This is a genomic window from Arthrobacter gengyunqii (genome assembly GCF_023022985.1).
GTDB classification, from domain to species: Bacteria; Actinomycetota; Actinomycetes; order Actinomycetales; family Micrococcaceae; genus Arthrobacter_B; species Arthrobacter_B gengyunqii.
On sequence record NZ_CP095461.1, the window covers coordinates 393970 to 451640 of the forward strand.

41 protein-coding genes, 1 tRNA gene and 5 rRNA genes (2 of these 47 only partly in view) are annotated in these 57671 nt (G+C 62.8%); 39 read left to right on the forward strand and 8 right to left on the reverse strand.

Annotation, left to right across the window (positions count from 1 at the left end):
• The 19 genes from MUG94_RS01930 to MUG94_RS02020 form a co-directional block, all read left to right on the forward strand.
• Positions 1-153, forward strand: partial view of a FliI/YscN family ATPase gene (locus tag MUG94_RS01930; RefSeq protein ID WP_227909212.1) — the 3' end only. It extends 1179 nt beyond the left edge of the window; 153 of the gene's 1332 nt are visible here — the last part of the coding sequence; the start codon falls outside the window, past its left edge; its stop codon occupies positions 151-153.
• The gene (locus MUG94_RS01935; protein ID WP_227909211.1) at positions 150-584 is read left to right on the forward strand and encodes a flagellar FliJ family protein; all 435 of its coding nucleotides are present in this window, start codon (positions 150-152) and stop codon (positions 582-584) included. Before MUG94_RS01930 ends, MUG94_RS01935 begins: the two co-directional genes overlap by 4 nt.
• On the forward strand, positions 581-1273 hold the full coding sequence (locus tag MUG94_RS01940) for a C40 family peptidase (protein WP_227909210.1): 693 nt from the start codon (positions 581-583) through the stop codon (positions 1271-1273). The genes MUG94_RS01935 and MUG94_RS01940 overlap by 4 nt, the downstream gene beginning before the upstream one ends.
• On the forward strand, positions 1270-2898 hold the full coding sequence (locus MUG94_RS01945; RefSeq protein WP_227909209.1) for a flagellar hook-length control protein FliK: 1629 nt from the start codon (positions 1270-1272) through the stop codon (positions 2896-2898). The genes MUG94_RS01940 and MUG94_RS01945 overlap by 4 nt, the downstream gene beginning before the upstream one ends.
• A gap of 21 nt (positions 2899-2919) precedes the next feature.
• The gene (locus MUG94_RS01950) at positions 2920-3447 is read left to right on the forward strand and encodes a flagellar hook assembly protein FlgD (protein ID WP_227909208.1); all 528 of its coding nucleotides are present in this window, start codon (positions 2920-2922) and stop codon (positions 3445-3447) included.
• Between the two features lie 12 nt (positions 3448-3459).
• Positions 3460-4626: a flagellar hook protein FlgE gene (locus MUG94_RS01955; protein ID WP_227909207.1), complete on the forward strand. Its 1167-nt coding sequence runs from the start codon at positions 3460-3462 to the stop codon at positions 4624-4626.
• 129 nt (positions 4627-4755) lie between these two features.
• Positions 4756-5073 (forward strand): flagellar FlbD family protein, encoded by a 318-nt coding sequence (locus MUG94_RS01960; protein WP_227909206.1) that lies wholly within the window; start codon positions 4756-4758, stop codon positions 5071-5073.
• On the forward strand, positions 5073-5879 hold the full coding sequence (locus MUG94_RS01965; RefSeq protein WP_227909205.1) for a motility protein A: 807 nt from the start codon (positions 5073-5075) through the stop codon (positions 5877-5879). Before MUG94_RS01960 ends, MUG94_RS01965 begins: the two co-directional genes overlap by 1 nt.
• Positions 5876-6814 carry an OmpA/MotB family protein gene (locus MUG94_RS01970; RefSeq protein ID WP_227909204.1) on the forward strand — a complete coding sequence of 313 codons (939 nt, stop codon included), beginning with the start codon at positions 5876-5878 and terminating at the stop codon, positions 6812-6814. Before MUG94_RS01965 ends, MUG94_RS01970 begins: the two co-directional genes overlap by 4 nt.
• Before the next feature lie 67 nt (positions 6815-6881).
• Complete coding sequence (locus tag MUG94_RS01975) at positions 6882-7790, forward strand: flagellar motor switch protein FliM (protein WP_227909203.1); 909 nt, start codon at positions 6882-6884, stop codon at positions 7788-7790.
• Positions 7787-8482: a flagellar motor switch protein FliN gene (gene fliN, locus MUG94_RS01980; protein WP_227909202.1), complete on the forward strand. Its 696-nt coding sequence runs from the start codon at positions 7787-7789 to the stop codon at positions 8480-8482. The genes MUG94_RS01975 and fliN overlap by 4 nt, the downstream gene beginning before the upstream one ends.
• On the forward strand, positions 8483-8944 hold the full coding sequence (locus tag MUG94_RS01985) for a FliO/MopB family protein (protein WP_227909201.1): 462 nt from the start codon (positions 8483-8485) through the stop codon (positions 8942-8944).
• 65 nt (positions 8945-9009) lie between these two features.
• Positions 9010-9792 carry a flagellar type III secretion system pore protein FliP gene (fliP, locus tag MUG94_RS01990; protein WP_227909257.1) on the forward strand — a complete coding sequence of 261 codons (783 nt, stop codon included), beginning with the start codon at positions 9010-9012 and terminating at the stop codon, positions 9790-9792.
• Positions 9792-10067, forward strand: a complete 276-nt coding sequence (gene fliQ, locus MUG94_RS01995) for a flagellar biosynthesis protein FliQ (protein ID WP_227909200.1) — start codon at positions 9792-9794, stop codon at positions 10065-10067. Before fliP ends, fliQ begins: the two co-directional genes overlap by 1 nt.
• A complete protein-coding gene (locus MUG94_RS02000) occupies positions 10067-10825 on the forward strand; it encodes a flagellar biosynthetic protein FliR (protein ID WP_227909199.1) in 759 nt (252 codons plus the stop codon). Before fliQ ends, MUG94_RS02000 begins: the two co-directional genes overlap by 1 nt.
• Positions 10826-11959 carry an EscU/YscU/HrcU family type III secretion system export apparatus switch protein gene (locus MUG94_RS02005; protein ID WP_227909198.1) on the forward strand — a complete coding sequence of 378 codons (1134 nt, stop codon included), beginning with the start codon at positions 10826-10828 and terminating at the stop codon, positions 11957-11959.
• 17 nt (positions 11960-11976) lie between these two features.
• Positions 11977-14004: a flagellar biosynthesis protein FlhA gene (locus tag MUG94_RS02010; RefSeq protein ID WP_227909197.1), complete on the forward strand. Its 2028-nt coding sequence runs from the start codon at positions 11977-11979 to the stop codon at positions 14002-14004.
• The gene (locus MUG94_RS02015; protein ID WP_227909196.1) at positions 13979-14905 is read left to right on the forward strand and encodes a hypothetical protein; all 927 of its coding nucleotides are present in this window, start codon (positions 13979-13981) and stop codon (positions 14903-14905) included. Before MUG94_RS02010 ends, MUG94_RS02015 begins: the two co-directional genes overlap by 26 nt.
• Positions 14906-14987: 82 nt before the next feature.
• Positions 14988-15257 (forward strand): carbon storage regulator, encoded by a 270-nt coding sequence (locus MUG94_RS02020; RefSeq protein WP_227909195.1) that lies wholly within the window; start codon positions 14988-14990, stop codon positions 15255-15257.
• A 234-nt stretch (positions 15258-15491) separates the two neighbouring features.
• Here the strand turns inward: MUG94_RS02020 and MUG94_RS02025 are convergent.
• The 4 genes from MUG94_RS02025 to tmk all read right to left on the reverse strand — a co-directional run bounded on the left by MUG94_RS02025 (position 15492) and on the right by tmk (position 19171).
• Positions 15492-15564 (reverse strand) — tRNA-Thr (locus MUG94_RS02025).
• A 148-nt stretch (positions 15565-15712) separates the two neighbouring features.
• Positions 15713-17308: an alpha/beta hydrolase gene (locus MUG94_RS02030; RefSeq protein WP_227909194.1), complete on the reverse strand. Its 1596-nt coding sequence runs from the start codon at positions 17306-17308 to the stop codon at positions 15713-15715.
• Between the two features lie 73 nt (positions 17309-17381).
• Positions 17382-18524 (reverse strand): DNA polymerase III subunit delta', encoded by a 1143-nt coding sequence (locus MUG94_RS02035; RefSeq protein ID WP_227909193.1) that lies wholly within the window; start codon positions 18522-18524, stop codon positions 17382-17384.
• Complete coding sequence (tmk, locus tag MUG94_RS02040; RefSeq protein WP_227909192.1) at positions 18521-19171, reverse strand: dTMP kinase; 651 nt, start codon at positions 19169-19171, stop codon at positions 18521-18523. The genes MUG94_RS02035 and tmk overlap by 4 nt, the downstream gene beginning before the upstream one ends.
• Positions 19172-19344: 173 nt before the next feature.
• Between tmk and MUG94_RS02045 the strand changes: the two genes are divergently transcribed.
• Together MUG94_RS02045 and MUG94_RS02050 are read left to right on the forward strand one after the other, a co-directional pair.
• Positions 19345-20541: a trans-sulfuration enzyme family protein gene (locus MUG94_RS02045; RefSeq protein WP_227909191.1), complete on the forward strand. Its 1197-nt coding sequence runs from the start codon at positions 19345-19347 to the stop codon at positions 20539-20541.
• A gap of 9 nt (positions 20542-20550) precedes the next feature.
• Positions 20551-20871, forward strand: a complete 321-nt coding sequence (locus MUG94_RS02050) for a DUF2516 family protein (protein ID WP_227892404.1) — start codon at positions 20551-20553, stop codon at positions 20869-20871.
• Between the two features lie 45 nt (positions 20872-20916).
• Here MUG94_RS02050 and MUG94_RS02055 read toward each other — a convergent pair whose 3' ends face one another.
• Positions 20917-21648 carry a class I SAM-dependent methyltransferase gene (locus MUG94_RS02055; RefSeq protein WP_227909256.1) on the reverse strand — a complete coding sequence of 244 codons (732 nt, stop codon included), beginning with the start codon at positions 21646-21648 and terminating at the stop codon, positions 20917-20919.
• A gap of 224 nt (positions 21649-21872) precedes the next feature.
• Here MUG94_RS02055 and MUG94_RS02060 point away from each other — a divergent pair, with 224 nt between their 5' ends.
• Positions 21873-22625 carry a phosphoglyceromutase gene (locus MUG94_RS02060; RefSeq protein WP_227892403.1) on the forward strand — a complete coding sequence of 251 codons (753 nt, stop codon included), beginning with the start codon at positions 21873-21875 and terminating at the stop codon, positions 22623-22625.
• A gap of 79 nt (positions 22626-22704) precedes the next feature.
• Here MUG94_RS02060 and phoU read toward each other — a convergent pair whose 3' ends face one another.
• Positions 22705-23367, reverse strand: coding sequence for a phosphate signaling complex protein PhoU (gene phoU / locus MUG94_RS02065; protein ID WP_227892402.1), 663 nt, complete (start codon positions 23365-23367; stop codon positions 22705-22707).
• A gap of 184 nt (positions 23368-23551) precedes the next feature.
• On the opposite strand from phoU, the gene MUG94_RS02070 reads away from it, so the two are divergent.
• Together MUG94_RS02070 and MUG94_RS02075 are read left to right on the forward strand one after the other, a co-directional pair.
• On the forward strand, positions 23552-24775 hold the full coding sequence (locus MUG94_RS02070; RefSeq protein WP_227892401.1) for a sensor histidine kinase: 1224 nt from the start codon (positions 23552-23554) through the stop codon (positions 24773-24775).
• The gene (locus tag MUG94_RS02075; protein WP_227909190.1) at positions 24772-25452 is read left to right on the forward strand and encodes a response regulator transcription factor; all 681 of its coding nucleotides are present in this window, start codon (positions 24772-24774) and stop codon (positions 25450-25452) included. Before MUG94_RS02070 ends, MUG94_RS02075 begins: the two co-directional genes overlap by 4 nt.
• 118 nt (positions 25453-25570) lie before the next feature.
• Here MUG94_RS02075 and MUG94_RS02080 read toward each other — a convergent pair whose 3' ends face one another.
• The gene (locus MUG94_RS02080; protein ID WP_227909189.1) at positions 25571-26164 is read right to left on the reverse strand and encodes a hypothetical protein; all 594 of its coding nucleotides are present in this window, start codon (positions 26162-26164) and stop codon (positions 25571-25573) included.
• Positions 26165-26431: 267 nt separating this feature from the next.
• Between MUG94_RS02080 and MUG94_RS02085 the strand changes: the two genes are divergently transcribed.
• The 6 genes from MUG94_RS02085 to glgX all read left to right on the forward strand — a co-directional run bounded on the left by MUG94_RS02085 (position 26432) and on the right by glgX (position 33066).
• Entirely contained in the window at positions 26432-26914 is a 483-nt protein-coding gene (locus MUG94_RS02085) for a CarD family transcriptional regulator (protein ID WP_227892398.1), read from the forward strand.
• A 122-nt stretch (positions 26915-27036) separates the two neighbouring features.
• Entirely contained in the window at positions 27037-27801 is a 765-nt protein-coding gene (gene ispD / locus MUG94_RS02090) for a 2-C-methyl-D-erythritol 4-phosphate cytidylyltransferase (RefSeq protein ID WP_227909188.1), read from the forward strand.
• A gap of 2 nt (positions 27802-27803) precedes the next feature.
• A complete protein-coding gene (gene ispF, locus MUG94_RS02095; RefSeq protein WP_227909187.1) occupies positions 27804-28316 on the forward strand; it encodes a 2-C-methyl-D-erythritol 2,4-cyclodiphosphate synthase in 513 nt (170 codons plus the stop codon).
• 38 nt (positions 28317-28354) lie between these two features.
• Positions 28355-29812 (forward strand): cysteine--tRNA ligase, encoded by a 1458-nt coding sequence (gene cysS, locus MUG94_RS02100; protein ID WP_227909186.1) that lies wholly within the window; start codon positions 28355-28357, stop codon positions 29810-29812.
• A gap of 123 nt (positions 29813-29935) precedes the next feature.
• The gene (gene rlmB, locus MUG94_RS02105) at positions 29936-30937 is read left to right on the forward strand and encodes a 23S rRNA (guanosine(2251)-2'-O)-methyltransferase RlmB (protein WP_227892394.1); all 1002 of its coding nucleotides are present in this window, start codon (positions 29936-29938) and stop codon (positions 30935-30937) included.
• 26 nt (positions 30938-30963) lie between these two features.
• A complete protein-coding gene (glgX, locus tag MUG94_RS02110; RefSeq protein WP_227909185.1) occupies positions 30964-33066 on the forward strand; it encodes a glycogen debranching protein GlgX in 2103 nt (700 codons plus the stop codon).
• Between the two features lie 50 nt (positions 33067-33116).
• Here glgX and glgP read toward each other — a convergent pair whose 3' ends face one another.
• Entirely contained in the window at positions 33117-35741 is a 2625-nt protein-coding gene (glgP, locus tag MUG94_RS02115) for an alpha-glucan family phosphorylase (RefSeq protein ID WP_227892392.1), read from the reverse strand.
• A gap of 209 nt (positions 35742-35950) precedes the next feature.
• Here glgP and MUG94_RS02120 point away from each other — a divergent pair, with 209 nt between their 5' ends.
• From MUG94_RS02120 to MUG94_RS02160, 9 genes are all read left to right on the forward strand, one after another.
• Positions 35951-37984 (forward strand): alpha-1,4-glucan--maltose-1-phosphate maltosyltransferase, encoded by a 2034-nt coding sequence (locus MUG94_RS02120; protein ID WP_227909255.1) that lies wholly within the window; start codon positions 35951-35953, stop codon positions 37982-37984.
• Positions 37984-39753 carry a maltose alpha-D-glucosyltransferase gene (gene treS / locus MUG94_RS02125; protein WP_227892391.1) on the forward strand — a complete coding sequence of 590 codons (1770 nt, stop codon included), beginning with the start codon at positions 37984-37986 and terminating at the stop codon, positions 39751-39753. The genes MUG94_RS02120 and treS overlap by 1 nt, the downstream gene beginning before the upstream one ends.
• On the forward strand, positions 39750-43562 hold the full coding sequence (glgB, locus tag MUG94_RS02130) for a 1,4-alpha-glucan branching protein GlgB (protein WP_227909184.1): 3813 nt from the start codon (positions 39750-39752) through the stop codon (positions 43560-43562). The genes treS and glgB overlap by 4 nt, the downstream gene beginning before the upstream one ends.
• A gap of 447 nt (positions 43563-44009) precedes the next feature.
• Positions 44010-45537: ribosomal RNA gene (locus MUG94_RS02135) — 16S ribosomal RNA — on the forward strand.
• 506 nt (positions 45538-46043) lie between these two features.
• A 23S ribosomal RNA gene (locus MUG94_RS02140) occupies positions 46044-49208 on the forward strand.
• A 299-nt stretch (positions 49209-49507) separates the two neighbouring features.
• A 5S ribosomal RNA gene (rrf, locus tag MUG94_RS02145) occupies positions 49508-49624 on the forward strand.
• The 16S, 23S and 5S rRNA genes sit together here, the layout of an rRNA operon.
• Before the next feature lie 532 nt (positions 49625-50156).
• A complete protein-coding gene (locus MUG94_RS02150; RefSeq protein WP_227909322.1) occupies positions 50157-52031 on the forward strand; it encodes a DUF5979 domain-containing protein in 1875 nt (624 codons plus the stop codon).
• 722 nt (positions 52032-52753) lie between these two features.
• Positions 52754-54281, forward strand: a 16S ribosomal RNA gene (locus MUG94_RS02155).
• Between the two features lie 506 nt (positions 54282-54787).
• Positions 54788-57671: ribosomal RNA gene (locus MUG94_RS02160) — 23S ribosomal RNA — on the forward strand; it runs 281 nt beyond the window's last position.

The following is a 57671-nucleotide window of genomic DNA, read 5'->3' on the forward strand; positions in this document are numbered from 1 at the left end:
CAGCGCGGCTCGAACCCGATGGTTGATGCCGCGGTGGACCATCAGGATGCCATCAACAACTTCCTTCAGCAGGGCATGGATGAGCAGACCCCTGCTGACGCTGCATGGGTCCAGCTTCATCAACTGGTCCGGATGCTGGAGAGCCCGCGATGAGCCGCGTCTTTCCCCTGGCCGGGCTGCTGAGGCTGCGGCGGCTCCAGGAAGAGGCTGCGGCGGCAAAGCTTGCGTCTGCAAACACCCGTGTCCGGGAGACCGCTGAAGAGCAGGCAGAAGCGTACCTGTCACTGACGGAGAGCCCTTTGATGGCCACCGACAGTGCCACGATGCATGCCGTCGCAGCGGCCCGGGCCTCCTCCCGGGCCATGCTGGCGGATCTCGCAGCGCTGGGATCCCGGCTGGAAACCGACGCGGCAGCGGCTCAGACCGTTTACTCGGCTGCGCGTGCCGAATCCGTCGGACTGGAAAAACTGGAAGCACGGCACGCGGGCTTTGTTGCTGCCGAAGATCAACGGACGGAACAAACGGTTCTGGACGAGCTGGCGGGTACCGCCTGGCAGCGCCGGCAGAAGGAAGCCATGTCATGAGCATGACCGATGCAATAGGCCGCGTGGGGGAAATCCGCAGCACGCTGCAGCAGCTCTCCGCCACGCCCGCAGCCACAGTATCGGCGCCGGCCGCCCCGGCTAATCTGACGACGGCGTCCGCCGGCGGAAACAGCGGGGAATTTGCCGCAACTCTGGCTGCCCTCACAGGCACTTCGGGCGCCGAGGGTGCCACAGCTGCGTCTGCAACCGGTGCCGTAGCCGGGAATGGTACGGCTGCCGCGGGCAAGGTCTTGGACGCGGTGCAGAAGTATCTGGGACTGCCGTACGTCTGGGGCGGAAATGATCCGGCCGTGGGGCTGGACTGCTCATCCTTTGTCCAAAACGTTTACAAGGATCTGGGCTATTCGCTGCCCCGGGTTACCTGGGACCAGATGAACTCCGGCACCAAGGTGGACTCCATGGCCCAGGCCCAGCCCGGTGACCTGCTGATCAGCCACGACGGCGGCCACGTGGCCATCTATCTGGGCAACGGCAAGGCTGTTGATGCTCCCCAGCCGGGGCAGACCATCCAAATCCGTGACGCTTGGGAAACCGACGCCAACCTGACAACCATCCGGCGGATCCTGCCGACCGAGGCGCCGGACTCCGCTGCCACCTCCGCCGCGGTGTCCGACGTCGTGGCAGCCGCACGCGCGGCCCAAGCCTCACTGACAGGAGCATTCTCATGAGCCTGACTACGGGCTTCACCACCGCTGCCGGAGTGCCGCCCCGGGCTGATTCAGGCAGTTCGGCACCTTCGGGGCGAACCGCTGCGTCCGCGGCGGCCTTTGCCGCTGTTGCAGGGGAATTGGCTGCCGGAGCCGTATCCGGTGCCGGGGCACCGGGGGAGCGCGCTGCATCTGCGTCCGCATCTGCCTACCCCTCTGCTTCTCTCTCTGCGGCTTCTGCCTCTGCCTCTCCGGAGATTGCATCAGCTCAGCCGGAAGCCGCTGAGGCGGGAGCCGAACCTGCGGTACCCATGGAGAACGGGGACGGCACCTTGCTCAACCCGGCCCGGTCGCTGATCGGCTGGCACTTCCGCGAGCCGCTGCAGCCGATGCAGATGTTGGATGGTGAGACCGGGCTGCCGGGAGCATCTCCCGCTCCGGGCTCCGGCCCTGAGCCCGTTGCCGAAGCTGCCGTTGTTGGAGTGGCTGTTCCCGGTTCCTCTGTTGCCGGGTCTTCTGCTGCCCCAGAACAGGATCCCCGCCTCACCAGCGCCGGGTCCGAGGCAACCCCAAGCGCCGGCGCTTCGAACCCCAACACCGCCACACCTCTTCCCGCTCCGATCCACCCGCAGACCGCGGCAGCAGCCACAACGGTGCCGGCAGCCGGACCTTCAGTTTCGCCGGCGGCCGCGGCGCCGCCAGCCGCGGAGGAACAACCGGTGCCGGCTGCTCCTGCGGCTGTGCCTGTACCCGCAGCACCCGCCTCACCCGCTTCACCCGCGGCACCCGCTTCACCCGCGGCGCCCGCGCTGCCGGGTGAAGCCACACTGCCTGCTTCGCCTGTGCTGCGGGGCTCCGGGTTTGCCGTGCTCGAGGTTTCGGCCAGGGATGCAGCAGTGGTGCAGCAGCCGGTTGCCACTGTCCCCGTGGCGGACCCAGCGGAGCCACCTCTGCCGGCCGCAGTACTTTCGGGAGCGTCCCCCGCGCCGGTCCCGTCCGGCGGCGCACCCCAGACTGCGGCCGGAACCGCACGCATGGCACCGGTATCGGCTGCCGCAGCATCCGGGTTTGCCGGGCTCGAGGTTTCGGCCAGGGATGCCGCAGGGGTGCAGCCTCCGATTACCCCCGCGCCCATGGCGGCCCCAGCTGCCGTCCCAGCCGCAGCCCCGGCCACCAACGCGCCTGCAGCCGCTCCTCCCCAGCCGCTGCAGAACCAGGTTTCCCAGCCGCTGGTCCGGCTGGCCGCGGCCGGCGCCGGCGAACACGTCATGACGCTCAGCGTGACCCCGGAGAACCTGGGGCCGGTGACAGTCCGCGCCGTGATCAGCAGCGATGGCGTGCGCGTGGAAATGTTTGCCCCCACGGAAACGGCTCGGGACGCACTGCGGCATATTCTCGTCGATCTTCGGCGGGACCTGGCCGGGGGCAGCCCCGGGCCAACGGCAACGCTGACGCTTTCTGACCAGAACTTCCCCGGGAACAGCCCCGGCGGGGGCGCTGCACAGGCTGATGAGCGCAACGGCAGGACACCCGCCGCTCCGGCTGAGGAACCGGCAAACGCCCCGGTGCCGGCCGGGCGCCATGAAACTTCATCCCCACGTTCCGGGTCCACCGGCGCGACCACCGCCCTGGATGTCATGGCATGAACACGAAGAGGAGAAACACCCGTGCCCATTGAGGCAGTGTCAGCGTCCAGCGGCGTCCAAACCGCTGAAGCTACGCGTAACCCAAAACAGACCATGGACAGCGAGGTCTTTATGCACCTCCTGGTGACCCAGCTGCGCAACCAGGACCCAAGCTCGCCCATGGACACCAACCAGATGATCTCCCAGACCACCGAACTGGCCATGATGGAGCAGCTGACCACCATGGCCGGGCTGGACGAGGAAAACTTCTCCCTGCAGATGCGGACATCCGCGGCCGCGCTCATTGGCCGGACCGTTAGCTACACCGGCCCCGACGGCGTGGAAGTGACCGGGGTTGCCACTTCGGTTTCCTTCATCAACGCAGTACCGACCGTCACCGTGGGCGGCAAGGAAATCCAGCTTGACTGGATCTCCGGCGTCGTCGACTCCTCGGTGGTTCCGCCCGCGGAACCATCCCCTGAATTACCACCGGCTCCAACTCCGGATCCTGACGGGGAAACTCCCGCTGCAGCGCCCGGTTCTTCTCTGCCTCCCGTTTTCAATAGCTGAAAGGCGTTTCCCATGCTCCGCTCCCTGTACTCCGGCATATCCGGACTTCGTTCGCACCAGACCATGCTTGACGTCACCGGCAACAACATCGCCAACGTCAACACCTCCGGCTACAAGGCCACCGCAGTGCAGTTCCAGGACACGCTGTCCCAGCTCACCCAGGGCGCCACGGCCCCGGCCGTGGATGCCGGCGGCGGAAATCCCGCACAGGTTGGGCTCGGCGTGCAGGTCGCCGGCATCAGCACCAACTTCGCGCAGGGCTCGGCACAGGCGACCGGGCGCGGGACCGACATGATGATCGACGGAGACGGCTTCTTCGTGACCCGGCAGGGAGGACAGACCCAGTACACCCGTGCCGGCGCCTTCAACGTTGATGCGAACGGCCGTCTGGTCACCGCCGACGGCAGCCTGGTCCAGGGCTGGGGCGCGGAAAACGGCGTGGTTGCAGCAGGCGGCGCGCTTACCGACCTCACCATTCCCTCCGGTGCCATTGCGCCGGCAGCCGCAACCACCAACGCGGCACTGACCGGAAACCTGCCCGAAGACGCCGAGGCCGGCACCAAGCTCGTCCGGGACCTGGAAGTCTTCGACGCCAACGGCAACTCCTCGTCCGTGCCGGTAACCTTCACACGCACCGCAAACGGCTGGGACGTCTCAGCGAAGGATGCAACCACTGTGCCCCTGACCTTCACCGCCGGTAAGCTCACAGCTCCGGCCAGCCCGGTCCTCACCGTTGGCGGTGTTGCAGTGGACCTCGCCGCGATCACCGGTTACGCCGACGTCGACACGGTTGCCGTCACCAGCCAGAACGGCCGCAGCGCCGGAACCCTTGATTCCTGGTCCATGGCAGCGGACGGAACGCTCATCGGCTCCTTCTCCAACGGGTCCAAGCAGGCGCTGGGACGCATCGTGCTGGCAGGATTCACCAACCCGGACGGACTCGAGAAGATTGGCGGTTCATCCTATGTCGCCACAGCCAACTCCGGTGCGGCCGTGGTGGGCGGTCCCGGCGTGGGCGGCAACGGCGCCGTGGCCGCCGGGTCCCTGGAAATGTCCAATGTGGACCTTTCCCAGGAATTCACCAACCTGATTGTCGCCCAGCGCGGTTTCCAGGCCAACGCGCGAATCATCACCACCTCCGATGAGGTCCTGCAGGAACTGACAAACCTCAAGCGCTAAGTGATGAGCCTCACCGGTCCATCCGCATCAGGGGATCGGTGAGGCTTTTCTCTTCCTAACGAACAGCGCTTGGAAGCCGAATGTAGAAGTGATGGCTCTTGAAGCCAGCTCTACAACCGGGACGGGCTCATGATTGTTCTTACACGGCTGAACGATGCCCGGTTCGCCATCAATCCGGACCTCATAGAGCGGATCCATTCCACCCCGGATACCACTCTGGTGATGGTCGACGGCGCCAAATATATCGTCACCGAAAGCCTCGCCGAAGTCATCGAGCTGATCGCCGGCTACCGTGCCCGGGTGATCTCCATGGCGCGGGACATCCCGCCTGGCGACTTCCGCCCCGGACAGCCCCTGGGTCTCGTTCCCTCCGCCACCGACACCGAACGCTCCGGCGAGAGCCGGCCGGCAGGCGTTACCGTGCCACTTCGTCCTAGGAAAATGTAATGGATCCCGCAACAATCATCGGGCTGGTTCTGGCCTTTGGGTCGCTTTACGCGATGATCACCCTTGAGGGCTCCCACGTCACGGCCATCCTTCTTCCGGCACCCATGATCCTCGTGTTTGGGGCGACGCTGGCAGTGGGGTTGGCGGGCGGGACGCTCAAGGATTTCATCCTGTCCATCAAAGCCCTGCCCCGTGCCTTCACGGGTAAAACACCCGATCCGCGGGTCACCATCGCCTCGGTGGTGTCGCTGGCCGAAAAGGCACGCAGCGAGGGTCTGCTGGCCCTGGAAAAGGACGCCGGGGAAGCGGAAAATCCATTTCTGCGCACGGCGCTCCAGAACATCGCCGACGGCACCGACGGCGAGGAACTGCGGGTCCTGCTCGAAGACGAGATCGCCACAAAGACTGCCACCGACAAGGTGCCCGTCAAGTTCTACAACGCACTCGGAGGCTATGCCCCGACAATCGGCATCATCGGCACCGTGGTTTCGCTGACCCACGTGCTGGAAAACCTGGACACTCCGGCAACGCTGGGGCCGATGATCGCCACAGCTTTTGTCGCCACCCTCTGGGGCCTGCTTTCGGCCAACTTCCTCTGGCTTCCGATCAGCACCCGGTTGAAGCGGCTGGGGGACCTGGAAGCCGATGAAATGGTCCTGCTCATGGAGGGAGTCCTGGCCCTGCAGGCCGGGAGCCAGCCGAGACTGCTCGGCGAGCGGCTGCGGGCCATGGTCCCCGCTCACGCCCTTACCGACGCCAAAGAGCCCAAAGAACCCAAGATCAAAGACACCAAAGAGGCAGCATGAGCGCCCCGCGGCGCCGTCGGCCCAAAGAGGATGAGGAGAACCACCCCGACGAACGCTGGATGGCTTCCTACATGGACATGGTGACGGTGCTCATGTGCATGTTCATCGTCCTGTTCGCCATGTCCACCGTGGACCAGAAAAAATTCGAACAGCTCCGGGAGTCCCTGGCCACCGGCTTCGGTGCGGTGGAATCCAACACAGTGGACACCGCCGTCGGGATCATCGCCACGCCGGAGCAGGTGGACGACAAGGAAATCCTTGAGCCGGACGCCGGCCTGCCCGGCGCTGGGGCATCGGAACTCGAAATTCCGGACGCCACCGATCCCGCAGCCCTTGCCGCCGCCGAGGTCCAGGACCTGACCGAACTGCAGGAACGGATCAGGGCAGGCCTCCAGGAGAAGGGCCTGGCGGACACAGTGCGGTTCGAAATCGATGACCGCGGCCTGACCATCCGGCTGGTGAGTTCAGAAATGTTCTTCGCCCCTGATGCCGCCGATCTCACCGATCAGGCCGTGACGGTCCTGGAAACCATCGGCCCGATCATTGCCCCCACCTCGTATCACGCCTCAGTGGAGGGACACACTGCACAGGTTCGCCAGATCACCGACAACGCACTGGACTGGGAGCTCTCCTCGTCCCGCGCCGTCAAGGTGCTGCGCTATCTGGTGGAGGAATCAGGCGTGGACTTCAGCCGCGTCAAGGCTGTCGGCTTCGGAGAGTCCCGCCCGCTGACGCCGGGCACGTCATCGGCTGAGCTGGCACAGAACCGCCGGGTAGACATTGTGGTCCTGTCGGGGCAGACCGAAGCGGTCCGGCAGCTGATTCCCGGAATCGTCTCCGGAGAGCCCGCCGCGGGACAACCTCCCGCCCCGCAGCCGTCCGCTACCCAGCCGGCCACTCAGCCCGCTGTCCAGCCAGCCGGGGGGCACCACTAGTCGGGCGGAACCCAAAAGCAGGTCCGAACGGCTTACGCCTCCGGACCCGCTGCCGATAGTGGCACTTGTGACGGTCCATCATGAAACAACTGCCCTTGGCGTGCCCGCAAACGCCGCCTCCCCGGAGGCCTACGATTTCCGCCGTCCCACCACCCTGGCCCGGGAACACGCCCGGGTACTGGAGATGGCCTTCGACACCTTTGCCCGCCAATGGGGCACCCAGCTGACCGCCAAGGTCCGGGTGCTGTCCCAGGTGACCAGTGAACGGGTGGAAATCCTCAGTTACGACGAATACGCCGCCGGGCTGCCCGCCGTCACCGGAATGGTCCTGTTCAACGTTCCCAACATCGGGGCCAAGGCCGTTATCCAGTTCCCCACCCCGGCCGCTCTGTCCTGGGTGGGACACATGCTCGGGGCCACCGGAGCCATGGCGACGCCGGAACGGAAGTTCACGCAAATCGAACAGGCGCTCCTGGGACGGATCATGGATGATGCCCTGGACGGGCTGCACTATTCCCTGGGAACGCTGCTGCGCTCGCCAATGACCCCGGCATCCATCCAATACAACTCCCAGTTCGCCCAGGCAGCGGCATCGGCCGACCCCATGATTGTGGCGACCTTCGAAATGGTGGTGGGCGACAACGTGGCCCCGGCCACCGTTGCCATTCCTGCCGGCGCCCTGCTGCCCCAGCTCGACCCCGTGGGAAGTGCCGGATCCTCCGCGCCGCCGGCGGCACTGATCCGAGGGCAACTCGCCCACGTCCCGGTGGAGGTCCTGCTGCAGCTGGATTCCATCCCGGTGAAACCGGCAATGGTCCTGAATCTTGCCGTCGGCGATGTCCTGAACCTGGGCCATCCCCGCCACCGCCCGCTGAACGTCACGGTTGGAGGCCACAGGTTGGCCCAGGCCGCGGCAGGTTCCAGCGGTTCACGCCTGGCCGGCGTCATCGTCAGTACCGAGGAGAGTAAAAAATGAGCATCCCCACATCCCTGCACACAGACGCCGCATCGGCACTTGTCCGTCTGCTGCCCACCTCCATCGTGTTGGAGCCGCTGCCGTTTCCCGGCAGCGGCATGCCGCTCGAGGAAGTGGCCCAGGCCGTCACAGCGTCCTTCGTGGGGTCCGAATCAGCGGATCTGGCGCTGGTGCTCGACAGCAGCACGCCCCTCGCCGACATCGCCGGCTCCCCGTCCCCCTTCCTGTCGGAAGCAGACATCCTGCGCCCGGCGCTGGAGGCCGCGGGCTCAACACTCGGCGTCGGCGTCCTGGGCGACACCCATATTGATGACGCTTCAGCGCTTTTCAGCCACCCCTCCACTGTGGTTTTTGAACTGCACGGGCACGATGGCCGCGCCGGATGGTTTGCCATCCGGCTGCGCGACACTCCCCACGGAACCGCCAACGACGCAGCCATAGCCGGCAAGCTCAGCCGCATCAACAACGTCGAAATGGCGTTGACCGTGGCCATTGGCCACACCCGGATGGCCGTCCGTGACGTCCTGAACCTGGAACCGGGACGGGTGGTGGAGCTTGACCGTTCCGCCGGAGCGCCCGCCGACATCCTCCTCAACGGGCGCCTGATCGCCAACGGCGAGGTGGTGGTCATCGACCAGGACTACGCCGTCCGCATCACCAAGATCCTCGACGTTGCCGAAGGCCTCAGCTAGGTGGAAACACTCGCCCTGATCCTCCGGGTCGTGGTGTCGCTCGGTGCGGTCCTGGCCCTGGTCTGGTGGTTCCAGCGGCGGCTCACCCGCAGCGCGCGGGCCTCCGGCGCCGAGCCGCTGGTCCGCGTCGTGTCCCGGCAGGCCATAACACCCAAGGCATCGGTTGTGGTGATGGAGACCGGCGGGCAGCGCTTCCTGCTCGGTGTCACCGAAGCTTCAGTGAACGTCCTGCACACCTCCGAGGCGGAACTCCCGCCGCAGGCCAGCTTCGAGGCGCACCTTGAAGCGGCGGTCCACAACCCCGGCCAGCACAGCACCGGCCCGCGGCGCCGCGCCGAAGGGCCAGCCCACGCCCTGAACGGCCAGCCGGACGCCGGGAATCCGATCCTGGCCGGTTCCGTCCTTTCGCCTGCCACCTGGCGGCAGGCCGGCGCTGCCCTCCGAAGGGGCAGGAACGGGTGAAGGCCGCCCTCCACCGTCCACGGCTGGCCGGGTTCCTGGCGGTTGCCCTGCTGGTGTTCGGCATCATGTTGGCGCTATCGCTGGCCGCTGCGGCTCCGTCCCACGCCGTGACCTTCGACCCGTCAGCACCCGCAGACCCGTCCGCCCCCACCGATCCTTCCGCGCCCGACGACGGCGATGGCCTAAGCATCGACATCAACGGCGCCGACGGCGGACCCTCCACCGCTGTCGTCACACTGATCGGTATCACCCTGCTGTCAGTGGCCCCGGCGCTGCTGCTGATGATGACCTCCTTCACGAAGATCTTCGTGGTGCTGGCCATGACCCGCAACGCCCTGTCGCTGCCGTCGATTCCGCCCAACCAGGTGCTGGCCGGACTGGCCCTGTTCCTGTCCCTGTTCATCATGGGGCCGGTCCTGACGGAGATTAATACGCTTGCAGTTCAACCGTTCCTGAACGGGGAACTCACCTTCGACGGTGCACTCAATACCGGCTCCGGACCGCTGCAGCAATTCATGCTCGCCCACACGCGGGAAGAGGACGTGGCGCTCATGACCCGCGCCGCGAACCGTGAGAACCCGGAGAGCCCGGAGGACGTTCCGCTGCTGACGCTGATCCCCGCCTTCATGATTTCCGAGCTGCGCGCGGCCTTCATCATCGGTTTCGTGATCTTCATTCCGTTCCTGGTGATTGACCTGGTGGTTTCAGCGGCCCTGATGTCCATGGGCATGATGATGCTCCCTCCGGTGATGATCTCCCTGCCGTTCAAGATCCTGCTCTTCATCCTGGTTGACGGATGGGGACTGATCATCACGTCCCTCATCAACAGCTATCAGGGCGGTACCTGATGGATACCAATTCAGTCCTGGACATTGGGCTGCAGGGACTGTGGGTCGCAGCGAAACTGTCAGCCCCTGTGCTCATCACAGCGCTCGTGGTGGGGTTTGCGGTGTCCCTGATCCAGTCCATTACCCAGATCCAGGAAGTCACCCTCTCCTTTGTGCCCAAGGCCATCGCCGTCGGCATCGCCCTGCTCGTGTGCGGGCACTGGATGATCGCCGAGATGATTTCCTTCACGAATGAAATGTTCGCCAAAATTCCGCAGCTGCTGGGCGGCGGCTGATGGGAATCAGCGTTAACCAGGAGTGGCTGGAGGCGGTCATGCTGGCCGGCGCACGAATGGTTGCGTTCCTGGTGGTGGCGCCGCCATTTTCCTACAACGCCTTTCCCGCACGGGTGAAGGCCATGCTGGGCATCGGCCTCGCTCTCGCCGTCGCACCGGTGGCGAGCGAGGGCTACACCTCCCTCGGAACGGCGGCGTACTTCACGGCGCTGGTCCTGGAACTGGGGGTGGGATTCGTGCTGGGGTTCCTGGTGCTGGTCATTTTTTCCGCCCTGCAATCAGCGGGAAACCTGATTGACCTGTTTGGCGGGTTCAGCCTTGCCCAGGGCTTCGATCCGCAGTCCATGGTCAACGGAGCCCAGTTCACGCGGCTCTTCCAGATCACGGCGCTGGCGCTCCTCTTTGCATCGGACGGCTACCAGCTGATTATCGGCGGGCTGGTCCGCAGCTTCACGGCCTTGCCGCTGGGCGGAGGGATCAGCCTTGCAGACCCGGTCTCCGCCATGGTCTCAGGGGTGTCCCAGATGTTCGTGGCAGCCGTGCAGATTGCCGGCCCGCTGCTGGTGGTCCTGTTCCTGGCGGACGCCGGACTGGGGCTGCTGACCCGGGTGGCGCCGGCACTGAATGCCTTTGCCCTGGGTTTCCCCCTGAAGATCCTGCTGACGCTGACACTGGCCGGGGTGGTCTTTGTTGCCCTGCCGCGCCTTGTTGCTGCCATCACTCAGCAGGCCGTCCGGGCCCTGACGGGAGTGGGCTAGGTGGCGGAGGAAGGCACCGGAGAACGGACCGAGCAAGCCACTCCCAAACGCATGAAGGAAGTGCGCTCCAAGGGGCAGCTGTCCCGCTCGGAGGACCTCACGGCATGGATTGGGGTTGGAGTTGCGGCGCTGATGATGCCGATGACCATCAACCGCGGTGCACAGGCCGGGTCCGAAGGGCTGCTGGGAGTGGACACCATCACCGCAAACCCCGATCCGCTGCTGGCGCTGACCCTGCTCGGGGAGGGACTGGGCGCGCTCGGATTTGTTCTGGGCCCGCTGCTGGGCGTTGTCGCGGCCGCGGTCCTCCTGACCGCAGCCCTGCAGGGCGGCATTCACTTCAAGAAGTTCAAGGGTAAGTTCGAGCAGTTCAACCTGGTCAACGGCATGAAGCGCGTTTTCGGCACACAGGCGCTGTGGCAGGGAGTGAAGGCCCTGCTGAAGACGGCGGTGGTGGGGCTGGTCCTGTACATGGTGATCCAGGGGCTGATGCCGGTGCTCACGACGGCCGGCGGACTGCCGGTGTCCGCGGTGCTGGAAGCCGCCGCCGGGGGAACGGGATCGCTGCTGCAGGCTGCCGTTGCCGCCGGCCTGGTTCTGGCCGTTGCAGATATCTTCGTTGTCCAGAAGCGGAACCGGAAAAAGACCCGGATGACGTTGAAAGAGGTCAAGGATGAAAACAAGAACATGGAAGGCGACCCGCTGATCAAGTCCCAGCGCCGTTCACGGCAGCTGGCCATGAGCAGAAACCGCATGATTGCCGCGGTTGCCGACGCCGACGTCGTTCTGGTTAATCCGACACACGTGGCCGTGGCCCTGAAATACGAGCCCGGCAAATCAGCACCGCGGGTGGTGGCCAAAGGAGCCGGAACCATTGCCACCCGCATCCGCGAGGAAGCTGAAACACAGCGGGTCCCTATGGTCCGCGACATACCGCTGGCACGCGCGCTGCACGCGGCATGCGAATTGGGTCAGGAGATCCCGCCGGACCTCTACAACGCCGTCGCGCGGATCCTGGCATTCGTCATGGCGCTGAAGAGCCGCGGTTCAACATCCGGCGTGCACACCATGGCCGACCCGCAGACACCACCCGCTACTACTTCCAGACCCATCCACCGTAAGGCGGCGACGTGAAGTCGAACCTCGTCAAAATGGCAGTACCCGTAGGCGTCATCGGCATCATCCTGCTGCTGGTCGTACCGATCCCCGCCGGCCTGCTGGACATCCTGATCATCATCAACATCCTGCTGGCCCTGGTCATCCTGCTGACCACGATGTTCGTGCGCAAACCGCTGGACTTCTCCGTGTTCCCCTCGCTCCTGCTCGTGGCCACACTGTTCCGGCTGGGCCTGAACGTTGCGTCCACGCGCCTGGTGCTGGGTGAGGGATACGCCGGGCAGGTGATTGAGGCCTTTGGGCACGTGGCTGTGGGCGGTTCGCTGATTATCGGCGCCGTGATCTTCCTGATCCTGGTTGTCATCCAGTTTGTCGTTGTCACCAAGGGCGCGGAGCGGGTGGCCGAAGTGGGTGCCCGCTTCACCCTGGATGCCATGCCGGGCAAGCAGATGGCCATCGACGCCGACCTGAACGCTGGGCTGATCACTGACACGCAGGCACGGGAACGAAGGGCTGAGGTCTCCGCCGAAGCGGACTTCTACGGAGCCATGGACGGCGCCTCAAAGTTCGTCAAGGGCGACGCGATCGCCGGCCTGATCATCATCATCATCAACCTCGTCGGCGGCATCGCCATCGGCATGCTCCAGCGGGGCATGGACATTGGCGAATCGGTGGGCACCTACAGCCTCCTGACCATCGGCGACGGCCTCGTGACCCAGATACCGGCGCTGCTGATGGCTGTTTCCACCGGCATGATCGTCACGCGGTCCAACGCCGAAGCGGACATGGGATCGACGGCGTCGGCACAGCTGAGCCAGTCCCGCAACGCGCTGATGATTGCCGGGGGCGCAGCCATCGTGATGGCCCTGATCCCGGGGATGCCGAAGCTCCCGTTCATCATTATTGGTGCGCTGCTCATCTTTGTCTCCCAGCGGATCAAGGTCAGCGAGGCCGCCGAGGAAGCCAGCAAGGAAACCGCCCTGGCCCAGCTCAACGAACCACCGGCGGAAACCACGGAGGACCTGATCGAGCAGATGCGGGTCCACGCGCTGGAGATCATGCTGGCTCCGGACCTGGTGGGCATTGTTACCGGCGGTTCGGACGACCTCCTGGCCCGGGTCCGCTCGCTGCGGCGCAAGATCGCCCTGGAACTTGGCATCGTGGTTCCGCCCGTGCGCACCCGGGACAGCGTGGATCTTCCCTCCGCCACCTACGTCATCCGCATTGCGGGGGTGGAGGCAGGGCGCGGGGAAGCGCCCGCCGGCAAGGTCCTGGCCCTGGGGGATCACCTCGAGAGCCTGCCCGGAGCCGCCACCGTGGAGCCGGTCTTCGGCCTCGCCGGCAAATGGGTGCCGAACGAGATGCGCCACGCGGCGGAAATGTCCGGAGCAACGGTGATCGACAGGGTTTCGGTTCTGGTGACGCACCTTTCAGCGGTTATCACCGCCAATGCCGCCCGGCTGCTGTCCCGCGAGGACGTGCGGATACTGACCGAAGGGGTGAAGCAGGTGAACCCCTCCGCCGTGGACGAACTCATCCCCGGGGTGATGTCGCTGGCCGAGGTGCAGCGGGTGCTGCAGGGGCTGCTGGCGGAGCAGATCCCCATCAACGACCTTCCGCGCATCTATGAGTCACTGCTGCTGCGCGCCAAGATTTCTCCCGACCCCGAACAGCTGGTGGAAGTTGCCCGCCAGGCACTGGGCCCGGCACTGACCGCCCAGTACATCGACCGGAACGTGCTGCGCGTGATTATGATCGACCCGGGACTGGAGCAGACCATGCTGGAGGCCCTGCGTCCATCGGACCAGGGAACCCAGATCCTCCTGGACCCGGCGCGCATCGACGCGGTCATGGCGTCGCTCAAGGCTGCTGTTGCGGGGGCGGAAAATGCCGGTTACGCAGCGGTGCTCGTGTGTGCCCCGGCCCTGCGGCCGGCCATCCGCCGGATGGTGGCGCCGCAAACGGGAGGGCTACCGGTTCTTTCGTATTCGGAGGTCACAGCGGCTAACGTCAGCATTGAGACAGTGGGGGTGGTCCGTGGAACCGAGACGATTTCAGCTTGAAGGCCCGTCGATTGACGCGCTGAAGGCACAGGTGCTGGCCGAACACGGTCCGCGTGCGCGGATCATTGCCGCCGAAAAGGTGACGGTCGGTGGCATCGGCGGATTTCTCGCCCGCCACCACTATGAGGTGACGGTTCAGCTGCCACCCCGCGGACGCCGCCGGGCACCGGGAGAGCCCGATGCGCATAAGGATGCCGGAATCGCAGCATTGCTGGACCGGGCAGAGCAGGCCGAAGCGCGCCTTCAGGATCCCGCCGGCGAGCGGTCCGCCGCCGTATCCACGGCATCGCCTGCCTTTGCGGAACTCATGGACACGTTGACGTTCAGCACCGAAACCGCTGACGTTCCGGCGGATCCGGTGGCCCTGATTTCAGTTCCGGAGCCAGTGCAGCGCGTCCGGTCCGCGCCGGCCCCGCTGTCCGGAGCAGGTGACCTCGTGATCGTGGTGGGGCTGGGGGAGGACGCGCTTGAAGTGTGCCGTTCCATGTCCCGTGCCGTCGGTGCGGGAGCATCCGGTGTTCGCGCCGCCGGACTGGTGACTCCTGACGACGTCGTCATGGCCGGCGACCGGCGTGCCGTGGCCGCAGCGCGGGCCGCGGGGGTGATGGGCGGCTACGGCATTTTCCTCGCCTACAGCCTGGGCCGCGGTGCCACCGAATTGGGGAGGCATGCGACGCTGGTTGCGGCGTTGTCCGCGGACCAGCTCTGGGTGGTGGCCGACGCCGGCCGCAAACCTGACGATACGGCCGCCTGGGTAGGTGCGGTTAGGGCCGCCGCCAACGTGGACGCGCTCGCGGTGGAAGGCCTCGAAGCGACGGCAACTCCGCAGACCGTGAACGCGCTGGGCCTGTCCATCGGCTGGCTTGACGGGGGACCCGCTCCCGCTCCGGTGCTGTCATGATGCTTCGGGAGGCGGGACGGGGGAGGGCACTGGGGACGTCACTTCCCGTGGCACCAGCAGGGGTGTGGGATAGAGTGGGCCAATGCTGGTCCTAACGCGCAAATCAGGCGAACAGATCTTGATCGGAGAAGATATCGTCATCACCGTCCTTGAAGGGCGGGGCGACGGCGTGCGCATCGGCATTGACGCTCCCCGCGGGGTGAAGATCCAGCGGCAGGAGGTCCTGCGTGCCGTGGAAGAAGCCAATGTGGCTGCTGTCGACACGGCACCAGACGCCGAAGAGCGCATCAAAGCCATGCTCGCGGCCAGGCCGGCGGCTCCCAAACCCTCCGCGCAACTCGATAAGCCGTGAGGGACTCCGCTGGCGTTTAGCTTTACCGGGTGGCCTGAAACGGCGGAGAACAACTCGGGCTACCGCGCTGGCCGTGTTGGGCGCGTGTCTCACTGTGAGTCATACCAGTGGCCCGGGTGGCCACCCGTCGTGCGGCATACCTGAGCCCAATTCGGCCGCACAACTCTTTCACCCAACAAAAAAATCCCCTGGAACTCCAATGAGTTCTCAGGGGATTTTTCCTTTTTGCTGCGGAGCCTCCTGCCAGAATCGAACTGGCGACCTTCTCATTACGAGTGAGACGCTCTACCAACTGAGCTAAGGAGGCGGGCTTCAGCTGTCCGCTAACGGCCAGAATCCACAAGGAACTACTTTACGTGCCACGGGGCGGCTGGTCAAAACGGCCCTCTCTGACCCGACGTTTCTGGTGCGGCATAGAACCGGGACCATTTCCGGGCGGCGCCCGTGACAAACAGCTAGGAGCAGACCTTGTCCTCGCGGGGTACGGTGCCGTCAATGAAATAGTCGTCCACAGTGTTGGCGATGCACTCATCCCCGCGTCCGTACGCGGTGTGCCCCTCGCCTTCCCAGGTCACCAGGGTGGCGGAGTCCAGCTGTTCGGCCAGAGCCACGGACCACTGGTACGGGGTGGCCGGATCGCCGGTGGTGCCGATGACCAGCAGCTCGGCGGCACCCTCGGCCTTAATCTCATGCGGGGTGTTCACCGGTTCATAGGGCCAGTACTCGCACGTGATCCCGCCGTAGCCGAGGAACTTGCCGATGGTGGGGGAGGCTTCTTCGAGCTTCTTGGCGTCCAGGGCCATCTGCTCATCATCGGCGGTCATCGGATAGTCCAGGCAGTTGATGGCGCTGAACGCCACCGTGGTGTTGGACCCGTAGGTGCCGTCGGGCTGCCGGTCAGCGTTCAGGTCCGCCAGGTACAGCATGGTGGACGGGTCGCCCTTGAGTGCGTCAGCAAGCGCCTGGGTGAGGACAGGCCAGTTGTCGGAGTTGTACAGCGGGACGATGAGGCCGGTGACGAAGGTGGACACAGTGACCGTCCGGCCGTCCTTGGCCGTCATCGGGCTGGCCTCGACGGAGGCAATCAGGTCCCGGATGGTGTCAATGGCCTGATCGGTGCTGCCGGACAGCGGGCAGTCTGCGGACGTCAGGCAATCCTCAACATAAGCGCGGATGGCATTTTCGAAACCTTCCGCCTGGCCAAGGGTGATGTCTTCATTGCTGGCGGAAGGATCCAAGCCGCCGTCGAGGACCATGCGGCCTACCCGTTCCGGAAACAGCTCGGCGTAGGTGGCGCCCAGGAACGTGCCGTAGGAAAAGCCCAGGTAGTTCAGCTGCTCATCACCGGCCACTGCACGCAGGATGTCCATGTCCCGTGCGGCGCTGACGGTGTCCACGTGACCCAGCAGCTCACCGGTCTTCGCTTTGCACTTGGCAGCCAGCTCTCTGGCGTCCTCGCGGGCGGCCTCCAGCCCGGCCGGCACGGCCGGATCGTAATACTCTTCGCGGAGGGCATCCAATTCGGCATCTGTGAGGCATTCCACCGGGGTGGACCGTCCGACACCGCGCGGATCAAAGCCCAGAATGTTGAAGTTTTCCCGCAGCCGGTCCGTGGTCACGTAGTCCACGGATTCACTCACGATGTCATAACCGGAGCCGCCCGGCCCGCCCGGATTGAGCAGAATGGTGCCCTGCGGTGTTTTGTCATCGGATTCAGCCAGGATCACGGCGAGCTCAATGCTCTCGCCGTCCGGGTCCGCATAGTTCAGCGGAACGTCAACCGTGGCGCACCGGAAGCTGTTTCTCAGCCCGTTTTCACACTCGTCCCAGGCCACGTCCTGGCTGTAGAAGGGCAGCAGGTCCTCGGGAACGTCTCCGATAACGTCAGCAGAGGCGGCTGTCGGAGTTGCACTCGCGGACGACGACTGCGACGCCGCGCCGGTTTCATCCGGCTCAGTGTCCCCGGTACAGGCAGTTATGCCCGTCAGCAGGACGACGGCGGAGGCTGCAGCCAGCGCAAGTCGGGGAAAGCGGCGGCTGGCTGGGGTCATCGTTGCTCCTGGAGACTGTGGACGGTGCGATAGGTGTCGGCGGACTGACAAGCTGCACTGCGGCCCGCGGGGTTTATAACAGGCTAACTGCCATTGCCTCGATGGCCAGCAGCGGTGCCACATTGGTGGACACCAGGCGTCTGCGGACCACGTTGATTTCCTCCATTCTCAGCAGTGTCTGTTCCGGGGAGCCCTGGGCGGCGTACTCGGTCAGTTCGCGGCGCAGGGATTCATTGACGAGGGTGTCGCTGTTGCCGAGTTGGAGCATGAGGACGTCCCGGTAAAAGGAGAGCAGATCGGTCAGGGCCCGGTCGAAGTAATCGTTCTTGGACCGTTTGGCCCGGCGGACCTGATCCTCCTCCAAGCGCTTGACCTGGCTGCGGATCGACGGCGGCAGTGTTCCGCTTTCCGGCGCGCCCAGGGAGGCCAGCAGCGACTGCCGTTCGGCGGCGTCGCGCTGTTCAAACGAGCTGGTGGCTTCGGCTTCGGCCAACGCCACCAGATCGGCGGCCGCTTTCATGGCGCCGGAGACGTTGCGCAGGGAGAGGGGGAGCCGCACGATGGAGTCCCGGCGGCTGCGTGCGCCCTCGTCGGTGGCCAACCGCTTGGCAATGCCGATGTGGCTCTGGGCGGCACGTGCCGCTGCGCGGGCCACATCCGGGTCAATGCCGTCCCGGCGGATCAGCAGCTCAGCCACGTCCTCGACCGGTGGCAGGCGGAGGCTGACCGCGCGGCAACGGGATCGGATGGTCACCAGGACGTCGCCGGGGCTGGGGGCGCACAGCAGCCAGATGGTGCGCGGCGGCGGTTCTTCGATGGCTTTGAGGAGCACGTTGGTGCTGCGTTCCTGCATGCGGTCGGCGTCTTCGACAATGATGACGCGCCAGCGGCCCGTGGAAGGCTTGTCCTGGGCCTTACGCACCAGCTCCCGCGCTTCATCGATGCTGATGGTCACCTTCTCCGTGGTGACTGAGGTGACGTCCGCATGTGAGCCTGCCAGCGCAGTCCGGCAGGCCTTGCACTCACCGCAGCCGCGCAGCGCCGGATCCTGCTGGTCGCACAGCAGTGCGGCGGCGAAGGCCCGGGCGGCGTTGGACCGGCCGGATCCGGGCGGGCCGGTGAACAGCCAGGCGTGGTTTGGGGTTGCCTGGGCGGCTCCGCGGCGCAGCTGGTCAACCACCGGATCCTGGCCCTGCAGATCGTCCCAGACACTCACGGCAACAGCTCCTGGACCCTCGCCGAGATGGTGGCTGCCAGCTCATCCACGGGCTTCCCGGCGTCGAGCACCAGATAGCGGTCAGGGTCGGTCCGGGCCTGCTCCAGGAAGGCCCGCCGGATGCGCAGGTGGAAGGTGTCGGGCTCGGATTCCAGCCGGTCCTCGGCGGCCTCGTTGGCGGTGCGCCGCAGGCGGCCCTGTTCGGGATCCACGTCGAGCAGCACGGTGAGGTCCGGAGTAAAGCCTTCGGTGGCCCAGACGTTCAGCCGGCGCACGTCGTCCGCGCCCAGCGACCGTCCGGACCCCTGATAAGCCACCGAGCTGTCGATGAACCGGTCGCAGACCACCACCTCGCCGCGTTCCACGGCCGGGCGGATCACCTGTGCCACATGCGCGGCCCGCGAGGCCGCAAAGATCAGCGCTTCGGTGCGGGCGTCAATGTCGCCGTTGCCGTGCTCCAGCACCAGGGAGCGCAGCTGCTCTCCCACCGGCGTTCCGCCCGGCTCACGCGTGCGGACCACGGTGCGGCCGGACGCTTCCAAAGCCGCAGTGAGCTTGGCCGCCTGGGTCGACTTGCCGGCACCGTCGCCGCCTTCGAAGGTTATGAACAGGCCTGCCGTAGCGGCGGGGACATCAGAAATACTCACCTGCCTAGCCTACCTAGTCCGGCTGGGAAGCCGCTGCCAGGGAAACCGGCTCCGGGGCATGGTGCAGGCGGCATCTCCGCGAGCGGGCCGAGGGCCGGCAGCTGCCGTTCCATGAGTCTCTGCGTGAACGTTTTGTGCGGGCCTATCCAGACGCAGCGCATTAGGCTGTTCCCATGAGCCAAGCGCCGAACCTCCACTCCGCAGGGAACCTTTCACCGGACACCGTAGTGGTGTCTGCAGGGCGTCCGCCGCGTGAACCGGATGCCCCGGTCAACCCGCCCATCGTGCTCTCCTCGACTTTCCACGGCACAGGGACTCCGGCTCCGGGCGACCGGGTGTACGGCCGCTTTTCCAACCCCACCTGGGACCCCTTTGAAACGGCACTGTCCGAGCTCGAGGGGGCAGCTTTGCCGGCGCTGGTCTTTTCGTCGGGTCTGGCTGCCGTGTCGGCCGCGTTATCGCTGGTTCCCGCCGGCGGCATCCTGGTGATGCCGCAGCACAGCTATCAGGGGTCGCTGCTCCTCGCCGCTGAGGAAGCGGCCAACGGACGCTTCACGGTCCGCACCGTGGACATCGCGGATACGGAGCAGGTGCTGGCTGCTCTGCGGGGTTCCGACGCCGACGCCGACGCCGGCTCCGGCGACGGAACCCGGCCGGCGGACATGCTGTGGATCGAAAGCCCCACCAACCCGATGCTTGAGGTGGCCGAGATCGATGTGCTGGCCCACGCTGCCCACGATGCAGGTGCGCTGGTGGTCGCTGACAACACCTTTTCCACCCCCTTGGTGACCCGCCCGCTGGAGCTGGGTGCCGACGTCGTGCTCCACTCGGTCACCAAGTACCTTGCAGGACACTCGGACGTGATCCTCGGTGCGCTGGCCACCTCTGACGAGGACCTCCGCAGCCGGCTGCACAACCACCGCTCCCTGCACGGCGCCATCGCGGGGCCCTTTGAAGTGTGGCTGGCGCTGCGCGGGCTGCGGACCCTGGCTCTGCGGATCGAACGGTCTCAGGCCACCGCCGGGCTGCTGGCAGATCGGCTGCTCGGCCACCCGGCAGTGGAAGCCGTCCGCTACCCGGGCCTGCCCGGGGACGCCGGCTACGAACGCGCCGTCAAGCAGATGAACGGGTTCGGATCCATCCTGTGCATCGAAGTTGCCGGCGGAGCCGAGGCCGCGGAGGCCGTAGCTGCCCATGTTCGTTTGTGGCTGCCGGCCACTTCTCTCGGGGGAGTGGAATCGTTGATTGAACGGCGACGGCGCCAGCCGGGGGAACCGCATTCCGTGCCGGAGAACCTGCTGCGGCTCTCGGTGGGCATCGAGAATGCCGAGGACCTCTGGTCGGACCTCTCCTCCGCGCTGGCAAGGTAGGCTGAAACGGTGATCGCCGTTTTGCTTCTTGAGCCCATCCTGTACCAAGTCCTCGGCTTGGCTACGCTGATCATCGCGCTGTGGGCATTTTCGGACGCGCTGCGCCGCAAACCGCAAATGTTCGAAGCTGCGGACAAGCGGACCAAAGGTTTCTGGCTGGGCATGACCGGCGCCTCCACTGCCGTCGGAGTGTTCAGCTCATTGACGCCGGGCGCGCTGCTGCCCTTTACGCTGGCCGCCCTGGTCGCCGCCAGCGTCTACCTGGCGGACGTCAAGCCATCAGTCAGCGGTTCCGGCCGCGGAAGCTCAGGCCCTTACGGCCGCTGGTAACGGCTCCAACCGCGCCTGAACCGCAAGGCCAGGCTAACCGCCGGCTCAGCCGGGTGCGACGGCGTCCCACGCCACGGTGATTTCACCCAGCCGCCAGCGCGCCGGGCCGTTCATCAGCGGCCAGCCGGAGGCGCGCAGGGCCGCGCACATCGCCAGCCAGCGCTGCCGGTTTCCGTAGGACGCCTGGGGTGCTGCCTCCAGCCAGGCCTGGTCCATGGCCCGCAGCAGGGCATGGACTTTCTCGCCCGGCACGTTGCGGTGGATCAAGGCTTTCGGCAACCGCTCGGCCACGTCCGAAGGCAGTGTGAAGGCACCGAAGCGCAGGGAGATGCTCAGCGACACCGGTCCGCGGGAATCCAGTTCCACCCACGTTGAGCGCCTGCCTATCTCATCGCAGGTGCCGTCCACGAAGATGCCCCCGGGTGCCAGCCGTGAGACAACCATGTCCCAGTGCGCCTGGTACTCGTCCTCCGAATACTGCCGCAGCACGTTAAAGGCCCGCACCATGACCGGACGCCGTCCGTCCGCCGGCAGCTCGAATCCGCCCTGCCGGAAGGAGAGTCCGGCCCTTTCCAGGGACTTCGCCGACCGCACCCGGGCCGGATCAATTTCAATGCCCATGACCTCGACGTCGGGACGGACCCGGCCCAATCGGGCGTGGAGTTCGACGGCGGTGGTCGGGGCGGCTCCGTAACCGAGGTCAACAATCAGCGGGTCCGCAGCGCGGCGCAACCGCCAACCCTGGGGGCCGGCCAGCCAACGGTCCACCCGCCGCAGCCTGTTGGGGTTTGTAGTGCCCCTGGTCACATTTCCCACGGGTTTCTGCTGTTTTTGCACTAAACAATATTACTTGCCTGCAGCTGAGCTCCCTGACCCGAGGGACGGCGGGCGCCGTTCCGCTGAAAGGCGATCGGCCAGCGGGCAGGAAAAGTGGGGCAGGGCGTGCGCTGCCCGTCGGCAGGCCTGCCCCCGGCGCGGTGTCCTCCGTTACGATGACATATATGACTTACAAACTGATCCTTCTGCGCCACGGCCAGAGCGAATGGAATGAAAAGAACCTGTTCACCGGCTGGGTGGATGTGGATCTGACGGATCTTGGCCGGGCCGAGGCCCTCCGCGGCGGCGAGCTGCTCGTGGAAGCGGACATCCTGCCCGACATCCTGTACACCTCGCGTCTGAAGCGTGCCATCAACACCGCCAACATTGCCTTGGGCGCGGCGGACCGCATCTGGATCGACGTGAAGCGCAGCTGGCGCCTGAACGAGCGGCATTACGGCGCCCTGCAGGGCAAGGACAAGGCCCAGACCCTGGCGGAGTACGGCGAGGAGCAGTTCATGCTCTGGCGCCGCTCCTATGACACTCCGCCGCCGCCCCTGCCCGATGACAGCGATTTCTCCCAGGCCCACGATCCGCGCTACGCGGACCTGCCGCAGGACGAACTGCCGCGCACCGAGTGCCTCAAGGACGTCCTCGAGCGGTTCCTGCCGTTCTGGGAGTCGGACATCACCGCCGACATCAAGACCGGCAAGACGGTCATGATTGCCGCCCACGGCAACTCGCTGCGTGCCCTGGTCAAGCATCTTGACGGCATCAGCGACGCCGACATTGCCGCCGTCAACATTCCCACCGGCATTCCGCTGGTCTATGAACTGGATGAGAACCTCAAGCCGGTCAAGGCCGGTGGTACGTATCTGGATCCGGAGGCCGCTGCGGCGTCCATCAAGGCCGTAGCAAATCAGGGCAAGAAGAAGTAGAAGTTGGCCCGGCTCCTGCCGGAACAGCAAGAAAGGGGCGGCCCCGCGGGGCCGCCCCTTTCTTGCTGTCGCTGGATGTCTACCGGCTCGATTCGGACATCGGCTGCCATTCGCCGGTCACCAGATAGTTGACCTTTCGGGTCACCGAGACTCCGTGATCCGCGAAGCGTTCAAAGTAGCGGCTGGCGAGGGTGAGGTCCACGGTGCTGACAGCGGAGACGTTCCACTCCGGCGAGGCAATGGCCTTGAAAACGCCGGCATGGAGCTCGTTGATCCGGTTGTTGCACGCGTAGATGTCATTGCTCAGCTCCAGGTTCCGCGTCTCCAGAAGCTCACTGAGCAGCTCTGAAATGCGGATGTCCAGACGCGCCATCTCACTGAACGTTTCCACCATGGGCTCGGGCACCACATGTTCGGGGTAGCGCAGACGCGCCAGCTGGGCGATGTGCCGTGCCAGGTCGCCCATCCGCTCCAGCGACGCGCTCATCCGCAGGGAGCCCACGATCATGCGCAGGTCGCTGGCCACTGGCCCCTGCAGTGCCAGGACGTCGATGGCCCGCTCATCGAGATCGTTCTGCAGAAAATCGATCCGGGCATCGGCGGCAATGACATCCTGCGCCAGCTCTGTGTCGGCGCCTTCGAAGGCTGCGGTGGCTTTCTGCATCGCTTCGGTGACGAGCTCGGAAATCTGGGTCAGCTCTTCGCCAATCTGATGAAGCTCGGCTTGAAAAACCTTACGCACTTCGGCGTCCTTTCGGTTGTGCAGCATTCTGCCCGGTTGTACGCAGCTGTTCATCACAGCCGTACTGGCAGGATTTCAGCTGAGGGTTAACCGCTGGGCTTCTTTTGATGAACGTTAGTTTAACGGAAGCGCTAATGCCACCGGAGGTCCTTCGGGTGCCCGGCGGTCAGCCTAAGCTAGGAGAGTGAATCCTGTATTGCTGGGCCTGGTTGCCGGGGTCCTCGGCCTGGCCGTGGGCGTCTCCGGCGTACTCGCCTATGTTGCCAGCCGGAACCAACGCCGGGAGCTTGCCGCCAACGATGATCCCGCCTTTCCCAACGGAGCGGCGGAGGTGTTGGCCGTCATTGGCAGGGCGTACATCGTGGTGGACGCGGTTGACGGCGTTGTCCGCGCCAGCCCGGGCGCCTATGCGCTGGGACTGGTCCGCGGACACACCCTCGTTCCCGCCGAACTGCTGGCCATGACATCCCGGGTCCGGCGCGACGGGGTTATCGAAGAACGGCAGTTGGAGTTGCAGCGCGGCCCCCTGGGGCAGGGCAGCACAATCCTGCAGGTCCGGGTGGCGACCGTGGGGGAGGAATACATCCTCATCCTCGCTGACGACCACACCGAAATTGCCCGCACCGAGGAGGTGCGCAATGACTTTGTGGCCAACGTGTCACATGAGCTGAAGACCCCGGTGGGGGCCATCTCCCTGCTTTCCGAAGCGCTGGACGACGCCGCGGGAGACGAAGAAGCGGTGCGCCGCTTTGCGGCCAGGATGAGCAAGGAATCCGCCCGGCTGTCCGCCCTCGTGCAGGACATCATTGAACTCTCGCGCCTGCAAAGCACCGACATGGTGGACCGTGCCCGGGAGGTGGACCTGAATCAGCTTGTTGCCGAAGCGGTGGAAGCCAACCGACTGCCGGCCGAGAACCGGAAGACAACCGTCGTCGTCGGCGGCGCCGTTGAAGGTGCCGTTTACGGGGACGCAAAAATGCTCACCACGGCGTTCCGCAACCTGATCGACAACGCGATCCGCTACTCACCGGAGGGGAGCCGGGTGGGAATAGGCCTGCGGTCCCGTGACGGCATGGCGCAGGTCTCGGTCACCGACCAGGGGCCGGGCATCAATCCGGACGACCAGGAGCGGATCTTCGAGCGTTTCTACCGCATTGACAGTGCGCGGTCCCGGCATACCGGCGGCACCGGGCTGGGACTGAGTATCGTCAAGCATGTGGTCTCCAACCACGGCGGTGAAGTGAACCTCTGGTCCCAGCCGGGGCAGGGCTCCACCTTCACGGTCCGGCTGCCGGAGATGGAGTCCTCCGAGATGCCTGAGGAGGGGCAGCACCCGGACGCCGGTGCCCACGCCCGCAAAACACCCCCGCCCGCTGCCGGAACACATGAACGAGGAGTAAGCGCTTGAGCAGGATCCTGATCGTTGAAGACGAAGAGTCCTTCAGCGACCCGCTTTCCTATCTGCTGGGCAGGGAAGGTTTCGACGTCCAGGTGGTGGACAACGGGAACGACGCCGTGTCTGAGTTCGGCCGGCGCGGGGCGGATTTGGTCCTGCTGGACCTCATGCTCCCGGGACAATCCGGCACTGAGGTTTGCCGCCAACTTCGCCAGCGCTCCGATGTTCCCATCATCATGCTGACCGCCCTGGACGGTGAGATCGACAAAGTGGTGGGCCTGGAACTCGGTGCTGACGACTACGTCACCAAGCCCTACAGCTCGCGGGAACTGCTGGCCCGCATCCGGGCCGTCCTGCGCCGCCGAAAAGACGGCGGGGAACTGTCCGGGCCCTCGGTGGAGGCTGGACCGGTGCGCATGGACCTGGACCGCCACGTCGTCAGCGTCAACGGCGCGGACGTGCCCCTGCCGCTCAAGGAGTTCGAGCTGCTGGAGATGCTCCTGCGCAATTCCGGCCGGGTAATGACCCGGGGCCAGCTGATTGAGCGGGTGTGGGGCGCCGACTACGTCGGTGACACCAAAACCCTGGACGTGCACGTCAAACGGCTGCGGGGGAAGATCGAGCCGGACCCGTCGCTGCCGCGCCACCTCGTGACCGTCCGCGGGCTCGGCTACAAGTTCGAAGCCTGACCCGGTCACGGGTCCGCGACACGTTCTATTGGGGTCGGGGCCGGATACGGAAAAGGGACCCGGCCGCATGGCGTGGTCCCTTATTCCTGCCGGCGCTTCGCCGGCTCAAACCGTGGTGCTAGTTGGACTGCTGAGGCTCAGGAGTTTCAGCAACACCGGTATCAACACCGGTGTCCTGCTCAGCTCCGGCCTCATCCGACGGGGCCATGGTGGCGATGTCGGTGGGGAGCGCCGACGGCACCGGCAGGTACTCGCGGTAGTCAGCCAGGGTTCCGTCGACAACCGGGATGTTCACTTCAACGGTCTCGGTGCCGTTGCTGGCGTCGCCGCGCAGCCCCGTTCCGGGCACCGTGTCCACGTTGGGCACAGTTACCTCAGCGGCGAGGGCGTCTTCGAAGACCACTTTGTCTCCGGCGTCGATGTTCCAGCGGAGGGTGGTGCCGCCGGTGGCCAGCGAGAATTCGATGTCCTCGGAGGACGCGTTGACCACTGTGCCCAGCAGCCGGCCTTCTTCGCCGCCGCCGTTGCTGACCATCAGGATGTTCCGCAGCTCCACGTCGCCCACGTTTTCGACGATGCCGTCAGACGGGGAGTACTCGCGCACCGTTGCCTGTTCGTTCACGGCACTGCAGCTGGAGACTCCCAGTACGGCCAGCGCAATTACACCGGCGGCAGCTGCTCGCTGCGCCCGGTTCTTGGGGGTGAATCTCACAGCACAAACTCCTGGGGTATTGCGGTCTTTCGACCGGCGGCGTTTCTTTTGTGCCTAGCCTATCGGCAAACCCTCAAAATGTTGGATTTTTGCCCGCTCCGGGGGACGCAAAACAGGGCACTCTAAGACACATCGCCGCAGGTGGGAATGGGAAAAAGGGTCCGAATAATACCCAGCCTGATTACGATCGGGTACCTGACCTGCGAAAACTCTACTCGGCGTGTCGCACACATGGTAAACTAGAGGTTGGGAAAGGGGAAAGTCCACATGGTTTTTGAGGTTGGCGAAACAGTTGTTTACCCTCACCACGGTGCCGCGAAGATCGAAGAGATCAAGATGCGGACCATCAAGGGCGAAGAGAAGATGTATCTCAAGCTTAAGGTGGCACAGGGTGATCTGACCATAGAAGTACCGGCTGAGAACGTTGACCTCGTTGGGGTTCGGGACGTGGTGGGCAAAGAAGGTTTGGAGCACGTGTTTGACGTGCTGCGGGCCGAGCTCACTGAAGAACCCACCAACTGGTCGCGCCGGTACAAGGCAAACCTGGAGAAGTTGGCATCCGGTGACGTGGTGAAGGTGGCAGAGGTCGTTCGCGATCTGTGGCGCCGCGACCACGACCGCGGGCTCTCCGCCGGGGAAAAGCGCATGCTCGCAAAAGCCCGCCAGATTCTGATTTCAGAACTTGCGCTGGCCGAAAAGACGGACGAGGAACAGGCCGCAGTTGTCCTGGACAAGGTCCTGGCAAGCTAAGCAGCAGCATCCACAAAGAGCACATCGTTTATGGCATGCTGCCGGTCCTTCGGGGCCGGCATTTTGTCGTTAAAGTGCATCTTCAGTCCAGGCGTCCAGCTGCGGGGCACTAGGCTGAAGAAGTGCCTTCAACAACTTCATCCCCTCAGCGAATCGGCGTCATTCTGGTGGCAGGCGGTTCCGGTCAACGGCTGGGGTACGGAATCCCGAAAGCCCAGGTGCCGCTGTCCGGCGTCGCACTGCTCACCCGAGCACTGCAGGGGGTGGAAGCGTCCGGTGTTGCCGCGGCCGTCAGCGTGGCAGTTCCGGCTGGGGACACGGTTCTGCGGTCCCTCTGCGCAGACGCCGGCGTCAGCGTCCCGCTGACCGTGGTTGACGGCGGGGAAACCCGCGCACATTCTGTCCGGGCCGCCCTTCAGGCCCTCCCCGAAGACCTCGACGCGGTCCTGGTCCATGATGCAGCCAGGGCGCTCACTCCGCCCCAGGTGTTTCATCGTGTGGCGGCAGCGCTGGCTGCCGGTGCGCAGGCCGTCATTCCCGCCGTTCCCGTCACCGATACCATCAAGTCCACCGCTCCGACGGCTCCCGCGCAGGCAGCCATCGCATCGCTGACGGTGACGGGCACTCCGGACCGATCCGCGCTCCGCGCTGTGCAAACACCGCAGGGCTTTGACGCTGGCCTGCTGCGCAGCGCACATCTGGCGGCGATGGATTTCGACGCACACCAAGCCGCAGCCGTCACTGACGACGCCATGCTCGCCGAGTCCCTGGGGGCTGCGGTCTACGTCGTCGAGGGCTCGGATATGTCCCTCAAAATCACCACCCCGCTGGACCTGCTGCTGGCCGAAGCGGTGCTGGCCCGGGAACAGAACCTCCAGGAGGACTGACCATGCCCGCAGTGAACCTTCCCCGCACCGGCATCGGCGTGGACGTGCACGCTTTTGCCCCCGTCGACGCTCCGCGCCCCCTGTGGGTGGCCGGGCTGCTCTGGGACGGCGAACGCGGGCTCGCTGGCCACTCCGACGGGGATCCCGTGGCTCATGCTGCGGCGGACGCCCTGTTCTCGGCCGCCGGGCTGGGCGATTTGGGCACGCATTTCGGCACGGACCGGCCCGAATACGCCGGCGCCTCGGGCCTGACCCTGCTGGGCGAAGCGGCCCGGATTGTCCGGGACGCCGGGTTCGACATCGGAAACGTGGCGGTGCAGCTGATTGGGAACCGGCCCAAGTTCGCACCCCGCCGCGCCGAGGCTGAAGCGGTGCTCAGCGGTGCCGCCGGCGCTCCGGTGAGCGTATCCGCCACCACCACCGACGCCCTCGGCTTCACCGGACGCGGCGAGGGTATCGCCGCCATGGCAACCGCCGTCGTCGTACGGGTGAACGCGTCCCTGCGCGACACCTAGATCGGCGCGGGAGCGGTCCGGCGCGATAGCCTAGAGCGGTGAGCTTGAGATTCTATGACACCGCTTCCGCGCAGGTCCGTGACTTTGTTCCCCTGAAGGAGGGCGAAGTCAGCCTGTATTACTGTGGCGCCACCGTCCAGGGCCGGCCGCATGTGGGCCATATCCGCTCCGCCATCGCCTTTGACCAGCTCACCCGCTGGCTGCAGTTCCGCGGCTACCGGGTCACCACGGTCCGCAATGTGACGGACATTGATGACAAGATCCTGGCAAAATCCGCGGAATCCGTGGGCGCCGAGCCCTCCGCCGACGTCGTTCCCGACGAACCCTGGTGGGCCCTGGCCTACCGGTTTGAGCAGGAATTCGCCAAGGCCTACGACACCTTGGGCGTCCAGCGGCCCACGTACGAGCCCCGGGCCACCGGCCACATCCCCGAAATGCACGCGCTGATCGAACGGCTGATCGGGGCCGGCCACGCCTATCCGGCGCTGGACGATTCCGGCGACGTCTATTTCGACGTCCGGTCCTGGAACAAATACGGTTCGCTGACCCGGCAGAACATCGACGACATGCAGGCAGCGCCCGACGCCGGTCCCCGCGGCAAGCGCGATCCGCGCGACTTTGCGCTGTGGAAGGGTTCCAAGGAGGGGGAGCCGGAGACGGCTGCCTGGGACAGCCCCTGGGGAAAGGGCCGTCCCGGCTGGCACCTGGAATGCTCAGCGATGGTCACCAAGTATCTCGGCCCGCAGTTTGACATTCACGGGGGCGGGCTGGACCTGCGCTTCCCGCACCATGAGAACGAAATGGCCCAGTCCCAGGCCGCGGGAGACGGCTTCGCCAACTTCTGGATGCACAACGGCATGGTCACCTTCGAAGGTGAAAAAATGTCCAAGTCGATCGGCAACACCGTCAGCCCCGAGGAAATGCTCCGGCAGGCAACGCCCCGCGTGGTCCGGTACTACCTGGGCCAGGCGCACTACCGGTCCGTGCTGGACTACCGGCCGACTTCCCTGCAGGAAGCCGCTGCCGCGGTGGAACGCATCGACGGATTCATCGCCAAGGCCACCGCCAAGGTCTACGGAACCGCTGACTCCGGCTTCGTCCTGGATACCCGCCGCTCCATGCCCGCGGCTTTCGCGGACGCCATGGACGATGACCTCAACGTTCCCCAGGCACTTGCCGTACTGCATGACACGGTTCGCGCCGGAAACACCGCCCTGGCCGACGGTAATACTGAAGCGGTTCGCGACGCCCTGCACGCGGTGCGAACCATGACGGGCGTTCTTGGCCTGGATGACACTCAGCGGATCGAGACCGGCACGGGCGCCGAACACCGGGCCCTGGACTCGCTGGTCCAAGCGCAGCTGGAAGAGCGGCGCGCTGCGCGGGCCGCCAGGGACTGGGCCCGCGCCGACTCCATCCGGGACTCGCTGGCAGCAGCGGGCATCACGGTCGAAGACACCGCGGACGGAGCCAGCTGGAGCATGGTCCAGGACTGATCTGAGGATGTGGACGGCCGCGATTTTTTGCTTTCGGAGTACACTCCGGGCCGTGGAACACGCAGGGCCGGGAGCCTGCGTAAACTAGAAGTAATGCTTTCTTCTAGGTTTAAGGTGTAATCGATGGCCAACAACGGACGTCCCGGCGCAATGCGTAAAGCCAAAAAGGGCCCCAGCGGGGGCACCGGTGGATTGGGCCGCAAGGCTCTTGAGGGCAAAGGACCCACACCCAAGGCTGAAGAACGCCCCTATCACAAGGCGTACAAGAACAAGCAGCTTGCCGAGCGCTCGGCTGCAAAGCGCGGCGATAACCGCGACAACCGCGCCGCCGGCGGCCGCAGCGGCACCAACGTCCGCGGCAAGGTGGCTGAGGAAGTCGTCACCGGCCGCAACTCCGTGGTGGAAGCCCTGCGCGCAGGCATCCCGGCCAAGGCCCTCCACGTCGCCGTCCGGATCGACATGGATGACCGCGTGCGTGAATCCCTCAAGATGGCGGCCGACCGCGGCCTGCCCGTGATGGAGACACACAAGCCCGAGCTGGACCGCATGACCAACGAGGCCGTGCACCAGGGCCTCGTCCTGCAGATTCCGCCGTATGAATACGCGGACCCCATGGACCTGGCGCAGGAAACCATCGAGGCCTGGAAGAAGGGCCACATCCGCAACGCGCCGCTGTTCGTGGCGCTCGACGGGATTACCGATCCGCGCAACCTGGGTGCCATCATCCGTTCCGCTTCGGCCTTCAGCGCCCACGGCGTCATCGTTCCTGAACGCCGCGCAGTGGGCATGACCGCCTCAGCGTGGAAGACCAGCGCCGGTGCGGCCGTCCGCGTCCCGGTGGCCCGGGCAGGCAACCTGAACAACACCCTGAAGACCTTCAAAAAGATGGGCATCTTCGTCCTCGGCCTGGATGGCGACGGCGACGTGTCGCTGCCGGACATCGTCCTGGCCAAGGACCCGGTCTGCATTGTCGTCGGTTCCGAGGGCAAGGGCCTGTCCCGCCTGGTCCGCGAAAACTGCGACCAGATTGTGTCCATCCCCATTGACTCGGCCATGGAATCACTCAACGCGTCCATGGCGGTGGGCATCAGCCTGTACGAAATTTCACGGCAGCGCTCCGCCTGACACCAGGCGGAAATCCGAGAGGCAGCATGGCAGACCTGATCAGTACTCCGCAGGGCCAGGCCGCCGCACGGCGGGTTTCCCGGCCCTTCCCCCTTGGCGTAAGGAATTCTGTTCCCGGCGTCGACGAATTGCCGGGAACCGTCAACGTCTCCATCTACGCACCGGGACTCTCCGGCGTCGAAATCCATTTCGAAAAGGCGCCGGGTCAATGGGCCTCGGCGCGTCTGGGCGAGTCCGTGGCGGGGATCCACCACGGACGCGTCGCCGGACTGTCCTATGGCAGCCGGTACGGGTTTTGGCCAGCAGACAAGGAGCTGCCGGGTAGGCCGGGCAGCTTCCAACTTCTGTTGGACCCCTACGGCCGCGGAATTGACGAAGTTCAGCCGTCGGACGGTGTTCCGCTGTTCTTCTCCGTACACGTTGACCCGTCGTTTGACTGGGGCAGCTCGCGTCAGCTGTACACGCCGTGGCGCGACACCGTCATCTACGAGGCGCACGTGCGCGGACAAACGATGCTCCACCCGGATATCCCCGAAGAGCTGCGCGGCACCTACGCCGGCATGGCGCATCCCGTGATGGTGAATTATCTCCGAGAGCTGGGCATCACCGCGGTGGAGCTGCTGCCGGTGCACTTTCACACCGAAGAAGCCCATCTGCGCGAGCTGAACCTGCCCAACTACTGGGGCTACAACACCCTGGGCTTCTTCGCCCCGCACACCTCCTACGCCACCAAGGCCGCGCAGGCCGCAGGGCCCAAGGCCGTGCAGGACGAGGTCAAGACCATGATCAAATCCCTGCACGAGGCAGGCCTCGAGGTCATCCTGGACGTGGTGTACAACCACACGGCTGAAGGCACCAAGGACCAGCCTGCGCTGAGCTGGCGGGGACTGGGCGATGAACAGTATTACCGGCACGACGGCGAGGGCCGCTACCTGGACACCACCGGCTGCGGCAACACCTTGGATTTCAGTCAGCCGAGGGTAATCCAAATGGCGCTGGACTCGCTGCGCCACTGGGTTCAGGACTATCAGGTGGACGGGTTCCGGTTTGATCTTGCTCCAGCGCTGTGCCGTGACGCGGACGGGCATTTCGACCGCCGGCATCCGTTCCTGGTGGCGGTGGCGGCCGACCCCGTGCTCCACGGAATCAAGCTCATCGCCGAGCCATGGGACATCGGGCCCGACGGCTGGCAGACCGGTAACTTTCCGCCCGGGTGGGCCGAGTGGAATGACCGGTTCCGGGACACTGCCAGGGACTTTTGGCTCCGGGGCCAGGCCGCGCTGAATGCCGGCGGGACCGGAGGGTCGGTGGCCCGGATCGCCGGTTCACTGGCGGGTTCGGCCGATATGTTCGCCGGATCCGGCCGCACCGCTCTGTCCTCGATCAACATGGTCACCGCCCATGACGGGTTCACACTGGCGGACCTCACCGCCTACGAGTCCAAGCACAACGAGGCCAACGGCGAAGATAACCGGGACGGCAGCAGTGAAAACCGCAGCTACAACCACGGTGTGGAAGGTCCCACAGATGACGGTGAGATCAAGGCCCGCCGGGCGCAGAGCGCCAGGAACATCATGACAACCCTGCTGATGTCGTTGGGCGTCCCCATGCTGACGGCCGGCGACGAAATCGGCCGCTCCCAGCAGGGCAACAACAACTCGTACTGCCAGGACAGCCCCCTCACCTGGCTGGACTGGGACCTGGACGACAACGGCCGCCGGATGCTGGAAACCACCCGCACGCTGCTGCGCCTGCGCCGCGAGTTCCTCGCCTGGCAGCCGTACCGCTTCCCGGCCGATGCCAAGGAAGCGTCGTTGCTGTGGTTCGATGCGGATGGCCAGCCGATGGCGCTGGACAGGTGGGAGGACCCCAACTCCCGGGTGGTACAGCTGCTGGTTGGCTCCCGGAACGGGATGCTGCGGGGCATGCTGGTCCTGAATGGCTCGCTGCAGGACGTCGAAATCACTCTGCCCGATGCGCGGGCCCTGGAAGGTTCAGGCGCGGTCCGCGATGAGAACCACTCCTACGAACTTCTGCTAAGCACGGCAGACCGGACCACCGGGGCCACAGTGCGCGGCGGGGAGAAGGACGTCCTGCCGGCGAACTCGGTCAGCCTGTACCGAGCCTAGATGAGCCTGTACCAGGCACCCAGGTGCAACGCCCGGGTGCCTGAGGGCGTCTAGGCGTTGGCCACCAGCCCCAGTTCCGCCTTCGAGGCCAACCCCGAGTGGACCGGAAGCACCCTCACCGTGTACCCGAAGGGGCCGGCCTGCTCAATGCCGATCGTGCCGGAGAACATGTGCCGGCCGGAGCCGAGGTCCTCTGCCTGAGCCAGCTCGGCGGTCCGCGGGTCCGCCAGATGGTCATTTTCCAGGGCCTTGCCGTAGGCCACTTCCACGCTGACGTCCTCCGGACGCAGCGAGCCCAGTGACACGTAGGCCTGCACGTTCAGCTGGTCACCGATTTGCGGATCATCAGTGATGCCGATGGAATCCACATGTTCCACCGAGACGGCAGACCAGCCGTCGCGGATCCGCGTGATCCATTCCGCCAGTTCCTTCGCGGCCGCATACCCGTTGGCGGCAGCAGCACGTCCGGATTGTCCTGCGGGGCGGTACAGCTGGTTCACGTAGTCGCGCAGCATGCGGTTCGCTGACACAGCCGGACCAAGGTCTGCGAGGGTGTGCTTGACCATTTCCAGCCATTCACTCGGCAGGGAACCCGTGGGCGCATCCGAAGGGCCGGCGGAACCGGCCTCCACGGGCGGTTCCTTTCCATAGAACATGGGGGTCACGGAGTTTTCCAGCAGGTCATACAGTGCTGACGCCTCCAGATCATCGCGCTGGTCCGGGCCGTAGACTTCCCTCGTATGGGCTCCCTGGGTCGGGTTGGCGGAGGGGATGGCCCAACCGTTGTCGCCGTCGAACATCTCGTCCCACCAGCCGTCCAGGATCGAGAGGTTCAGTCCTCCGTTGATCGCGGACTTCATTCCCGAGGTGCCGGATGCCTCCAACGGCCGCAGCGGGTTGTTCAGCCAGACATCGCAGCCGGGGAACAGGGTCCTGGCCATGGCGATGTCGTAGTTGGGGAGGAACACAATGCGGTGCCGGACCTCGGGATCATCAGTGAACCGGACGAGGTCCTGGATCATGCGCTTGCCCTGCTCATCCGCGGGATGCGACTTTCCGGCGACCACCACTTGGAGTGGATGGGTGGGGTGCAGCAAGAGGGCCTTCAACCGGGCCGGATCCCGCAGCATCAGGGTCAGCCGCTTGTAGGTGGGGACACGGCGGGCGAACCCGATGGTGAGGATGTCCGGGTCCAGAACGTTTTCGGTCCAGGCCAGCTCGGCGTCAGTGGCGCCGCGCTTGCGCCAAGCGGCACGCACCCGCCGGCGCACGTCGTCGATCAGGCTGGAGCGAAGGCGCCGGCGCAGGTCCCACAGATCCTTGTCGCTGATCTCGTAGGCCCGGCTCCAGTCGCGGTCATGGACCGTGGCGACGCCGAACTTCTCGCGTGCCAGCTTGGTCACCTCGGGATCGATCCAGGAGGGCACATGAACGCCGTTGGTCACCGAGGTGATGGGGACTTCGGAAACATCGAACCCCGGCCAGAGTCCGGAGAACATTTCCCGCGACACCATTCCGTGCAGCTTGGCCACGCCGTTGGCGCGTTGTGCCAGGCGAAGACCCATCACGGCCATGTTGAACTTGCCGGGATCACCGCCGTCGTAGCTTTCAGCGCCCAGGGCGAGCACCTTGTCCGTGGGCACCGACTGCGCCAGCCCGGCGCTGAAGAAATGCCGGATCTGGGACTGGTCAAAACGGTCGATGCCCGCCGGGACAGGAGTGTGGGTGGTGAAGACGGTGTTGGCGCGGGTTGCGGTCAGGGCTTCTTCCCAGCCCATGCCGTTGTCCATCAGTTCGCGGATGCGTTCGATGCCCAGGAATCCGGCATGGCCTTCGTTGGTGTGGAACACCTCGGGGGCCGCCGTACCGGACAGGCGTTCGTAAACCCGCAGGGCTTTGACTCCGCCCATGCCCAGCAGGAGCTCCTGCTGCAGGCGATGGTCTCCACCGCCGCCGTAGAGCCGGTCCGTAATGCCGCGGGCGGCGTCGTCGTTGCCGGTGACGTCGGAGTCAAGAAGCAGCAGGGGTACGCGGCCGACGTCGGCACGCCAGATCTGCGCGGAGAGCCGGCGGTTGTTGGGCAACGGGAGGGTGACCCGGGCGGGGGTGCCGTCTTCTTCCCGCAGCAGCGTCAGCGGCAAGCCGTTGGGGTCCAGCACCGGATATGTTTCCAGCTGCCAGCCGTCGCGGGACAGGGCCTGCTTGAAGTAGCCGGCCTGGTAAAGCAACCCGACAGCGATCAGCGGAACGCCCAGGTCTGATGCCGACTTCAGGTGGTCCCCGGCAAGGATGCCCAATCCGCCTGAGTACTGCGGCAGGACGGCGCTGATCCCGTACTCGGGGGAGAAGTACGCCACGGCACGCGGCGCATCCTCACCGAGGGTCTGATACCAGCGAGGGGCAGTCAAATAAGCATCGAGGTCGGCGCCCAGATCCTGGATGCGCTGCACGAGCTCTGCGTCCTGTGCCAACCGTTCGAGGCTGCCGCGGCTCACGGACCCGAGGAACTTGACCGGGTCATGGCCGCTGGCATTCCACTCAGCCGGATCCAGGTCGGCGAAGAGCTGGGTGGTGGGCTCATGCCAGGACCACCTCAGGTTCGAGGCCAGCTTGCTCAGCGGAGCAATGCTGTCGGGGAGGACGGTTCGGACGGTAAACCTTCGAATTGCCTTCACCCGAGTTACGCTAGCGCACAGCGAGCCCGGAATGGCATGGGAGGTGTAAAGAATCATCCAGAAGTCACACAATCTTCTGCAGTGCGCGGCCACCGGGTAAATTGAATCCAATACCCGCTGTCACCTGCGGGAAAACCCCAGAAAGTACGTTGCCTTAGCATTCTGCCCGGAATGTCGCTAACGTCTAGTCTGTGACCAGTTCCAGTGCGATGCCATCCAATGACCTGCCCGCCGAGGAACTCCGGTTCGGCCGGATTCCCATCATCAACGTGACCCCGGTGGTGGAATGCGGCCGTATTCCCGCCAAAGCCATACCCGGCGAAGACCTCGTGATAGGGGCCACCGTCTTCCGCGAAGGACATGACCTCGTGGGAGTCAGCGCTGTGCTGTACGACCCGGAAGGCCAGGAGGTCCAGAGGGTGCGGATGCACCCTGTGGGAATTGGCTTGGACCGGTGGGGCGGCCTGCTCCGGCCCGAAGGCACCGGGTCCTGGAGCTTTGCCGTTGAGGGCTGGGCGGATCTGTACTCCACCTGGCACCACAACGCCGTCGTAAAGATCGACGCCGGTGTGGACACGGAGCTGATGCTCGCCGAGGGTGCCGCACTGTTCAAGCACGCTGCCGAGCAACGCTCCGGCGATGACGCCCGGATTTTCGATGCAGCCGCAGCAGCGCTCGCCGACCCCGGCCTCCCCGTGGCCGACCGCCTGGCAGCAGCCGGTTCCGCGGCTGTTCTCGCCATCCTTGACCGGGAACCGATCCGTGATCTGGTGACCAGCAGCGGTCGTTTCCCCCTCCACGTTGAGCGGGAACTGGCCGGCCGCGGCGCCTGGTACGAGTTCTTCCCCCGCTCCGAGGGCGCCGAGCTGGACCCGGCTACCCGCCAGTGGACTTCCGGGACATTCCGCACGGCTGCGCGCAGTCTTCAGCGGGTGGCCGACATGGGCTTCGACGTTATTTATCTGCCTCCGGTGCATCCGATCGGCGTCACGCACCGCAAGGGACCCAACAACACCCTCGTGGCCGGCCCCGGGGATCCGGGTTCCCCCTGGGCCATTGGATCGGCGGAAGGCGGCCACGACGCCATCCACCCCGATTTGGGCACTTTTGCCGACTTTGACGCTTTTGTGGATACGGCCCGTGAACTGAAGCTGGAAGTCGCCATTGACCTGGCCCTCCAGGCCTCCCCGGACCACCCTTGGGTGACCAGCCATCCGGAATGGTTCACCACGCGCGTGGACGGCTCCATTGCGTACGCCGAAAACCCGCCGAAGAAGTACCAGGACATTTATCCGCTGAACTTCGACAACGACTTCACGGGACTGTCGGAGGAAATCCTGCGGATAGTGCTGATGTGGATCGGCCACGGTGTGAAGATCTTCCGCGTGGACAACCCGCACACCAAGCCACTGATGTTCTGGGAGTGGCTGATCAAGACGGTCAACGAGAAGCACCCGGAGGTCATCTTCCTGGCTGAGGCGTTCACCCGCCCGCCGATGATGCATGCCCTGGGCATGGCCGGCTTCCAGCAGTCGTACACCTACTTCACCTGGCGGAACACCCGCAAGGAACTGGAGGAATACTTCACTGAGGTTTCCTCCGAGACGGCGGCGTTCTTCAGGCCCAACTTCTTCGTGAACACCCCGGACATCCTGACCGAGTTCCTTCAGTATGGCGGCCCCGCGGCCTTCAAGATCCGTGCCGTCCTGGCATCAACCGCCAGCCCGCTCTGGGGCGTCTACGCCGGATACGAGCTGTATGAGCATGTGGCCCGTCCCGGCGCCGAAGAGTACATCGACAATGAAAAGTTCGAGTACAAGCAGCGGGACTTCGCAGCGGCGGAGGCAGAGGGCCGCAGCCTGGCCCCGTACATCACCCGATTGAATGAAATCCGCCGTGCTCATCCGGCGCTGGGTGACCTGCAGAACCTGACGGTGCATGCCACGACTGACGAGTCGATCGTGGCATATTCCAAGCACAAGGAAGTGCGGCTCGGGGACCCCTCCAGCCGAGACACCCTGATCATCGTGGTGAACACGGATCCGCACAGCGCCCGTGAATGCGGCGTGTCGTTGGACCTGAATGCCCTTCATCTTGATCCGAAGGATTTCAATGAAGACGGGACCTTCTGGGTGGACGACCTCCTTAGCGGCCAGAGCTGGCGCTGGGGAGATCACAACTACGTCCGTCTCGACGCCCATTTTGAACCCGCACACATCCTGTCAGTTCGGAGGAACTCCTAGTGCCCAACCCGTTTCAACTGCACGCTCCCGGTCTCACCAATGACCCGCACTGGTACCGCAAAGCTGTTTTCTATGAGGTGCTCGTGCGTGGCTTCGCTGACGCCAACGGAGACGGGTCCGGCGACTTCACCGGTCTGATCGACAAGCTGGACTATCTGCAGTGGCTTGGCATCGACTGCCTTTGGCTTCCCCCGTTCTTCAAGTCCCCGCTGCGCGACGGCGGCTATGACATCTCCGATTACTACGACGTGCTGGACGAGTTCGGAACCATCAGCGACTTCAAGCGGTTGGTGGCTGAGGCGCACGCCCGCGGCCTGCGCGTCATCATTGACCTGCCGCTGAACCACACCTCGGACAAGCATCCGTGGTTCGAGGAATCGCGCAACGATCCGGACGGACCCTACGGAGACTTCTACGTCTGGTCCGACACGGACCAGAAATACGAAGACGCACGCATCATCTTCGTGGATACCGAAGAATCCAACTGGGCCTTTGACCCGGTGCGGCGCCAGTTCTACTGGCACCGGTTCTTCAGCCACCAGCCGGACCTCAACTTCGAGAATCCCAAGGTGGTCGAGGCGATTTTCGACGTCGTCCGGTTCTGGCTTGACCAGGGCATTGACGGGTTCCGTGCAGACGCCATCCCGTACCTGTTCGAGGAGGACGGCACCAACTGCGAGAATCTTCCCGCGACGCACCGGTTCCTCAAGGACCTGCGCACCATGGTGGATGAAAACTATCCCGGACGGGTCATCGTGGCTGAGGCCAACCAGATGCCGCATGAAGTCGTGGAGTACTTCGGCGACGAAACCGGCGCTGAATGCCACATGGCGTTCCACTTCCCGATCATGCCCCGGCTCTTCTACGCGCTGCGCGACCAGAAGGCCGCGCCCATTGTGCAGACCATGGAGGAAACACCGGCCATTCCGGCAGGCGCCCAGTGGGGAACCTTCCTGCGCAACCATGATGAGCTGACGCTGGAAATGGTCACCAACGAGGAGCGCCAGGCAATGCTGGGCTGGTACGCACCGGATTCACGCATGCGGGCCAATATCGGTATCCGCCGGCGGCTCTCCCCCCTGCTGGACAACTCCCGGTCAGAAGTGGAGCTGATCCATGCGCTGCTGCTTTCGCTGCCCGGCAGTCCGTTCCTCTACTACGGCGACGAAATTGGCATGGGCGACAACATCTGGCTTGAGGACCGTGACGCCTCGCGCACCCCCATGCAGTGGAACCCGGACCGGAATGCCGGCTTCTCCACCGCCGACCCCGGAAAGCTCTACCTGCCGGTGGTGCAGTCCTTGGTCTACCACTACAACCACGTGAACGTGGAAGCACAGCTGGCGAGTTCCAGTTCGCTTCTGCACTGGATCCGGCAAATGATCATGGTCCGCCGGACGCATCCCGCGTTTGGGCTCGGCTCTTACCGGAATGTGCCCACAGAGGCAGAGTCGGTGCTGGCGTTCCTGCGTGAACTGCCGGAGGACAACCCCGAAGGGGAGGTGGGAGAAGTAATGTTCTGCATCTTCAACCTCTCCCAGCACCCGGTCTCTGCGACTGTGAGCCTGCCCGAGTTTGCCGGCCGCGGGCTGCGGGACGCTTTCGGCGGGACGCCCTTCCCGGCCTTCGGCGCGGACGGCTCCGTGACGCTGACGCTGGGCAGCCACGATTTCTACTGGCTGCGGCTGCGGTCTTCGAAATCGAACATGTCCTCGCCCCTGACCGAAGCGATTCCCCTCATTCCCATTTCGGAGGCCGTGAAGAAATGACCCAGTTGACACCGTCACTGCCTGAACTCCTCACCGCCTGGCTCCCGCAGCAGCGCTGGTTCCCCGCGAAGGGGCGTGAAATTTCGCTGGAACGCGTTGGTGGAGTCCGATTGGAGGACCCGGCCGGGGCGGTGCAACTTGAGGTTCATCTCATTGCCGTGAGCTCGGGCCATCGAACAGACGTCATCAACGTACCCGTCAGCTATCGCAGCGAGCCGGCTCCCGAGCTGGCCGGCTCCCTGCTGGGCCGTGCCCAGCATGCCGAACTGGGGGAGCGCTGGTTGTATGACGGTGCTGCCGATCCGGTGTTCGTGACGGCGTGGCTGGAAATGATGCGTTCGCAGTCGCTCTCGCTGGACGGCCGCACCCACGGCGTTGCTCTGGCCGGGTTCGAAGACTGGCCGCCGTTTAACCGGGTTGTCGACGCCAAGCTGATGAAGGGCGAGCAGTCCAATACCTCAGTGGTGGTGCCCGCCGTGCCCAACCAGCTGATCGTCAAGTTCTACCGTGTCCTTGCCTCCGGCGAAAGCCCTGACGTGCAGGTCAGCGCCAAGCTCACTGCTGCGGGTTCCCGCGACGTTCCAACCACTTTCGGCTGGGTAACCGGGAGCTGGCGGGACCCGCTGGCCGACGACGGCGCTTGGGTTACGGGGGACCTCAGCGTCCTGCGCGAGTTTATCCCCAACAGCGAAGATGCCTGGCGCCCGGCTTCCGCCGCAGCGCTGGCCAACTCCGATTTCACCGCCGAGGCTGAAGAGCTGGGCGCGGTCACCGGACGCATCCACCAGCAGTTGGCACAGGCTTTCGGCAGCGGGCCTCCCAGCGCGTCGGAACGCGCAGACTTCCTCGAGTCCCTCGAAAACCGGATCCGCTGGGCCTGGAAAGAAGCGCGCAGCTACGTGGGGGGGTATGACGAACCCCTGGAATACCTGCTGCGCCAGATCAGCAATTTGGAGGAGCTGCCCAACCTCCAGCGAATTCATGCTGACTACCACTTGGGCCAGGTCCTGAAATCCGGCACGCACGGCTGGATGGTGCTGGACTTTGAAGGTGAGCCGCTGCGGCCCGCGGCTGAACGCAGTGTTCCCGATGTCCCGCTGCGCGATGTCGTGGGCATGCTTCGGTCCCTTGACTACGCCGCGGGAGTGGCTCTCGTGGAGGGCGCCGGCGAAACAGGCGCTGCCGCCCCTAAGGAACAGCAGCGCCGCGGCCTGGAAGCAGCACGCTGGGCAGCGAATGCGTCTGAAGCTTTCCTTCGTGGGTATGAGAAGGAAACCGGTACGCACATCAACCGCAGCGATCCGCTGTACCTTGCCCTATGGCTGGACAAGGCCATTTACGAAGTTGTCTACGAAATACGCAACCGTCCCGACTGGGTCCGCGTGCCCGTTGCTGCCGTACGGCAGATTCTGGAACAGGCACGCAAACAGGTCCACGGAACGAGCAGCCAGGAAGAGAAATCAGTGACTAAGACTCCACAGCCCGCTCCCCAGGGGAAACGACGTTCACCGGAACCTGCGCTGCCTGCCGGACCGGATGCTCTGACGGAACCCGCGCTGCCCGCGAAAGCGGACGACGTCGTCGTACCGGCCTCAGATGAGGTGGCCCCGGTGCCGGCGCACCGCAATCCGCTGCCCGTTTCCACTGATGTCCTGCAGGCCGTGTCGGAGGGTCGGTATCACCAGCCCCATGCGGTCCTGGGCGCGCATGTCGATGACCAGGGTCTCGTGACCATCCGCACCCTGCGTCCGCTGGCCCAAAGTGTAGTGGCCGTAACCGCTGACGCACGGGTTGATCTTCAGCACGAACACAACGGGATATGGGTGGGGACACTCCCCGCAGCCCGGCCGGGGCAGGTTCCCGATTACCGGCTCGAGGTGACCTACGAGGGCCTTGCCCCTCAGCTGTTCGACGACCCTTACCGGTTCCTGCCGTCTCTCGGGGAAATCGACCTGCACCTTATCGGTGAAGGCCGGCACGAGAAGCTGTGGACGGTGCTCGGAGCAAACCTGCACCACTACAAGTCGGTTTTGGGCGATATTGACGGCGTCAGCTTCGCCGTGTGGGCGCCCAATGCCCAAGCCGTGCGGGTCAAGGGCGACTTCAACGCCTGGGATGGCAGGATGCATGCCATGCGTTCCCTGGGCGGCTCCGGAGTTTGGGAGCTGTTCATTCCCGGGGTCGAACCGGGCGCGCGCTACAAGTACGAAATTCTCGGCAGCGACGGAATCTGGCGCGACAAGGCTGATCCCCTGGCACAGGCAACGGAAGTGCCCCCGCTGACAGGCTCGCGGGTGGTTGAGTCGACGTACGTATTCCAGGACGCAGAGTGGATGGAAGCCCGGGCGGCCCGGGACCCGCACAACGCGCCCATGAGCGTCTACGAAGTGCACCTCGGGTCGTGGCGCCTCGGCTTGGACTACCGTCAGCTCGCCGACCAGCTGGCCGAATACGTGAAGTGGCAGGGATTCACGCACGTGGAGTTCATGCCTGTGGCCGAACACCCCTTTGGCGGATCCTGGGGCTACCAGATCACGTCCTACTTCGCACCGACGGCACGGTTCGGGCACCCGGACGACTTCCGTTACCTGGTGGACAAACTGCACCAGGCCGGCATCGGCGTCATCCTGGACTGGGTCCCCGGACACTTCCCCAAGGACGAATGGGCGCTGGCCAAATTCGACGGACAGACCCTGTACGAACACGGCGATCCCCTTCGCGGCGAACAGCCCGACTGGGGCACGCTCATTTTCGACTACGGCCGCCGGGAAGTCCGAAATTTCCTTGTAGCCAACGCCATTTACTGGCTCGAGGAATTCCACATCGACGGACTGCGTGTGGATGCCGTGGCATCCATGCTGTATCTGGACTACTCCCGTCCTGCGGACCAGTGGCGTCCCAACGCATTTGGCGGCCGGGAAAACCTCGAGGCCATCTCCTTCCTGCAGGAAGTGAATGCCACCGCGTACCGCCGCGTGCCCGGCATCGTGATGATTGCTGAAGAGTCCACTGCCTTCCCCGGGGTTACGCAGCCCACGAGCAGCGGCGGCCTGGGATTCGGCCTGAAGTGGAACATGGGGTGGATGCACGACACCCTCGAGTACATGTCCGAAGACCCCATCAACCGGATGTATCACCACGCCAAGCTGACGTTCTCACTGGTTTACGCCTACACGGAGAACTTCCTGCTGCCGATCAGCCACGACGAGGTAGTCCACGGCAAGGGCTCCCTGCTTCGGAAGATGCCCGGAGACCGCTGGCAGCAGCTGGCTAATGTCCGGGCCTACCTGGCGTTCCAATGGGCGCATCCCGGCAAGCAGCTCATCTTCATGGGTACGGAATTTGCGCAGGAAGCGGAGTGGTCGGAGCAGTACGGACTGGACTGGTTCCTGACTGACACACCGCAGCATAAGGGTGTGCAGTTGCTGGTCCGCCAGCTCAACGAGATTTACCGGACCACCCCGGCCCTCTCGGAGCGCGACAACGAGCCGGCCGGGTTCCAGTGGATCAACGAGAACGATGGCGCACGCAACGCACTGTCCTTCATCCGCTACGACCACCAGGGCAACCCCCTGGTGTGCATTGCGAACTTTGCCGGAACTCCGCACGAGAACTTCCGCCTCGGCCTGCCGTGGGCCGGCGATTGGGTGGAAGCACTGAATACCGATGCAGCCGAGTTTGGCGGGTCCGGCGTTGGGAACATGGGTGTCGTGACCGCTGAAGAAGGCGCCTGCAACGGTCAGCCGGCATCGGCAACGCTGACCGTTCCTCCGCTGGGCGTGCTCTACCTGAAGCCGAAGGACGTCTAGGACGGGTGAAATTCCGGTGAACCAGGCCTGGTGCACAACTGCTCCGGACCTGGTTCACCCTGGCCGGAAAACCGTGCTAGAGTTAATACCCGCGCTGATCGAGGCAACGAGAACAGCTGAGCGTCACGGAGCTTCGGCTCCCTCCGGTTCGCCGGAAGACGAACAGCCGTTTTGACAGACCCTGATCGGAGCGGTAAGATTGAAAAGTTGCTCCGGAGCGATGCAGAGCGGAAGATCCCATGGATCTGAGCCTGTTGGTGCCGGATGCATCTGTTGTTTGAGAACTCAATAGTGTGCCAAGTTTATTGATACCAATTATTTTAATTGGTTGAACTGGTTGTTACCGCCCACCCCGTGGGTATGGGACAGCTTTTTTAGCTGGTTTCGAATTTAGTGCAGGACTGTGCAGCCAATTTTCCTTGGCTCCGGTGCTGTGTCTGTAACACATTTACGGAGAGTTTGATCCTGGCTCAGGATGAACGCTGGCGGCGTGCTTAACACATGCAAGTCGAACGATGACTTTTGTGCTTGCACAAAATGATTAGTGGCGAACGGGTGAGTAACACGTGAGTAACCTGCCCTTAACTTCGGGATAAGCCTGGGAAACCGGGTCTAATACCGGATACGACGGATCCCCGCATGGGGGTTCGTGGAAAGCTTGATGCGGTTTTGGATGGACTCGCGGCCTATCAGCTAGTTGGTTGGGGTAATGGCCCACCAAGGCGACGACGGGTAGCCGGCCTGAGAGGGTGACCGGCCACACTGGGACTGAGACACGGCCCAGACTCCTACGGGAGGCAGCAGTGGGGAATATTGCACAATGGGCGAAAGCCTGATGCAGCGACGCCGCGTGAGGGACGAAGGCCTTCGGGTTGTAAACCTCTTTCAGCAGGGAAGAAGCGAAAGTGACGGTACCTGCAGAAGAAGCGCCGGCTAACTACGTGCCAGCAGCCGCGGTAATACGTAGGGCGCAAGCGTTATCCGGAATTATTGGGCGTAAAGAGCTCGTAGGCGGTTTGTCGCGTCTGCTGTGAAAGCCCGGGGCTCAACCCCGGGTCTGCAGTGGGTACGGGCAGACTAGAGTGCAGTAGGGGAGACTGGAATTCCTGGTGTAGCGGTGAAATGCGCAGATATCAGGAGGAACACCGATGGCGAAGGCAGGTCTCTGGGCTGTAACTGACGCTGAGGAGCGAAAGCATGGGGAGCGAACAGGATTAGATACCCTGGTAGTCCATGCCGTAAACGTTGGGCACTAGGTGTGGGGGACATTCCACGTTTTCCGCGCCGTAGCTAACGCATTAAGTGCCCCGCCTGGGGAGTACGGCCGCAAGGCTAAAACTCAAAGGAATTGACGGGGGCCCGCACAAGCGGCGGAGCATGCGGATTAATTCGATGCAACGCGAAGAACCTTACCAAGGCTTGACATGAACCGGAAAGACCTGGAAACAGGTCCCCCACTTGTGGCCGGTTTACAGGTGGTGCATGGTTGTCGTCAGCTCGTGTCGTGAGATGTTGGGTTAAGTCCCGCAACGAGCGCAACCCTCGTTCTATGTTGCCAGCGGGTTATGCCGGGGACTCATAGGAGACTGCCGGGGTCAACTCGGAGGAAGGTGGGGACGACGTCAAATCATCATGCCCCTTATGTCTTGGGCTTCACGCATGCTACAATGGCCGGTACAAAGGGTTGCGATACTGTGAGGTGGAGCTAATCCCAAAAAGCCGGTCTCAGTTCGGATTGAGGTCTGCAACTCGACCTCATGAAGTTGGAGTCGCTAGTAATCGCAGATCAGCAACGCTGCGGTGAATACGTTCCCGGGCCTTGTACACACCGCCCGTCAAGTCACGAAAGTTGGTAACACCCGAAGCCGGTGGCCTAACCCCTTGTGGGAGGGAGCCGTCGAAGGTGGGACCGGCGATTGGGACTAAGTCGTAACAAGGTAGCCGTACCGGAAGGTGCGGCTGGATCACCTCCTTTCTAAGGAGCACCTCAAAGTGGCCCGTCCTTCCACAGTGTTGGATGTGTGCTTTGCAGGAGATGCCCATGTCGGAAACGTTTGTTTTCCGGTGGGTGCTCAAGGGTGGAATATCAATAGGCAGGTGCCCGGCGTTGAGCCCGGCAGCACAGTACGTTCCTCCTTCGGGTGGGACTGGAAAACGCTGCCGGTGTCTTCAAGTACCGGGTTTTTCCGTTTGGCACACTGTTGGGTCCTGAAATAACAGGACCGAAGAATTTTCAAGCCTTTTTTGGAAGGGTTGGGAAGGGCACGGGTTTCGTGTTGTTTCTGATTGTTCCTGCGCAGGCCTGAAGTCATCCACGGTGAATACGTGGTGGTGGAGGGGTGTGACGGGGTTGTTGTTTGAGAACTACATAGTGGACGCGAGCATCTTAAATTATTAAGTGCAATTTCAGATAAACCTGGTGACCGGATTTGTTTCCGGCCTCCATGGTTTTCTCGATAGCGATAATATATTGATCTTTGTGGTCAAGTTTTTAAGGGCACACGGTGGATGCCTTGGCATCAGGAGCCGAAGAAGGACGTAGGAATCTGCGATAAGCCTGGGGGAGTTGATAACCGAGCGTTGATCCCAGGATGTCCGAATGGGGAAACCCCGCCCGGCGCGCGAGTGACCGGGTGACCCGCATCTGAACACATAGGGTGCGTGGAGGGAACGTGGGGAAGTGAAACATCTCAGTACCCACAGGAAGAGAAAACAACAGTGATTCCGTTAGTAGTGGCGAGCGAACGCGGAAGAGGCTAAACCAGTGGTGTGTGATAGCCGGCGGGCGTTGCATCACTGGGGTTGCGGGACTTTCCGTATCGATTCTGCCGGATCGGTGAAGTGAGTGCAGGTGCATAGGTGAACGGGTTTGAAAGCCCGGCCGTAGAGGGTGTTAGCCCCGTAACCGGAATGTATGCTGCCGCTTGGAGAGGATCCCAAGTAGCACGGGGCCCGAGAAATCCCGTGCGAATCTGCCAGGACCACCTGGTAAGCCTAAATACTCCCTGATGACCGATAGCGGACAAGTACCGTGAGGGAAAGGTGAAAAGTACCCCGGGAGGGGAGTGAAACAGTACCTGAAACCGTGTGCCTACAATCCGTTGGAGCAGGGCGATGCCACTTGTGGTGTTGTGCTTGTGACAGCGTGCCTTTTGAAGAATGAGCCTGCGAGTTAGTGTTACGTCGCGAGGTTAACCCGTGAGGGGAAGCCGTAGCGAAAGCGAGTCTGAACAGGGCGATGCAGTGGCGTGATCTAGACCCGAAGCGGAGTGATCTACCCATGGCCAGGTTGAAGCGCGTGTAAGAGCGCGTGGAGGACCGAACCCACTTCAGTTGAAAATGGAGGGGATGAGCTGTGGGTAGGGGTGAAAGGCCAATCAAACTCCGTGATAGCTGGTTCTCCCCGAAATGCATTTAGGTGCAGCGTTGCGTGTTTCTTACCGGAGGTAGAGCTACTGGATGGCTAATGGGCCCTACAAGGTTACTGACGTCAGCCAAACTCCGAATGCCGGTAAGTGAGAGCGCAGCAGTGAGACTGTGGGGGATAAGCTTCATAGTCGAGAGGGAAACAGCCCAGACCACCAACTAAGGCCCCTAAGCGTGTGCTAAGTGGGAAAGGATGTGGAGTTGCTCAGACAACCAGGAGGTTGGCTTAGAAGCAGCCATCCTTGAAAGAGTGCGTAATAGCTCACTGGTCAAGTGATTCCGCGCCGACAATGTAGCGGGGCTCAAGTACACCGCCGAAGTTGTGGCATTCAAATATTAGCCAAGCGGATGGTTTATCCATTTTCGTTCAAGCGTTTGGATGGGTAGGGGAGCGTCGTGTGGGCAGTGAAGTCGCGGTGTAAACCAGCGGTGGAGCCTACACGAGTGAGAATGCAGGCATGAGTAGCGAAAGACGGGTGAGAAACCCGTCCGCCGAATGATCAAGGGTTCCAGGGTCAAGCTAATCTGCCCTGGGTAAGTCGGGACCTAAGGCGAGGCCGACAGGCGTAGTCGATGGACAACGGGTTGATATTCCCGTACCGGCGAAAAACCGCCAATACCAAGCGGGGGATACTAACCGCCCAATACCTGACCGGCCGCCCTTGTGGCGACCCGGTTTTTGGTGGAGCGCGGGACCTGATCCCGGGAGGTAAGCGTATTAACAGGTGTGACGCAGGAAGGTAGCCGGGCCGGGCGATGGTTGTCCTGGTCTAAGGATGTAGGGTCAGCGATAGGTAAATCCGTTGCTGTGTCTTTGATGACGATCCTGAGATCCGATGGGACCCCTTTAGGGGGGAATCCGGTGATCCTATGCTGCCTAGAAAAGCATCGGCGCGAGGTTTTAGCCGCCCGTACCCCAAACCGACACAGGTGATCAGGTAGAGAATACTAAGGCGATCGAGAGAATTATGGTTAAGGAACTCGGCAAAATGCCCCCGTAACTTCGGGAGAAGGGGGGCCCCAACCTTGATGGACACTTGCTGTCCGGAGGGGATCGGGGCCGCAGAGACCAGGGGGAAGCGACTGTTTACTAAAAACACAGGTCCGTGCGAAGTCGCAAGACGATGTATACGGACTGACTCCTGCCCGGTGCTGGAAGGTTAAGAGGACCGGTTAGCCCTTACGGGCGAAGCTGGGAATTTAAGCCCCAGTAAACGGCGGTGGTAACTATAACCATCCTAAGGTAGCGAAATTCCTTGTCGGGTAAGTTCCGACCTGCACGAATGGAGTAACGACTTCCCCGCTGTCTCAACCATAAACTCGGCGAAATTGCAGTACGAGTAAAGATGCTCGTTACGCGCAGCAGGACGGAAAGACCCCGAGACCTTTACTATAGTTTGGTATTGGTGTTCGGTGTGGCTTGTGTAGGATAGGTGGGAGACTGTGAGACCCGGACGCCAGTTCGGGTGGAGTCATCGTTGAAATACCACTCTGGTCATACTGGATATCTAACTTCGGCCCGTAATCCGGGTCAGGGACAGTGCCTGATGGGTAGTTTAACTGGGGCGGTTGCCTCCTAAAGAGTAACGGAGGCGCCCAAAGGTTCCCTCAGCCTGGTTGGCAATCAGGTGGCGAGTGTAAGTGCACAAGGGAGCTTGACTGTGAGAGAGACATCTCGAGCAGGGACGAAAGTCGGGACTAGTGATCCGGCGGTACATTGTGGAATGGCCGTCGCTCAACGGATAAAAGGTACCTCGGGGATAACAGGCTGATCTTGCCCAAGAGTCCATATCGACGGCATGGTTTGGCACCTCGATGTCGGCTCGTCGCATCCTGGGGCTGGAGTAGGTCCCAAGGGTTGGGCTGTTCGCCCATTAAAGCGGTACGCGAGCTGGGTTTAGAACGTCGTGAGACAGTTCGGTCCCTATCCGCTGCGCGCGCAGGAAATTTGAGAAGGGCTGTCCTTAGTACGAGAGGACCGGGACGGACGAACCTCTGGTGTGTCAGTTGTACTGCCAAGTGCACCGCTGATTAGCTACGTTCGGATGGGATAACCGCTGAAAGCATCTAAGCGGGAAGCCCGCTTCGAGATGAGATTTCCATACACCTTGTGTGTGAGAGGCCCCCAGCCAGACCACTGGGTTGATAGGCCGGATGTGGAAGCGGGGACTAAAGACCCGTGAAGCTGACCGGTACTAATAGGCCGATAACTTACACCACACCATGATCTGGGCAGGAAACGACTTCAAACGTTCCCGCCAAAGAAGGATCATGTTGATCATGCTGCTTGCGTCCACTATGTGGTTCCCGGATAACAAACCCGTGAGGTTTGTCACCGAAGGAACTGGTACTGAATCATCTGTTATGGGTGGTTTGGTGCCGTAGAATAAAGGAAGTGTTCATTCTTACGCGTGAACATCTTTTTCATGACAGGCACCCCGTGAAGGGTGTGTTTGGTTGTGACCCATGTTTTCCCCTCCACCGGGTGCAGTTTTGGCTGGTGGTGCGGGTGGTAGGGTTACGGCGGTCATAGCGTGGGGGAAACGCCCGGTCCCATTCCGAACCCGGAAGCTAAGACCCACAGCGCCGATGGTACTGCATCCGGGAGGATGTGGGAGAGTAGGTCACCGCCGGACAATATTTTGGTTGAGAGGTTGAGGCCCGTACCCTTTTGGTACGGGCCTCAACTGTTTAAGGCCCCGCCTGGTTGGCGGGGCCCAACTTGTTTAACCCGATGTCTACAGCAGCCCTGGTACCACCCCCGGGCTCCAGGGGCGAGATTTGCTGTCCGTTCGAAGGCGAGCTGTCAAGCACACCTCACCTATCACTGCTTTAACATCAGTATCAGTAAATAATTCCTCTACGTCCCTTTTCACCCGTATTTCCACACGGTAGCCTCACTGCTCACGGAGCCTCGGATACTAACGTCCACACTCGGCTCTGGTGACCAAAAGCCAAGTCGAAAGCGGGAAGCTAATGAGCGTGCGTCGCAGAACCGGCCGTGTGCCGAGGGGCAGTACCCCAGTATGGAGAGGCCGGGCCAGCGGCACGGGCATCGGGGTATTCGCCATCCTGTGTCTTCTGATGCAACTGGCATTGCCGGCACATGCCGTATTCAGCGGTGAATCCCCGGGTAACGAAGTCCCCTCGGACATCACGGAGATCACAATGACCGGCACAGGACCGGGTCAAGGCGTGGCCGGCGGGCTGCCTCCTGTAGGTGCGCCGTTCGATCCCACGACCGGGTATCCCTTGGATGTACCGGCGGGCTACGAGCCCACCAATGAGTCGTTTGCCGGAATCATCACCACTGTTGACGCCGTCGGCAATACGCAGCAGATGTACTGCATCGACATTCGTACCTCCACCTACACCGGCCTGGGTTATGAGAGCGGCAGCTGGGACGAATCCAATGTGCCGAACATTGGATACGTTAATCGGGTGCTGAACAGCTACTACCCGGATCAGCCGGGGCTGCCGGACGCACCGTCGGACAGCGTTCGGGCAGCAGCAGTTCAGGCTGCTGTGTGGTTTTTCAGCGATGGCTACGTCCTTGAAGACACCGACGCCGTGCGTCCATACACCGAGGCAATTGTTGCCGCGGTCCTCGCTGCGGGTCCGCTGACCGAGCCGCCGGCACCCAACGTATCGATTGATCCGCCCACTGCGTCAGGCCCCACCGACGGAGTCACCGGGCCATTCACCATTACTTCCGACGCAGGTACCATCAACGTTGCGGCGCCGGAGGGGTACACCCTGTACACAGATCCGGCCGGTACGGTCCCGCTCGTTGGCACGACCGTTACTTCCGGCACGCAGCTGTGGGTGCGGAACGACAACCAGACCACGGATTCCGTTATTCTGACCGCCACAGCTGTGGTTCCTGTCCAGACAGGCAACGTCTACCTCTATGCTGGCAACAATCCCGGTGTCACCGCTGCCCAGAAGCTCATCCTGGCAGCCGATGCGCAGATTGAGTCCAATGCACAGGCGACGGCCGAGTTCTTCGTTGCCGGCGACTTGACGGTCAGTAAGGCGTTTGCAGGTGAAGGAGCCGGGCTGCAGGGCGACATTTCCCTGGTGGTGGACTGCGGAGCAGTCGGTGTCTTCACCTTCGTGATCCCCGCCGGCACGACTGAGACAGTGACTGAGACGGTCGCAGGACTTCCAGTAGGCACGGTCTGTTCAGTTACTGAACCCGAGACCGGATCAACCACGGAGGTAACAGTCACTCCGGTGCTCCCGGAACCCGTGACCATCACTGACGGTGAGAACGTCCTTGCCGTTACCAACACGGTTCAGTACCGCCCGGGGGCGCTTAACATCACCAAGACGATCGACGGGAATGCCGCAGGCCTGCAGTCGGAGATAGTTCTCGATGTTGTCTGCGGGACGGCCCTGGACACCACGGTTGTTATTCCTGCGGGGAGTCCCGCCGGACCTTACGGCGAAACCTTCACGGACATTCCTGCAGGAACGGAATGCACAGTAACCGAAACGAGCACGGGTGCAACGTCGGAGGTCACCGTTGACGCGGGAGATCCGGTGACCGTAGTCATCGAGCCGGGCACCACCGTGAGCGCGGATCTGGCTAATACGGTGCAGTACGTGAACGGCTCGCTGCAGGTTACCAAAATCGTAGCGGGCAACGGGGCGGGCCAGCAGTCCGCTTCAGTCCTGAACGTGGTCTGCGGAAACGAGCTCGAGCAAGTGGTGCGGATCCCCGCTGAAACCCTGCCCGGTGAGTACGTGCAGGTCTTCGACGGCATCCCTGCCGGTACCGAGTGCACTGTCACCGAGCCCACGAACGGTGAGAACGGGAACGTCACTGTAGAGACGATTCTGCCCTACAGCGTCGTGATCGTGTCGGGTGAAACCGTAGACGCGACAGTCACTAATACCTACGCGGTTTTGGGTAAGGACACACTGGCCAAGACCGGGGCAACCGCCTCCGCGCAGGTATCCCTTGCCGGAGCAGGCGCAGTCCTCATGGGCATACTCCTGGTGGCCGGGGCTGCACGACGGAGGAAGGAAATGGACTAGCATCAGGCGGCCGCGTCTGATTTCTATATGCCGGCTATAGGCTGAACAGCTGGTGGCCAGCCGGTAGAGCCCGTGGGCTCAAAACATTGTGGGTAGCTCTCCAAGCCGGAGAGCTACCCACAGCTGTGTCGTGGGGGATAACCACGTGGCAGGCAGCCACGGGAAATGCCGAACAAAAGCGGCTTTAAAGGGTGGAAAGCCCTTTGCCCCCGCTGGTTGTTGGGACCCCGATCACAGCCCATGGGGCGATTTGCGGGTGGGCTGAAACCTGTGTAGAGTCTTCTAAGTCGCCGCGGCCGGGAGTTGGAAAACTTATCGAGCAGGGCGGCCAAACCCCACCAAAAACATTCTGGTGATCCTGCCTGTGCCGAGTGCACGGACACGGAAAGCCGGAGCTTTTGCGCGGGCTCAGCCGGACAAAATGAAGCAGACTTCGGGAATTATCCCGAATTGCCAAATAGGGTCCGGATGAAATAGAATAAAGAAACACTGCAGCGAAGAGAAAAGAAAAACATTTCTTGTTTTTCCGAGTATTTCGGATGCATCTGTTGTTTGAGAACTCAATAGTGTGCCAAGTTTATTGATACCAATTATTTTAATTGGTTGAACTGGTTGTTACCGCCCACCCCGTGGGTATGGGACAGCTTTTTTAGCTGGTTTCGAATTTAGTGCAGGACTGTGCAGCCAATTTTCCTTGGCTCCGGTGCTGTGTCTGTAACACATTTACGGAGAGTTTGATCCTGGCTCAGGATGAACGCTGGCGGCGTGCTTAACACATGCAAGTCGAACGATGACTTTTGTGCTTGCACAAAATGATTAGTGGCGAACGGGTGAGTAACACGTGAGTAACCTGCCCTTAACTTCGGGATAAGCCTGGGAAACCGGGTCTAATACCGGATACGACGGATCCCCGCATGGGGGTTCGTGGAAAGCTTGATGCGGTTTTGGATGGACTCGCGGCCTATCAGCTAGTTGGTTGGGGTAATGGCCCACCAAGGCGACGACGGGTAGCCGGCCTGAGAGGGTGACCGGCCACACTGGGACTGAGACACGGCCCAGACTCCTACGGGAGGCAGCAGTGGGGAATATTGCACAATGGGCGAAAGCCTGATGCAGCGACGCCGCGTGAGGGACGAAGGCCTTCGGGTTGTAAACCTCTTTCAGCAGGGAAGAAGCGAAAGTGACGGTACCTGCAGAAGAAGCGCCGGCTAACTACGTGCCAGCAGCCGCGGTAATACGTAGGGCGCAAGCGTTATCCGGAATTATTGGGCGTAAAGAGCTCGTAGGCGGTTTGTCGCGTCTGCTGTGAAAGCCCGGGGCTCAACCCCGGGTCTGCAGTGGGTACGGGCAGACTAGAGTGCAGTAGGGGAGACTGGAATTCCTGGTGTAGCGGTGAAATGCGCAGATATCAGGAGGAACACCGATGGCGAAGGCAGGTCTCTGGGCTGTAACTGACGCTGAGGAGCGAAAGCATGGGGAGCGAACAGGATTAGATACCCTGGTAGTCCATGCCGTAAACGTTGGGCACTAGGTGTGGGGGACATTCCACGTTTTCCGCGCCGTAGCTAACGCATTAAGTGCCCCGCCTGGGGAGTACGGCCGCAAGGCTAAAACTCAAAGGAATTGACGGGGGCCCGCACAAGCGGCGGAGCATGCGGATTAATTCGATGCAACGCGAAGAACCTTACCAAGGCTTGACATGAACCGGAAAGACCTGGAAACAGGTCCCCCACTTGTGGCCGGTTTACAGGTGGTGCATGGTTGTCGTCAGCTCGTGTCGTGAGATGTTGGGTTAAGTCCCGCAACGAGCGCAACCCTCGTTCTATGTTGCCAGCGGGTTATGCCGGGGACTCATAGGAGACTGCCGGGGTCAACTCGGAGGAAGGTGGGGACGACGTCAAATCATCATGCCCCTTATGTCTTGGGCTTCACGCATGCTACAATGGCCGGTACAAAGGGTTGCGATACTGTGAGGTGGAGCTAATCCCAAAAAGCCGGTCTCAGTTCGGATTGAGGTCTGCAACTCGACCTCATGAAGTTGGAGTCGCTAGTAATCGCAGATCAGCAACGCTGCGGTGAATACGTTCCCGGGCCTTGTACACACCGCCCGTCAAGTCACGAAAGTTGGTAACACCCGAAGCCGGTGGCCTAACCCCTTGTGGGAGGGAGCCGTCGAAGGTGGGACCGGCGATTGGGACTAAGTCGTAACAAGGTAGCCGTACCGGAAGGTGCGGCTGGATCACCTCCTTTCTAAGGAGCACCTCAAAGTGGCCCGTCCTTCCACAGTGTTGGATGTGTGCTTTGCAGGAGATGCCCATGTCGGAAACGTTTGTTTTCCGGTGGGTGCTCAAGGGTGGAATATCAATAGGCAGGTGCCCGGCGTTGAGCCCGGCAGCACAGTACGTTCCTCCTTCGGGTGGGACTGGAAAACGCTGCCGGTGTCTTCAAGTACCGGGTTTTTCCGTTTGGCACACTGTTGGGTCCTGAAATAACAGGACCGAAGAATTTTCAAGCCTTTTTTGGAAGGGTTGGGAAGGGCACGGGTTTCGTGTTGTTTCTGATTGTTCCTGCGCAGGCCTGAAGTCATCCACGGTGAATACGTGGTGGTGGAGGGGTGTGACGGGGTTGTTGTTTGAGAACTACATAGTGGACGCGAGCATCTTAAATTATTAAGTGCAATTTCAGATAAACCTGGTGACCGGATTTGTTTCCGGCCTCCATGGTTTTCTCGATAGCGATAATATATTGATCTTTGTGGTCAAGTTTTTAAGGGCACACGGTGGATGCCTTGGCATCAGGAGCCGAAGAAGGACGTAGGAATCTGCGATAAGCCTGGGGGAGTTGATAACCGAGCGTTGATCCCAGGATGTCCGAATGGGGAAACCCCGCCCGGCGCGCGAGTGACCGGGTGACCCGCATCTGAACACATAGGGTGCGTGGAGGGAACGTGGGGAAGTGAAACATCTCAGTACCCACAGGAAGAGAAAACAACAGTGATTCCGTTAGTAGTGGCGAGCGAACGCGGAAGAGGCTAAACCAGTGGTGTGTGATAGCCGGCGGGCGTTGCATCACTGGGGTTGCGGGACTTTCCGTATCGATTCTGCCGGATCGGTGAAGTGAGTGCAGGTGCATAGGTGAACGGGTTTGAAAGCCCGGCCGTAGAGGGTGTTAGCCCCGTAACCGGAATGTATGCTGCCGCTTGGAGAGGATCCCAAGTAGCACGGGGCCCGAGAAATCCCGTGCGAATCTGCCAGGACCACCTGGTAAGCCTAAATACTCCCTGATGACCGATAGCGGACAAGTACCGTGAGGGAAAGGTGAAAAGTACCCCGGGAGGGGAGTGAAACAGTACCTGAAACCGTGTGCCTACAATCCGTTGGAGCAGGGCGATGCCACTTGTGGTGTTGTGCTTGTGACAGCGTGCCTTTTGAAGAATGAGCCTGCGAGTTAGTGTTACGTCGCGAGGTTAACCCGTGAGGGGAAGCCGTAGCGAAAGCGAGTCTGAACAGGGCGATGCAGTGGCGTGATCTAGACCCGAAGCGGAGTGATCTACCCATGGCCAGGTTGAAGCGCGTGTAAGAGCGCGTGGAGGACCGAACCCACTTCAGTTGAAAATGGAGGGGATGAGCTGTGGGTAGGGGTGAAAGGCCAATCAAACTCCGTGATAGCTGGTTCTCCCCGAAATGCATTTAGGTGCAGCGTTGCGTGTTTCTTACCGGAGGTAGAGCTACTGGATGGCTAATGGGCCCTACAAGGTTACTGACGTCAGCCAAACTCCGAATGCCGGTAAGTGAGAGCGCAGCAGTGAGACTGTGGGGGATAAGCTTCATAGTCGAGAGGGAAACAGCCCAGACCACCAACTAAGGCCCCTAAGCGTGTGCTAAGTGGGAAAGGATGTGGAGTTGCTCAGACAACCAGGAGGTTGGCTTAGAAGCAGCCATCCTTGAAAGAGTGCGTAATAGCTCACTGGTCAAGTGATTCCGCGCCGACAATGTAGCGGGGCTCAAGTACACCGCCGAAGTTGTGGCATTCAAATATTAGCCAAGCGGATGGTTTATCCATTTTCGTTCAAGCGTTTGGATGGGTAGGGGAGCGTCGTGTGGGCAGTGAAGTCGCGGTGTAAACCAGCGGTGGAGCCTACACGAGTGAGAATGCAGGCATGAGTAGCGAAAGACGGGTGAGAAACCCGTCCGCCGAATGATCAAGGGTTCCAGGGTCAAGCTAATCTGCCCTGGGTAAGTCGGGACCTAAGGCGAGGCCGACAGGCGTAGTCGATGGACAACGGGTTGATATTCCCGTACCGGCGAAAAACCGCCAATACCAAGCGGGGGATACTAACCGCCCAATACCTGACCGGCCGCCCTTGTGGCGACCCGGTTTTTGGTGGAGCGCGGGACCGTAACCTGGGAGGTAAGCGTATTAACAGGTGTGACGCAGGAAGGTAGCCGGGCCGGGCGATGGTTGTCCTGGTCTAAGGATGTAGGGTCAGCGATAGGTAAATCCGTTGCTGTGTCTTTGATGACGATCCTGAGATCTGATGGGACCCCTTTAGGGGGGAATCCGGTGATCCTATGCTGCCTAGAAAAGCATCGGCGCGAGGTTTTAGCCGCCCGTACCCCAAACCGACACAGGTGATCAGGTAGAGAATACTAAGGCGATCGAGAGAATTATGGTTAAGGAACTCGGCAAAATGCCCCCGTAACTTCGGGAGAAGGGGGGCCCCAACCTTGATGGACACTTGCTGTCCGGAGGGGATCGGGGCCGCAGAGACCAGGGGGAAGCGACTGTTTACTAAAAACACAGGTCCGTGCGAAGTCGCAAGACGATGTATACGGACTGACTCCTGCCCGGTGCTGGAAGGTTAAGAGGACCGGTTAGCCCTTACGGGCGAAGCTGGGAATTTAAGCCCCAGTAAACGGCGGTGGTAACTATAACCATCCTAAGGTAGCGAAATTCCTTGTCGGGTAAGTTCCGACCTGCACGAATGGAGTAACGACTTCCCCGCTGTCTCAACCATAAACTCGGCGAAATTGCAGTACGAGTAAAGATGCTCGTTACGCGCAGCAGGACGGAAAGACCCCGAGACCTTTACTATAGTTTGGTATTGGTGTTCGGTGTGGCTTGTGTAGGATAGGTGGGAGACTGTGAGACCCGGACGCCAGTTCGGGTGGAGTCATCGTTGAAATACCACTCTGGTCATACTGGATATCTAACTTCGGCCCGTAATCCGGGTCAGGGACAGTGCCTGATGGGTAGTTTAACTGGGGCGGTTGCCTCCTAAAGAGTAACGGAGGCGCCCAAAGGTTCCCTCAGCCTGGTTGGCAATCAGGTGGCGAGTGTAAGTGCACAAGGGAGCTTGACTGTGAGAGAGACATCTCGAGCAGGGACGAAAGTCGGGACTAGTGATCCGGCGGTACATTGTGGAATGGCCGTCGCTCAACGGATAAAAGGTACCTCGGGGATAACAGGCTGATCTTGCCCAAGAGTCCATATCGACGGCATGGTTTGGCACCTCGATGTCGGCTCGTCGCATCCTGGGGCTGGAGTAGGTCCCAAGGGTTGGGCTGTTCGCCCATTAAAGCGGTACGCGAGCTGGGTTTAGAACGTCGTGAGACAGTTCGGTCCCTATCCGCTGCGCGC

Excerpts from the sequence above, each read along its gene's own strand:
- MUG94_RS01965 (WP_227909205.1), top strand. The coding sequence starts at position 5,073 with ATGGATCCCGCAACAATCATCGGGCTGGTTCTGGCCTTTGGGTCGCTT.
- MUG94_RS01960 (WP_227909206.1), top strand. The coding sequence starts at position 4,756 with ATGATTGTTCTTACACGGCTGAACGATGCCCGGTTCGCCATCAATCCG.
- MUG94_RS02030 (WP_227909194.1), bottom strand. The coding sequence starts at position 17,308 with ATGACCCCAGCCAGCCGCCGCTTTCCCCGACTTGCGCTGGCTGCAGCC.
- MUG94_RS01970 (WP_227909204.1), top strand. The coding sequence starts at position 5,876 with ATGAGCGCCCCGCGGCGCCGTCGGCCCAAAGAGGATGAGGAGAACCAC.
- ispF (WP_227909187.1), top strand. The coding sequence starts at position 27,804 with ATGCCCGCAGTGAACCTTCCCCGCACCGGCATCGGCGTGGACGTGCAC.
- rlmB (WP_227892394.1), top strand. The coding sequence starts at position 29,936 with ATGGCCAACAACGGACGTCCCGGCGCAATGCGTAAAGCCAAAAAGGGC.
- MUG94_RS01955 (WP_227909207.1), top strand. The coding sequence starts at position 3,460 with ATGCTCCGCTCCCTGTACTCCGGCATATCCGGACTTCGTTCGCACCAG.
- fliQ (WP_227909200.1), top strand. The coding sequence starts at position 9,792 with ATGGATACCAATTCAGTCCTGGACATTGGGCTGCAGGGACTGTGGGTC.
- fliP (WP_227909257.1), top strand. The coding sequence starts at position 9,010 with ATGTTGGCGCTATCGCTGGCCGCTGCGGCTCCGTCCCACGCCGTGACC.
- MUG94_RS02010 (WP_227909197.1), top strand. The coding sequence starts at position 11,977 with ATGGCAGTACCCGTAGGCGTCATCGGCATCATCCTGCTGCTGGTCGTA.
- fliN (WP_227909202.1), top strand. The coding sequence starts at position 7,787 with ATGAGCATCCCCACATCCCTGCACACAGACGCCGCATCGGCACTTGTC.
- MUG94_RS01935 (WP_227909211.1), top strand. The coding sequence starts at position 150 with ATGAGCCGCGTCTTTCCCCTGGCCGGGCTGCTGAGGCTGCGGCGGCTC.
- MUG94_RS01940 (WP_227909210.1), top strand. The coding sequence starts at position 581 with ATGAGCATGACCGATGCAATAGGCCGCGTGGGGGAAATCCGCAGCACG.
- MUG94_RS01945 (WP_227909209.1), top strand. The coding sequence starts at position 1,270 with ATGAGCCTGACTACGGGCTTCACCACCGCTGCCGGAGTGCCGCCCCGG.
- MUG94_RS02085 (WP_227892398.1), top strand. The coding sequence starts at position 26,432 with ATGGTTTTTGAGGTTGGCGAAACAGTTGTTTACCCTCACCACGGTGCC.
- glgX (WP_227909185.1), top strand. The coding sequence starts at position 30,964 with ATGGCAGACCTGATCAGTACTCCGCAGGGCCAGGCCGCCGCACGGCGG.
- MUG94_RS02045 (WP_227909191.1), top strand. The coding sequence starts at position 19,345 with ATGAGCCAAGCGCCGAACCTCCACTCCGCAGGGAACCTTTCACCGGAC.
- MUG94_RS02000 (WP_227909199.1), top strand. The coding sequence starts at position 10,067 with ATGGGAATCAGCGTTAACCAGGAGTGGCTGGAGGCGGTCATGCTGGCC.
- glgB (WP_227909184.1), top strand. The coding sequence starts at position 39,750 with ATGACCCAGTTGACACCGTCACTGCCTGAACTCCTCACCGCCTGGCTC.
- MUG94_RS02150 (WP_227909322.1), top strand. The coding sequence starts at position 50,157 with ATGACCGGCACAGGACCGGGTCAAGGCGTGGCCGGCGGGCTGCCTCCT.
- MUG94_RS02020 (WP_227909195.1), top strand. The coding sequence starts at position 14,988 with ATGCTGGTCCTAACGCGCAAATCAGGCGAACAGATCTTGATCGGAGAA.
- MUG94_RS02060 (WP_227892403.1), top strand. The coding sequence starts at position 21,873 with ATGACTTACAAACTGATCCTTCTGCGCCACGGCCAGAGCGAATGGAAT.
- MUG94_RS02120 (WP_227909255.1), top strand. The coding sequence starts at position 35,951 with ATGCCATCCAATGACCTGCCCGCCGAGGAACTCCGGTTCGGCCGGATT.